This window comes from Bacillus sp. G1(2015b), from assembly GCF_001482475.1.
GTDB lineage: Bacteria > Bacillota > Bacilli > Bacillales > Bacillaceae > Bacillus > Bacillus safensis.
In genome coordinates this window covers 1-56,585 of record NZ_LKIC01000013.1, presented here as the reverse complement: position 1 = coordinate 56,585, position 56,585 = coordinate 1, and the positions used below count along the sequence as shown (strand labels likewise).

Genomic DNA, 56,585 nt, shown 5'->3' with positions numbered 1-56,585 from the left:
AGGCTTTGGCCTTGGTGTATTCAAGGTGGAAGATGGAGCAGAATTAGTTGATGCTGTCAAAACAGCCATTCAATTAGGCTATCGCAGTATTGATACAGCAGCTATTTATGGAAATGAAGAAGGTGTTGGACGAGGCATACAGCTTGGTTTAGCAGAAACAGGACTGCGCCGCGAGGACATTTTTGTCACATCAAAAGTGTGGAATGCCGATTTAGGATATGAATCTACCCTTCATGCATACGAAGAAAGCTTGAAAAAACTTCAGCTTGACTACCTTGATCTGTATTTAATCCATTGGCCAGTTGAAGGAAAATACAAAGAAGCTTGGCGTGCACTGGAAACCTTGTATCGTGAAGGAAAGGTCAGAGCCATCGGAGTGAGCAACTTCCAGCCGCATCACTTAGACGAGCTATTAAAAGATGCAGAGATCAAACCAGCTATCAATCAAGTAGAATTTCATCCAAAGCTAACGCAGGAAACACTCTATACGTATTTGAACTCTCATGGCATTCAAATGGAAGCTTGGTCACCGCTGATGCAGGGTGAACTGCTGCATCACCCGCTGATCACAGAGCTGGCAGACACGTACAGTAAAACACCTGCTCAAATTATTTTGCGCTGGGATGTACAAAAAGGTGTCATCACCATCCCAAAATCAACGAAAGCACATCGTTTAAAAGAAAACGCTGATATATTTGATTTTGTCTTAACTGATGAGGATATGAAACGTCTTTCTGACTTAAATGAAAACAAACGTATCGGTCCAGATCCAGACAACTTCGACTTTTAATCAAAACACCCCCGCTTTTTTGCTTTGCGGGGGTGTTCCTATTGATCATTTTGATTTTTTAAAGGAAGCCTCATATTCTTCTATGATTTTATTCCCACCATTTGATTTCCATTTCTCTACATCTTTCTGAAATTGATCTTCACTGATGTCTCCAAGAATGAACTTATACGTCGCATCATCGATGATTTTCTTCAATTCGTTTCCACGCTCTGATGCTGTTTCTGAATACAGGCTTTCAGCAGGATTGGCAACGATGATGTTTTTATTGTCTTCTTCTAGCTCTTCATATTTAGAACGAACTGCATCCCCTTTATTTTTCAAGTAACGTTTATCAATTCCTACAAGACTGACAAGTGGCTGGACATCTGTCTGCCAGCCTTTCACTTGGCTTTCTTCCCTGACAAATGTATTTCCTTCTTCTTTCTTATAATGCTGGCCATCGATACCGTACGTCATGAGACCATACACATCTTCTTCAGCAATGCGGTCAAAGAAGGCCAAAATCCGCTTTAATTCTGCCTCTGATTTCACGCTTGTTTTAGGGAATGCGAAGATGCCATTATGACCACCTGATGCCCACACACGTTCTTTGCCATCTGGGCCTTTGATTCGGTTGATAATATCTACTTTCATGTTTTTATCTGTCGCATCATCTCGCAGGTTCACGGCATCTACCATATTTCCAACATAGATGCCTGCTTTTCCTTGTGAGAATAATTCCTGCTGCTGTGTTTTGCTTGTCACTGGGAAGTCTTTGTTGATATAGCCATTATCACGCAGCTTTTTCATGTATTTCATTGTATTCATATATTCATCTGTCATAAAGTCTGGCGTGAATTTCCCGTTTTCTTCTTTCCAGTCTGTAGGCATACCTTCATATGAACCAAGTGTTTTAAATGCTCCATAAATTAAATCGTTCCGATCCGTAAAGCCAATTGTATCCGCTTTTCCGTTTTGATTCGGGTCTTTTTCAGTAAAGGCTTTGGCTACTTCATATAGATCATCCAATGTTTTTGGTGTATCCAAATTTAAATTTTCAAGCCAATCCTTTCGAATGACAATCCCTTGTCTTGAAAGTGGTCTTTCTCTATAGATGCCATAAAGCTTGCCGTCTATAGAGGCGTTTTTATTAATCAGTTCGTTCATCTTACTTAAATTTGGATAATCCTTTAAATACGGACCGACTTCCCAGAACATGCCTGATCTGAACGCATTAATCGCAGACGAATTTTTAATGTCTTGAATCGTCACAATTTGCGGCAAATTCCCTGCTGCAAGTGCGGAATTTAACCGATCTTCCTTCACAGCATCAGGCACCCATGTAATATCAAGCTCTGTATTTGTGAGCTTCTCAATCTCTTTTAAAACGGAATTCTTCGGCGGCTGCTGATGATATAAAATCGCCATCCATGTCAGCTTTACCTTTTTGTCTAAATCAACCTTCTCATCTGATGAGTTTGCCCCTTTACTTGAACATGCTGACAAAATACCGCTTGCTGCAAATAACAGGACAAACGCAATCAGCCATAATTTCTTTCTCCCCATAAGATCCCTCCGTTGTTCCATCTTTTTAACCCTTTACAGAACCTAGTAATGCCCCTTTGTTGAAATGCTTTTGAATAAATGGATAGACAAGCAGAACCGGAATGGTCGCCACAACAATGACAGCCATTTTAATCGTTTGGTCTGGCGGTGGTGTGGATGAGCCCATATCCGACATATCTCCCTGCATTCCGCTTGAGACAATGACAATCTGTCTCAGCAGCACCTGAATCGGCCATTTCACTGAATCATTTAAATACAGAATGGCGGTCATATACGTATTCCAATACGTCACGGCATAAAAAAGTGAAATGGTTGCAATGGCTGGCAAAGAAAGTGGCAGCACAATTTTAAAGAAAATCCCTAAATCGTTACAGCCGTCCATCTTCGCTGATTCCTCAAGACTTGCCGGTATGTTTTGAAAAAAGTTTTTCAAAATGATTAAATTGAACGCATTGATTGCAACCGGTAGAATAAGTGACCAATACGTATCAAGCAGACCAAGTGTTTTCACCACAATAAACGTCGGAATCATACCTCCGCTAAACAGCATCGTGAAGACAACGAGAAACATCAGTGTTCTCCGGCCTTTTAGCTCCTGGCGAGACAGCCCGTATGCCATAAGCGAGGACAAAAACATGCTGACAGCTGTTCCAACAAGCGTCACAAAAATGGACACAATGAGACTGCGATACACAATATCTGTAGAAAAAATGTATCGATATGCCTCTAAAGAAAACGTCGTTGGGAACAAGATAAACTTCTTCGTGATGACCTCTTCTACTGTTGCAAAAGAGGCGGCAATGACATGGATGAACGGAAGCACACAAATTAATGCGAACATGAGTAGAAAAGAGTAATTAAATAAATTGAACAATCGGCCTTTAATAGAACGATCTATGTTCATCACGCCCTTTCTTTGAAAGCGTTATCATTTCAACTGAAAGTAAGCTGCAGCCTGTGACGATATCGTGATTAAAATGTAACAAACGAGGGAAGAAAGCGTCTATAATCATCTTGACAGACCAACTGAATAGATCATGTCAGCCGTGCTTTTATACTCATGAAACAAAAGAATAAGATCATTAGCTCTTGACATGATTATGCCCTATGCCTGATCATTTTCTTCGAGTATTTCCGTCGTATTGACATCTGGTTTGTAGCCTAACTCCTGCTTCGTTTTCTCAGTAGACCATGGCTTTCCTTCATTCTCTGATACAGCATAATAGGTCCCAAAGGGAATATCCGATTCAATCGCTGCCTTTGTCATACCTGCAAGATCCTCATGTGACAGCAGTGTTCTTTTTGTTCTTTGTTTTTTGTGTAATGCCTTCATTTCATCTGTTACAACTGTTCCAATCCGTAAATTGATGACAGACATTCCCGTTTGATCGTGGAACAAACGGCCCAGCTGTTCGGATGCAAATTTTAAAATGCCATATACATTTTTAGTCGCAGGCACATCGTCAGTTGTAATCTGCCGTCCAAGTAAGGAGCGTCCATCCTCTTCATAACGATCCGTCACATGGTTGCTGCTTGCAAAAATGACTTTTCGTATGCCAAGCCGGGCGGCTGAACGAAACATATAATAGGTACTCCTCCAAAAAATATCAGTCATTTTTGCAAATTCTTCATGATCCATCACATCATGCGTCATGTCCATGTTTAGAAGATGCAAGATGACATCTGTATCCCGCGGAATTGCCTCATAGACATTCTGTTCATTCGCTGCATCGGCTAAAATGACTCCTTCTACACAGCTCGTCAGATCAATAATCGTGATACTGTACTCAGTAGAGAGCGCTTTTGTTAAAAGACGTCCAATCACACCGCATCCGCCAATGATGGTGATTTTTTTCATCTGTCTCCTCCTTTCTTTTGACGTAGTATGTCCCAGCGTTTCTTGATTACAGCCACTTTTTCAAAAATCGTGTCGCCTCGTGACGCATAGCGGCTGTTTCAAAATGACCTGCATGAAGATGGGCAAGCTGATATCGTTCTTTCAATGAAGCAGCTTGATAGGTTCCACTCAATACCTTTTGAATCCTTCCAACGCCTTCAGCAGGCGTGAGCTGATCAAGTTTTCCAACTAAGCTTAAATGCGGTCTTGGAAAAATCATTTCTTGAATGTCAGCTGCTGTAAAATGCCTTGCTAAGCTCGGTACATAGTAATAAAAGCCATGCCTATCCAAATTGTTCGTTTCAATTAATGTATGATGATCCACCTGTGCGCAAAGATCAATACACACACTGATCCTCTCATCAAGTGCAGCCGTCCACCAGGAAAGGAGACCGCCCATTGACATCCCAAAGACAGCTAACCGGTCCGCCAGTACATCAGATCGAGACATCAAATAATCAATCGCACACATGCTTTCATACAGCATCATGCCCCACATCACTTTTCCTGTTAAAAGCATTTCCTTAAAAATTTCACTTTCTGTTCTTCCCCTTCTCTCACCAAACCCAGCATGATCAATGGCCAGTACACTATATCCTTTTGACGTAAACTCTTTTGCATATGAAGGCGCTTGCAAATAATGAGCACCCTCTAACAGCTCTTCCTTCCCGTTGACATAATTACCGCCATGAGAGTGTTGGAACAGGACTACGGGTCTTTTTTTCACTGTATCCTTCGGTTTCACGAAATAAGCAGGGACTTCCTCTACGCCATTTATGGAGAGAATGAGTGTTTCCACTACATATGATTCACGTTCCTCCATTTTTAACGTATAAGCCTCCACGCGATGACGTTCTGGCATTTCTCCTAACAGACTGAGCAGTTGTTCACGTTTGCTTTCCTTTTCCATTGACGTCACTCCTCATTTTCTTGATCACCTGTTAAAATACGAGACCGATGCAGGAATCACCTTGTTTTCGACAAAATTATGTCCCGGGAAATAAAGAACACCCACCGGTTCATACCGATGGGTGTCATCATTAGTTCGCAACAATATTGACAAGCTTCCCAGGAACCGCAATCACTTTGCGAATGGTTTTCCCTTCAAGCTGTTCTTTTACACGTGCATCATTTTTCGCAAGCTCTTCTAACTGCTCCCTTGTTGCATCAGCATGAACGGTTAATTTTGCTTTCACTTTACCGTTAAGCTGTACGACAATTTCTACTTCATCGTCGACAAGCTTTGACTCATCATATTGAGGCCATGCTTCATAAGAAATAGACCCTTCATGACCAAGTTTATTCCAAAGCTCTTCTGCAAGATGCGGTGCAATTGGAGAAAGAAGCTTTACAAAGCCTTCTGCATATTCTTTCGGCAGTGTATCAGCCTTATAGGCATCGTTGATAAACACCATTAATTGTGAAATGCCTGTATTGAAACGCAAGCCTTCATAATGATCAGTTACCTTCATGACGGTTTCATGATAGCTGCGTTCTAATGCGCCGCCAGATTGCTCTGTCACTTTATCACTGAGTGAGCCATCTTCATTTGTAAATAGACGCCATACACGATCAAGGAAACGACGAGCACCATCAAGTCCTGTTTCAGACCAAGCAATTGACGCATCTAAAGGTCCCATGAACATTTCATAAAGTCGTAATGTATCTGCACCATGAGATTCTACGATATCATCCGGGTTGACCACATTTCCTTTTGATTTACTCATTTTTTCATTGTTTTCCCCAAGAATCATGCCTTGGTTGAACAATTTCATGAAAGGTTCTTTTGTTGGAACAACACCGATATCATACAAGAATTTATGCCAGAAGCGTGCATATAGAAGATGCAGTACAGCGTGTTCTGCTCCGCCGATATACACATCAACTGGAAGCCATTTCTTCAGCTTCTCAGGAGATGCAAGCTCTTCTGAGTTATGAGGATCAATATAACGTAAGAAATACCAGCAGCTTCCTGCCCATTGCGGCATTGTATTCGTTTCACGGCGGCCTTTCTTACCTGTTACAGGATCTACAACCTCAACCCAGTCTTTAATATTGGCTAATGGTGATTCACCTGTACCACTTGGCTTAATCTCAGTCGTCTTAGGCAAGATCAGTGGAAGCTCTTCCTCTGAAACAGCTGAAGATGTTCCGTCCTCCCAATGAATGATTGGAATCGGTTCACCCCAGTAGCGCTGGCGGCTAAATAGCCAGTCTCTTAAACGATATGTGACTTTCTTTTCACCCTTTTGATGTTCTTCAAGCCATGCAATCGCTTTTTCAATCGCCTCTTCTTTTCCTAAGCCATTTAGGAAATCAGAGTTAATGTGCTTTCCATCACCTGTGTAGGCTTCTTTTTCGATGTCTCCGCCTTCTACAACTTCTTTGATTGGAAGATCAAAGGTTTTGGCGAATTCATAATCACGTTCATCATGAGCAGGTACGGCCATAATCGCCCCTGTTCCATAAGTGGCTAACACGTAATCTGCAATCCAGATCGGCATTTTTTCACCATTTAAGGGATTGATGGCATATGCCCCTGTGAAAATACCCGTTTTCGTTTTGGCAAGATCTGTCCGCTCTAAATCACTCTTCGATTGAATTTCTTTGATATATGCTTCGACTGCTTCTTTTTGAGTAGCTGATGTAATTTTTTCAACTAGTGCATGTTCTGGAGCAAGCACCGCATAAGTTGCACCAAATAGTGTATCAGGACGCGTTGTAAAAACCGTAAACTGTTCGTTATGCCCTTCTACTTCAAAATGAACGTGCGCACCTTCAGAGCGTCCGATCCAGTTACGCTGCATATCTTTGATGCTTTCAGGCCAATCAATGTCCTCTAAATCTTCTAACAGCCTGTCCGCATATGCTGTAATCTTTAGCATCCACTGCTTCATAGGACGTCTTTCAACAGGATGGCCTCCGCGTTCACTTTTTCCATCAATGACTTCTTCGTTTGCAAGCACTGTGCCAAGCGCTGGGCACCAGTTCACTGGTACTTCATCGATATAGGCCAATCCTTTTTCGTACAATTTTAAGAAAATCCATTGTGTCCATTTGTAGTAATTCGGATCTGTCGTGTTGATTTCTCGATCCCAATCATACGAGAACCCTAGTGATTGAATTTGGCGGCGGAAGTTATTGATGTTCTCTTCTGTAAAGGCCGCCGGGTCATTCCCTGTATCAAGTGCATACTGTTCTGCCGGGAGACCAAATGCGTCCCATCCCATTGGATGAAGAACATCATATCCCTGCATACGTTTCATGCGTGATAAAATATCCGTTGCTGTATAGCCCTCAGGGTGCCCGACATGAAGCCCTGCTCCTGATGGATATGGAAACATATCAAGCGCATAAAACTTCGGTTTATCTTCCGAGTCAGATGTGGCGAATGTTTTATGTGTCAGCCAATAATCCTGCCACTTCTTTTCAATTTCCCGATGCTGAAAACTCAATGTGAAAACCTCCTTTAATATGTACGGCTTTATCTGCTTAGATGACCACTGCAAGAATTCAGATTTTTCTAAAATCAACAAAAAACCCTCATCCCTGGAAAGGGACGAGAGATTTTTTGGTTCCCGCGGTACCACCCTTGTTAGCGTAACATGCTGTTCGTACGCTCACTTAATATCTTTAACGCAGACATGCGACAGAAGCTTTAACGCAACTGCAACTCTGAGGCGAGTTCAGAAGCAGATTTGATTGACTTTCACCAGCCGTCAATTCTCTAAAGACAAATACTGCTTTCCTACTACTCCTCTTCACTGTTCTTATCGTAACCGTCATCTAAGTAGTATTTTATAGAATTATGATCATAAGTGCAAGCAGGTTTGTATACAATGGGAATGTACCCTAGACTAGGGTAAAGTAGAGGATATTATTCGTGTGGAGATCGGTTATGACGGCTGGAGTCTGCATCCTGTGAACGCTGATCTCTTACAAAATCAAAGCTTCGCAGAACTGCTTCTCCTCCGTAACCTGAAATAATTGATAAGATGATCAAGTGCAGACTAGATTCGGGATTTGAGGATAAGACAAGCAGTGTAGCGGCAATCATCCCAACGAGCCAATCTTCAATAAACCCTAAGTAAATAAACTTTTTTGTCATTCTGGGCTTCTCTAGCCTGCCTTTTTTCTTTACGTGACCGAGAATGCCCATGACCCCTCCAATGGCGCAAGCAATAATGACTTGTTGCAGCATTTTCATCACCTTCCTAAAGCCCTTAGAATAGTAAAGCGACTTCAGGCTGTCCAGCCCCCTGTAATGCCATTCTGCTGTTCCGTCATAATCCATGTAAAAGGTCTATTCTCTCTAACGAAGAAAAAAAGCTTGTTTCTTCCATTATATGTGAATGACCTAAAAACAATCTTGATGCATTGGAATCATTTTTACCTAATCCATATTAACTATTTTTGTCATTTTATGAATGTTGAGTAATTGATTCCTTCTTTTTCTAATGAAAAGTCTCCTTACTTACTCTATTCTAATGGAGGACAAACTATGATGACAAATTTAACAAAGCGTTTGCAATCGTTGAAACAGAACATATGTTATGTTACGTTTATAAGGATTCATTTGGTTGAAAAGACAACCATTTGATATGTCTTATAGCAGCAAAGGAGGGTAATATGGTCAGCTCGAACATTTTCGGCTTGCAAAAACAGCTTGAACTCATCAAAAAAGCGCTGGATCATGCGCGCATCGGTGTTGTCATTACAGACCCTTCCTTAGAGGATAACCCTATCGTTTATGTGAATCATGGCTTTACACAAATGACTGGATACAAACCAGATGAGATTCTTGGGCGTAATTGTCGATTCCTTCAAGGAAAAGACACGGATCAAAAGCAGCTTGCTTTAATTCGTCATGGAATTCAAAACAAAACACCTATTACCACACAGCTAAAAAATTATAAAAAAGACGGCACTTTTTTTTGGAATGAACTCAATATAGATCCTCTATACATTGAACAAGATGACAAAACATTTTTCATTGGTTTTCAAAAGGATATTACGAAACAGAAAGAATATGAACAGCTCCTAGAAGATTCCTTACAGGAAGTCACCTCTCTTTCGACGCCAATCGTCCCAATCAAAAATGGTGTATCTGCCCTTCCGCTTATCGGGAAATTATCTGAAGAGCGCTTTGATGCCATTGTCGCTAAGTTAACCTGTATATTAGATGATTCAAAGGATGATTATTTAATTGTCGACCTTTCTGGTTTAATCGAAGTCGATGATTCCGTCGCAGCACGCATTTTCAAACTGCATCATCTTCTCAATCTAACGGGAACCGAACTAATCATCACTGGAATCAAACCGCAGCTTGCGATGAAAATGAAAGACCTCGATACAGATTTCCAGAATACGATCACTTATTTGACAGTAAAAGAAGCCATAAAAGGATTACCATTAGCTGAAAACCCTGTGTAAACAGGGTTTTTTTAGTTGAACCGCTTCCCAAAATGGAAAAATGAGGTATGATAGGTGTAAATAGCAATTTAGGGGGGCTGTTAGATATGTTGTTACTCATCATAGGTCTTTTATGTGTCTGTTTTGCCATCGGATATGCCGTCAATTTCTTCTTACTCAAACGCAAGAACGAGCTGATTTTTTCAAAGAAACTATTCTATCCTTTTTTGATCATTGGTCTCTTCTTTTCCATTATGTCATTACCGCTTGCTGCTGCAAATTCACCAAAAGCACAAGCCGATCCATCTTCCGAACAGCTTTTAAAGGATCAAAAGGAGCTCTCAGCTGACATTTCGAGCTTAAAAGCTGATAAAGAGTCGCTTACCTCCTCTTTAGAAGACGCGGAGAAGGAAAAAGAAAAGCTGGAAAAAAAGCTAGAAACGATCACCTCAGAAAAAGAAACGGTCAAACAGCAAGAAAAGACCATTCAATCGCTTGAAGAGAAAATAGACAAGCTTACCTCCAGCAATGAAACACTTAAACAAGAAAACAAGAATAGTAGCAGCGATACGAAATCTTCCACCGTCCAGCGATCTGCTCCTAAAGATGAAGGAAAAAGCACAGGCGGTCATGAATCACAAAAGGAAACAAAAAAAGAATCAGCTGCCTGTAACATTAAAGGGAGTGTCAACGGTATTTATCACACACCAAGCAGCAGATACTACTCTAGAACAAAGAATGTAACCAAAATGTTCTGCTCCGTAGAAGAGGCTGAGCGTGCCGGATACAGGGCACCTAAGCAATAGCGATGTTTAATTAAGATTAAAAAGAACCTCCTGAGCGCCCAATCGGGTTTTCAGGAGGTTCTTTTTTAAATTTCTCTTCTTAAAGCTGATAATACATTCGTTTTTGTTGCCTTACGTGCCGGGTTCAGCCCTGAGATGATCGCTACCCCTGCGCTGATCACTGTTGCTGTAATCACAAGGCTAAGCGGAATATAGGAAAAAGTAATCGAGAATTGATCGCTTGATCCTCCCTCAGACATGGACGACAAAATGGCTGGGATGATTAAATTAACGGCGAAACTAATCAAATATGAGATGATAATACCGATGATTGATCCGATGACTCCAATATAAGCACTTTCCATTAAAAACATTCGCTTGATAATGGATGGATTCGCGCCAATGGCTTTCATAATCCCAATCTCTTGTGTTCGCTCTGTTACCGCCATGGTCATCGTATTGAAAATACCGATGGCAGAAATAATGACTGCAATACATCCGACAAAAATAAGTCCAATTTTGAAGACTGTAAAGAACATAGCCATTCCTTCTAGCTGATTCGTCACAGAGATGACTTGGTAGCCCTCATCTGTTAGTTTATCCGTGAGTGCACCGACATTGTCGAATTTATCTGCATAAACAGAGGTCATTTTCTCGACATTTCCTGCTTCAGGAGACAGGTCGAGTATTTGGCCAAATTCTTTTTCATAAGCATTCGGAATCAGAATTTTATGATCCTCCTGCCACTCCAAATTCGGCTTTTTCAAAACACCTACTACACGGAAATCAAATGTTTTTTCTTTGACGACTTCATTTTCTTCATTTAGTTTTGGCACTTTGATTTGAATCACTTTATTTAAAATATCCTTCGTGTAGCCTTTAGGCTCCTTCGGTGTTTCTTCCCCATTTGACGTCTGGTTTAATTCTTTTTCATAGGCTTCGCGTTCTTTTTTTGTCCACAGTTGCTGCGCCATATGATACCCAACCACAATTTCGTTCGCTGATGTTGGCACTTTTCCTCGGTCTAGTTCAAGCCCTGCTTCTTTTTCTTCTTTCATATCGGTCAAAGCAGCCTGCGTTTCACTTGAACGGTTATCGAGCTCGACGTTAACCGATGGAATGATCGATGTTCTTGAGACAACAGATTTTACATGATCATATTTCTTTAAATCATCAATCTTGACGTCTCCTTTTTCTTTTCCTAACACTTTAATTTCTGTGATGATTTGCTGCTTCATAATTTCATCTTGAGCTGATTTTTGCAAACCAAAACCGACAGACGCTAAAACGATTAAGAAAGAGCATGCCATTGTCGTCGCAAGAATGGTCATAAACACACGCAATCTATTTTTCTTCATGTTTCTTCTTATGAATTTGACCTGATCTCTAAATTTCAATGGATTGTTCCCCTTTCTTTAATACACCATCGTGAAGCTGGAACGTTGTGTCTGCGATTGAAGCGACTTCATCGTCATGTGTAATGATGACGAATGTAATTCCTTTTTCACGATTGAGCTGCTGGATAAAGGCTAGAATTTCTCCTTCAGTTTCTGAATCGAGACTCCCTGTTGGTTCATCCGCTAAAATAATAGATGGATTTAAAATCAAGGCTCTTGCAATACTCACACGCTGCTGCTGTCCGCCTGACAGCTCATTTGGGTAATGTCCTGCGTGATGTTCAAGACCTACTCGTTTCAGCATTTCTTTTACTTTCTCTTTTCGTTCAGACGGCTTCACACCTTTTAAAGTGAGCGGAAGTTCAACATTCTCATACGTTGTTAAGCTCCCAATCAACTGAAAGCTTTGAAAGATAAAGCCAAAGTGGTCTAAGCGAAAGTCTGCCCATTCTTTTTCATTAAAGCCAGTGACATTGGTGCCATCAATGGTAATTTGTCCACTCGTTGGCGTAATATAACCTGATATTAAGTTCAACAAAGTCGATTTCCCTGAACCACTTCGTCCAACAATACAAGCAATATCGCCTCTTTTAATGGACAGGTCAATCCCTTTTAGTACAGGAATTTCATTTTCCCTGCCTTTTTTACCAATTTTAAATACATGATCTAATGCTTGAATCTGAATCATCTCTACTCCCCTGCTCTCTGTTTATCTTTTTCGATAGATTAAGAAATAACTCGTTAGTGCGCCCACAGCTCCACCGATGAGCATGCCAGCAATATAACCAAATATGGAATTATCTGAAGCAAATCCAAACCACCCAAACCCTAGAACACCGAAGACAATGACCATAATCTGAATCGGTCTATCCATATTTGAGTAAAGGAAGAAGCGGCCATTTCTTTCAATTGGATGTTTTATAAAGCTAATTAAGCCAATTAGATAGAACAGAACCATCATGACAATAGGTATAATGAATTCTTCACCCGTGAACCAATAAGGATAATCGGGTTGGAAAGGGTGCGTTGTAATATAAGTAATTGGAGACATAGGCACTAACAAATACGTGAAGCTCTTATCTACCCAACTACCACTTGTCTTGATGATAATATCTAAATGAAGAAGCGGTAATCCGATCACTAAAAAGGGTAAAGTAGCTGTGCTGAACCCAACAATTGCTTGTGAAATGGAACTTCCAGTTAAAGTACCCGCTGCAAAAAATAAACTATAAAACATCAAGGAGGTGACAAGCGAAATGACATAACCGTTATGAAAACCAGATGTTTCCAACGGATTAAGTCCTAAAATAAGTAAATAGGTAAGAATAAAAGAAACGGCATGAACGACTGCAATGATTCCAGCACCTAAGAAAAACTTTGTGTGATAAATTGCACTTCTGCTAAACGGTAAAGATAAGGTAAAGTCCATGTGCCCTTTATTTCTCTCAAATCCCAGCTGAATGACAGCAAAGAAGAGCCCCATTAACCAAGAAAGGGAGAGGAAAGCATCTGTATTAAAGAAATATGAAAAACGCGGTGAATCGACAATACACTCTGTATCGTTTAGACACGTTTGAAAAGAAGAATATTCCATTAAGAATGCGAAGGGTGTCGCAAGCGTAGCAACGAGCATCACTAAAATGAATGTCAGCTCAGACTGCTTCCACTCCTTATATAATAATTGCCGCTTTACCATCTGCGTTTCCCTCCAAACTTCGCAATGAATACTTCTTCTAAATTCACAGGCAGTTCATGCCATATTTTTGGCTTTAGTGACTTCAAGTACTCTTTAGCCTCCACGTCGGTTTTAAGAACAAGCGCTGTATAGAAAACGCCCGCTTGATCCAAAATCGCAACGCCATTTTTACGAATACTTAAGTTCATATCTTCTTCAAAGGCCATTTGGATTTTGACATAGTCATCCTTTAATTCATCTAAATCCATGACACTTGTGAGTTCATTTCCTTCTAAAAATCCGATTCGATTACACATACGCTCAATGTCTTCTAAACGGTGAGATGTAATGAGAATCGATGTTTCACGTTCTGCCACTTCGTCGATCATGAGCTGAAGCACATCATTTCTTGTCACAGCGTCGATTCCATCAGTCGGCTCATCCAATAAAATGACCGCTGGTTTGATCGCAAAGCTTAAAATGAGCGACAGCTGTTTCTTTAATCCTGTCGACAATTCACGATATTTCACTTTTTCCGGGATCTCATACCGGTTCACAAGCTCATTGGCATATGTCACGTCAAACTTTGGATACAGTTGTTTTAAAAGCTTTACAAGCTGTCCATAATTGTACCTGTCAAAGTAAGGATTTACGACCGGCATATATACAATATTTTGCTTGACTAGCGGGTGGTCTTTCACCAGCACGTCTTTGAAATAAATCTCTCCTTCATCCGGAAGAAGAATTTGCTGTATCAATCGGAGAAGCGTTGTTTTTCCAGAGCCATTCCGCCCTAACAGACCGAAGATCTCACCTTTTTCTATTTTGAAGGAAACGTCACTGAGGACTTGGCGTCCATTTAAAGTTTTTGATACATTTCTGACCTCAATCAACTTGTTTTCCTCCTTTAAGACTTGAGCCGATCTCTTCTAGCCATTCCTTCAGTTGATGAATATCAATACCGGCATAATGAGCTTCTATGATGAGTTGTCTTAACTGTTCTTTCATCTCGAGCACCTTCCCTTCATTCAGCTTTAACTGAGCACCTTCTGTTACATACGTACCACGGCCTCTTAGCGTTTCAATAATCCCTTCCCGTTCAAGTTCTTTATACGCTTTGCTCACGGTGTTTGGGTTGGCAATAATAATGGTGGCGAGCTCTCTGACAGAGGGCAGTTTGTCACCTGGCTTCATCACGCCTTTTAAACATAAAATTTTGAGCTGCTCAATGATTTGTTCATATATTGGCGCAGCGCTTCTTGGATCTATTTGGATCATGATGGCTCCCTCTTTCCTCATTCATGCTTTTGCAGTCCTATCGCTTGTTCATGTCCTTGCATTAAAGGGACCGAATTGGGTATCAAATCTTTTTGAACTTCAAAACCAATGAAAACGAGAACGAAAAAAAATGTACATGCTAACGCAACAGCCAGCACCATCCACTTCAAATTGATTGGCTTTTTTTCTTTTTTCATGGTTGAACACCTTTCTTCACTTTTTAAGTGTCTGTAGTGTATTAGTTGATGTAGTACACTTAATACAATATAGACACTTAATTGAAAAGTCAAGAGACTCTAGAAAAAAATAGGCTGTTTTCGTAAAGATTGTTGCTCTCTTGATTATACTGTTAAAAGGTTGTTACAGTGGGCATTCGGGAGGCGTTTAAGTATGTGGGAAAATGTTTATGAAGAGTTCAGCAATTTAACCAAATCAGAGCAATTAGCCTTGTTTAACGTAATGAAACAAGACTTGTTTCCAGACGAACCAGATAAAATGACAAAACTACTTAAAAGCATTCGTGAAGCCAGATTTGCTTCTGGTTTATGGTTGTACCCAAAATTGCTGAACGCCTTAAAATACACATTTCCGCCGCATTTTATTGGAGACATAAAATCTTGAACGCATCAGGCAGTTTCGGATTTAATCAACTTTAAGGTATCGTTGAAAGTGATGAAACTTTCTTTCGTGAGTCTATGAAGGGGCGAGAAATCACCCATAGAAAAGCCAAAAAGCGTGGAGAAAAGGACGAAAAGAGAGGTATTTCTAACCTTAAAATGCTGTTGTCGTAGCACAAGACCGTAATGGAAGTGTAATTGCTCGTAAGGCAGGAACAGATCGTGTTAAAGCAGAAGGGTGAGTATATTCACCCTTCTGCTTTGCTATGCACTGAAACAGCAACAAATTATAAAAAGTTCGCAAAGATAACAGGATTACAACATGAACAGTCAATGAGCGTCAAAAACAGCGTGTAAAGAAGTGGATTTACCACATTTAACACGTTAATAATTTTTCATAATCGCCTGTAAAAGTGGATGGAGCGTTCTCAAGGAGTTGCAACAAAATATTTGGACAACTACCTCTACTGGTTCCGATGGCTTGATAAGGAAAAGAATTTAGCATTTGAAAAACGAGTAGAGCAAAGGCTTGTTTTAGCGTGTCAAAAATCTAATTATAGTACAGTTGAGATGTTGAGAAGTGCAATAATAAAAGACCCCAATATTAAGGTCTCTACAAGGTTTTAATTAGATACTATTACTTGGTTTTTGGACTTGCTTTTGAACAGGATTAGCACCCACCATACTAATAAAAATATATAGCCTATAACTGTATAGATAGACCAAACTGCCCCCTGTTGCAATTGACTAAATAAGTGTTCAAATTCATTCATTCCTTCTACTCTACCAATGCTATTTATCAGGCTAATAATCGGAATTGTAACAGTAAATACAATGGTTAGAATGGACAATCCCCTATGTTTATTTTTCACAACACTGAATATTGCAGTTCCAAATGTTGCTAAGAAAAACAAGTAATATAATGCCCAAAACCAATTAGGAAGGGTCTCCAACATTTTTTCTACCCCCTTGATTAAAGATATTTGCAATTTCTTTATATAACATATTTTAACAGAATAAAAACCAATTACAAATATATATCCAAAAACAACAATCTTTGCGAAAACATCCAAAAAATAAAACAGACCCTTTAAGAAGGATCTGTTCATCAAACATTATCGTAAGAAATTCCTAATATCATTTGGTTTTGCAAGCTCTGAATTTGAACACGCGCCCTGTCTAACCGTTCTCTTTGCTGGTCATTGGCGACATCTTTTAATTTTTCTAATTCGTTGACCGTATTCTCAAGCATGAGCTGTGCTTTAGAAAATTCTTCCTCATTATAATGTTCCTGTCGTGAGCTCAAATCAAATTGCTCACTTGCAAACTCAAGAGTTTCAGTACTTTTTTGGATAAATTCATCGATCGACTGCCTTGTTGCCATCTTACATTCCCTCCATTTCATCATCGCTCCCGCCTATTTTGCCCATATAAAGCTTTTTCACTAAAGAAAATGTTGGACAGATTCAATTGTCCTCCTTCGTGATTTTTGTTAAACTTTAAGGATGCCTATTATTATGCAAGGAGGTTACTGACTTGGATCAGCATAACCCTTTTTTATATTCAAACAGCGAAAAACGTTATCACACATGGAACTACCATTTGCGTGAACACTTTGGTCATAAAGTATTTAAAGTAGCCTTAGACGGCGGCTTTGACTGCCCAAACCGTGATGGTACCGTAGCCCACGGCGGCTGTACATTTTGCAGTGCCGCTGGTTCTGGTGATTTTGCAGGAAACCGGGCTGATGATCTCATCACTCAATTTAATGAGATCAAAGACAGGATGCATACAAAATGGAAAGACGGAAAATACATGGCGTATTTTCAGGCGTATACAAACACACACGCGCCGCTTCCTGTCCTAAAAGAAAAATATGAAACCGTCATGAACTTGGATGGTGTCGTAGGTCTATCCATTGCAACAAGACCTGACTGTCTGCCGGATGACGTAGTGGAGTATTTAGCCGAATTAAACGAACGCACTTACCTATGGGTAGAGCTCGGTCTTCAAACGGTACATGAACGGACAGCGATGCTCATTAACCGTGCTCATGATTATGAATGCTACGTTGAAGGTGTAGAAAAGCTGAGAAAACACGGAATTCGTGTCTGCTCGCATATCATCAACGGATTGCCTCTTGAAAACCGGGACATGATGATGGAAACAGCAAAAGCTGTTGCGGATTTAGATGTGCAAGGAATTAAAATTCATTTGCTTCACCTTTTAAAAGGGACCCCAATGGTCAAGCAATATGAAAAAGGAAAGCTTGAGTTTTTAAGCCAGGAGGAATATGTTCAGCTTGTTTGTGATCAGCTGGAGATTCTTCCGCCAGAAATGATTATTCATCGTATTACAGGAGACGGCCCAATTGAATTAATGGTTGGTCCAATGTGGAGTGTAAATAAGTGGGAAGTACTAAATGCCATTAATGCTGAGCTTGAAAGACGTAACAGCTACCAAGGGAAACGTTTCGTCAGATTGGAAGAAGCAGCAAAATGATTTTGAAACGCATGCTTCCTTTTAGTAAAGAGCTGTTAGAACGCGCGTGTCAAAAAGGCGACATCGTCATAGATGCAACAATGGGAAACGGCCAAGATACACTCTATTTAGCTGACCTTGTAGGAACTGATGGTCAAGTGTTTGCATTCGACGTGCAAGAGGAAGCCTTGCAGCAGACAAGCAAAAGGCTTGGCGATCAATATCCTTACGTTCACCTGATCCATGATGGACATGAAAAACTGGCGGATCATCTGCCGAAGGACGTTTATGGACATATATCTGGTGCAGTGTTTAACCTTGGGTATCTGCCCGGAGGCGATAAAGCCGTTACCACTCAGGCGCATACAACCATTGAAGCGATTAAACAACTCCTCGAATGGCTCAAACCCGGAGGACTGATCGTCCTTGTGATCTACCATGGACATCCCGAAGGTAAAAGAGAAAAAGAAGTGCTTCTCGACTATTGCAGATCACTGTCTCATGAAGAAGTACAAGTTTTATCATATCAATACATGAATATTCAAAACGACCCGCCTTTTGTGGTCGCCATTGAAAAAAAGCTAAAATGATGTGCATTTTAGCTTTTTTCTTTTTAGCATGATAGAAAACCTTTGCAGACCTGACACCGAACGCGATGGTTTGTCTACACGCTGAAGCTCAAATCTAATGGATTTGAGCTTTTTTATGATGATTTCATCCAAGGCATTTTCTGATAGGTCCGATAGGCTCTTCCGTTAATATAGAAAAAGAACGATGTTTTCCCGCTTGATTTGATCAGCCTTTTTGCCAGCTTGTTCATCTCTTTTTGGGCTGTCACTTTTTCATCGGACAAATAGACCGCGAGTAATCCTCTGTTAATCAATTTGTGAAAGTTCTCATGCGGAATGCCTTTCAGCTGCTCATCCGCTTTTTCGATAAAATGCTGTAGTCTATCCATCATCTCATGATGAGAGTCATAGTATGAGCAAAAGTTCAGATCTCCCCCAAGCCGGTCCTCTTCTTGGTCAATTAAATAATCGAGTAAAATGTGCAGACCTTGAATATAAGGGAAATAGCTTTCGTATATTTGTTTCGCCTGCTTTTCTGTAAAATCAGGCTGCAGCGCATACGCCACAAGACAGAATATCCCTAACGTCGATCCCGCACAAGCTGAAAATTCATACCATTCCATCTTCGGCAAATCCTTTTCATATTGGCGGAACCACGACTCTAGCCTTGGCACACGCTCATGAGGAACAACGTGCTTATGTACTTGCAGATCACTATAGTAATCACACAGCGTGTGTAAATATGGCTGAATGATTGGATAATGCTCAACGCGCGCAAGCACGTCTTGACATGTGCGGACAAGCGCATGTAAGTATCCATGATCCTCTTGATCCTCACGGAATTGATAGTATGGCTTGAGCTCAGCATGAATATCAAGCGCATCTCTCATCGCTTGATGCAGCATATGAAAATCCTTTGGATCAAGCGACGTGCTGCGGTCACATAGGTTATCTAAGTAATCACTGATGGTTTGATATGCCACGATGAATTCAATACACGTTTCTTTTTCTTCACCTGCTAGAAGAGATAAAATACCTCCGCCTTCACAGTGAAACGTTTTACTAGATATGCTCGCTAGTGCCTGCGTTCTCAGTTCTTCATTTTCAATCATTTCTGCATGAGCCCGCCACTTTTTCAGCTCCTGATGAACAAGCGGAAAAATATCTTTATACACCTTTGTCATCAGTGCAAAAGGACGCTCTGGTACTGACAAATCACTCCACCCCCAACTTAAAGCTCACAATCAAATATATTGATCTGTAAAGGCTCTTGCCGCCTTAAACACATCTTCTCTTTCCGGTTCATTAAAAATTTCGTGATACAGCTCTTCCCATTCACGGTATGATTTATTGGTTGATTCTATACCATTGAACCATTTGATCACCCTCGTTTTATCCACGATCTTATCATCGCCCGCCTGCATTAAAAGGAGCGGGATCGATTTAAAGACATTCGTCGGCTGCATCGCCGCATCGATATTTTTGATCAGCTCTCGATACCAGCGAACCGACACCTTTGTCACGTAAAGAGAATCATTTGAGTCTGCCTCAATGACCGCCTGATTTCGTGTCGCTAGTTCAATCGACAGCCCTGACTCCACTTTAAAAGACGGTGCCAGCATATTTAGACCTTTTGACGCAAAATCCATCAGCTTCTTCGGTTTAAATTGCAGACCTAAACAAGGTGATGATAAAATAAGGCCATTCAACTTCGTATGGGTATACTGCTTCATCCACTCAATTGAAATGAGTCCACCCATACTGTGTCCAAGTAAAAATGTAGGAAGCCTGAATGATTTCGCATGTTCAATCCATTCATCGACTGTATCAATGTATTCTTGAAATGAACGAATGTGGCCTCGCGCACGTGTCGATGTGCCTTGCCCAGGCAAGTCACCCATGACGACGTGATAGCCTGCATTCCGCCACATTTCAATCAGCCATTTATATCGGCCGTGATATTCACTCGCACCATGTACTATCACAATTGTACCAACTGGTCTTTCAGCATGCCAAGTCCACAAAGTAAACACCTCACAAATGTTGTATTAAGAAAGGAAGTCGAAAAAGTGATTTATCCATATCATCAGTTTACACCTGAGATTCATGAATCGGTCTTTGTCGCAGAAAACGCCACCATTACCGGTGATGTCACAATTGGAGAATATTCGAGCGTGTGGTTCCAAACTGTCATCAGAGGCGATGTCGCACCTGTGAGAATTGGAAAGAACGTCAACATTCAAGATTTATCGTGCCTGCATCAAAGTCCTGGAAAAACACTTCTTATTGAAGATGGTGCTACCATTGGACACCAAGTCACATTACATAGCTCAATCATTCGAAAAAATGCCCTCATTGGCATGGGGTCCATCATTCTCGATGGTGCGGAGATCGGCGAAGGCGCCTTTATCGGTGCAGGAAGTCTTGTCCCTCAAGGCAAGGTCATCCCAAAAGGATCACTCGCTTTTGGCCGTCCAGCCAAAGTCGTTCGGCTCTTAACAGATGAAGATATTCAAGACATGGACCGAATCCGCAGAGAATATGTAGAAAAAGGACAATACTATCGTTCCCTTTTATCTCGTTAACATCATACGTGTATCTTCACTTTATCATGTTTTTTTCAGGATATTAAGCAATAACTATGAACCGCTTGTTATTTTACCCTTATCCACCGCTTTCTATCATGACAAAAAAGGTTTTCAGCACAAAGCTGAAAACCTTTTTTCATTAACTGAAGATGACTTCTTTTGGTTGATGATTCAATTGCTCTGGATCAATACTGCGCTCCACATAAATGCTGTGCCAAATCATAAAGATCAGAACGGTCCAAATCTTACGGCTATGATCTGCCTTACCAGCACAATGTTCATTTAATAAATCAAGCACATATGCTTTGTTAATATATTCGTCCGTTTGACTGTTTTTAATGATGTCTTTCGCCCAAGCGTTCATCTCATTTTTCAGCCAATGACGAATTGGAACAGGGAAGCCCAGCTTCTTGCGGTTTAACACATGGTCAGGCACAATGCCTTCTGCTGCTTTACGCAATAAATATTTCGTTGTGCCATCTTTTGTTTTCAGCTCTTCTGGAATTTTAGAAGCCGCTTCAAATACGACCTTATCAAGGAATGGAACACGAAGCTCAAGGGAATTCGCCATTGTCATCTTATCTGCTTTCAATAAGATGTCACCGCGCATCCACGTATGAATATCAACATATTGCATTTTGTTAATATCACTGTAGCCTGCACTTTCCTCGAAGTATGTCTTCGTCACATCACGATATGTAATGTTCGGATCATACTGCTTTAAGAGATTTTTCTTTACTGGCTCTTCAAAGATTTTCGCATTACCGATATAACGCTCCTCTAATGGTGTACAGCCGCGGACGATAAAGCTTTTTCCTTTCATTCCTTCTGGCATTAAGCGCGCCAGACGAAGAAGAAGCTTTTTCAGCATAGATGGAACAGATTCAAATGGTTTAAGAGAAAGCGGCTCACGGTAAATATTATATCCACCGAACAGCTCGTCTGCTCCCTCACCAGAAAGAACAACCGTCACTTGTTTCTTCGCTTCCTTTGCCACGAAGTACAATGGAATCGCCGCCGGATCAGCTAAAGGATCATCTAAATGCCAAACAATTTTTGGAAGCTCATTCATATATTCCTCAGGAGAAATCACAGCGCTGAAGTTTTGTAAGCCCAGCTTATCAGCCGTTTCCTTCGCCACATCAACTTCACTAAAGCCATCCTGCTGGAAACCAACAGAAAACGTCTTCAGCTCAGGATGAAATTCCTTTGCGACAGATACGATGAAAGAAGAATCGATACCACCTGATAGGAATGAACCAACAGGAACATCACTTCTCATGTGAATTTTCACAGAATCATAGATTGCATCGCGGACTTCTTCAATCAGCTTTTGTTCTTGTGTTTGTTCAGGCTTGAATTGAACTTTCCAGTAAGTCTTAAATTCAATCTCCTGTCCTGGGCGTAAAGTAAACTGATGACCAGGCTCAACTTTGTGCACCTTTTGATCAAGTGTATTTGGCTCAGGTACGAACTGGAATGACATGTATTGCTGTAAGGATGTCTCATCAAATAAAATGTTCTCGTTCACTGCCATCAAGCTTTTGCGTTCAGACGCAAAGTACACTTGCTCATCCATTTGTGTAAAATAAAGCGGTTTGATGCCAAAAGGATCTCTTGCGCCATATAATAATTGCGCTTCTTTATCCCAAATTAAAAATGCAAACATGCCGCGAAGCTTTGAAGCCGCTTCTTCTTTATAATGACGGTATGTGGCAAGAAGTACTTCCGTATCTGAATCTGTGCTGAATGAATAGCCTTTTTTCACAAGCTCTTCCTTCAGCTCCACATAGTTATAAATTTCTCCGTTGAAAATAATCCAGTACTTTTCATCTTCATAAGAAAGCGGCTGCTTTCCGTGCTCAACATCTATAATACTTAAACGTCTAAATCCAAATCCTACATGCTCATCATGAAAGTAACCCTCATCATCCGGACCGCGATGAACGATGAGACGATTCATTTGTTTAATTAGCTCTTCCTGTTCAGTAGTTTCGGACAATGGACGGTGATTAAATACACCAACAAACCCACACATATTATTGCCTCCACGTTATGTTATTTCTTAAAAGTAGACCTATAATTAGACAGTATTTTGTCCGATTTTGTTTCACATTTTTTCGCTTTTTGCAGATTTTTTTTTAATCAAAAGGAAAACCGCTTAAAATAAGCGGTTTTCTATGTTGTTATTGTCCCAATGCTTCTTTACGAAGTGTTTCGGCTTTATCCGTTTTTTCCCACGGAAGATCTAAGTCGTGACGGCCGAAATGTCCGTATGCAGCTGTTTGTTTGTAGATCGGACGGCGCAGGTCAAGCATTTTAATAATGCCAGCTGGACGAAGATCAAAGTTTGCACGAACCACTTCAATTAATTTTTCTTCAGAAGCTTTTCCTGTTCCGAATGTATCAATTGAAATCGATACAGGCTGTGCAACACCAATTGCATAAGCAAGCTGTACTTCACAAGAATCTGCAAGGCCGGCAGCTACGATGTTTTTCGCTACGTAACGAGCAGCATAAGCCGCAGAACGGTCAACCTTCGTTGCATCCTTACCTGAGAAAGCACCGCCGCCATGACGAGCATATCCGCCATACGTATCAACGATGATTTTACGTCCAGTTAAACCAGCATCCCCTTGAGGTCCACCGATCACGAAACGGCCAGTTGGGTTAATAAAGTATTTTGTCTGTTCATCAATCAGTTCACTTGGAACGACAGGGCTGATGACATGCTCTTTTAAGTCACTTTGGATTTGTTCAAGCGTCACTTCTGGTGCATGCTGCGTAGAAATAACCACTGTGTCAATACGAACTGGTTTGTTTTGCTCATCATATTCAACTGTGACTTGTGTTTTTCCGTCTGGACGAAGGTATGCAAGTGTCTCATTCTTACGTACTTCTGTTAAACGGCGAGATAATTTATGCGCTAGGGAAATCGGCAGCGGCATGAGCTCTTCGGTTTCGTTGTTGGCAAAACCAAACATCAATCCTTGGTCACCTGCACCAATCGCATCAATTTCTTCTTCAGTCATTGTTCCTTCACGTGCTTCAAGCGCTTTGTCAACACCTTGCGCAATATCAGCAGACTGTTCATCAATTGATGTAAGGACCGCACATGTTTCCGCATCAAAACCATATTTCGCACGTGTGTAGCCAATTTCCTTAATTGTGTCACGCACCGTCTTTGGAATATCGACATAAGTAGACGTTGTAATTTCACCGCTTACTAATACGAGACCGGTTGTAACAGAAGTTTCACAGGCAACACGTGCATTTGGATCTTTCTTTAAAATTTCATCCAAAATGCTGTCTGAAATTTGATCACAGATTTTATCCGGATGTCCTTCTGTCACTGATTCTGAAGTAAATAAACGACGATTTTGACTCATAATGGCTATTTCCTCCTGTACAAGACCACATCATCCCAAGATGAGGCCTCCAATATGATACGGAACTCGTTCCCTCTTATATTTAATAACGTTTATATTAGAGATGTTATTGGCAATTTGTTCATATGATATCCCAAAAATAAAAAAACCATTTCCTTCATTGCGAGGAAAGGGTCTGAGATCGCATGCCTTTCACTCTTATCGCTCAAGGTGTTCTTGTACCTTGCATCAGGTTAGCACCTTGGTTTCTCAGCATGTTCATGCCTTTTTCATAAGAAACCGGTTGCTGGGCTTCATCGGGCCTGTCCCTCCACCAACTCGGGATAAGAGTATCCGTTCAATAAGATATCTTATCTTAAACCCTTGCGTCATGTCAATGCTTCATAAGAATTATCTCCCTCTTTTTTCTCCTCACTATTAGCATCACCAAAAAGCATATTTTCATAGCAGAAATGAAAAAACACACACAAAAATGTTTAAATAGTATAGACTATTATTATTAATGTGTTATACTAATCGAAACAAACAAATTCAACGGTAAAGGAAGGGTTTTTTTATGAACTCAGTGGATTTAAAAGAAGATTTGCAGTCATTGCTCTCATTAGAAAATACGCACCAAAATTTATCTGTTCCGAAACTTGTTGAAAAGATTTTGGCACGTAATGAAGGCGTTTTAACATCAACAGGAGCTGTCCGCGCGACAACTGGAGCCTACACAGGACGTTCGCCTAAAGATAAATTTATCGTCAAAGAAGAAAGCTCTGAACATAAAATCGATTGGGGTCAAGTCAACCAGCCGATCTCCAAAGAAGCATTTGACCGTTTATATACAAAGGTTGTGTCATACTTAAAAGAACGTGATGAACTATTCGTCTTTGAAGGGTTTGCAGGCGCTGATGAAAGATATCGTATGCCGATTACAGTTGTAAACGAATTCGCATGGCACAATCTTTTTGCCAAGCAGCTATTTATCAGACCTGACGGGTCAACACCTTCTTCAAAAGAAAAACCTTTCACCATCTTATCTGCACCGCACTTCAAAGCAGATCCTGCAACAGATGGCACAAACTCTGAAACGTTTATCATCGTTTCTTTTGAAAAACGCACGATTCTTATCGGTGGAACAGAATATGCAGGAGAAATGAAAAAGTCCATTTTCTCTGTGATGAACTACCTGCTTCCTGAGCAAGATATTTTATCCATGCACTGCTCAGCAAACGTAGGTCAAGAAGGCGATGTAGCCTTATTCTTTGGACTTTCAGGTACTGGGAAAACGACGCTTTCTGCAAGCGCAAGCCGCAAGCTGATCGGAGACGATGAACACGGCTGGTCTGGCACAGGGGTCTTCAATATCGAGGGCGGATGCTATGCGAAATGTGTGAACTTAAGTGAAGAAAAAGAACCACAGATCTACAAAGCGATCAGCTTCGGATCAGTTCTTGAGAACGTTGTGCTTGATGAAGAAACACGTGAAGCGGATTATGATGATACATTCTTTACTGAAAATACACGCGCTGCTTACCCAATCGAAATGATTGATAACATCGTGAAACCAAGTATCGCAGGACACCCATCTGCCATTGTCTTCTTAACAGCTGATGCGTTTGGCGTCTTACCTCCAATCAGCCGTTTAACAAAAGAACAGGCAATGTACCATTTCTTGAGCGGGTACACAAGTAAATTAGCGGGAACTGAGCGCGGTGTCACATCACCAGAAACGACATTCTCTACGTGCTTCGGTTCACCATTCCTCCCGCTTCCAGCTCACGTCTATGCTGAAATGCTTGGCAAAAAGATTGATGAGCACGGTGCTAAAGTATTCCTTGTGAATACAGGCTGGACTGGCGGAGGCTATGGCACAGGCAAACGAATGAATCTCGCTCATACAAGAGCAATGGTTCAGGCAGCGATTGAAGGTGACCTTGACAATGCTGAAATGATTACTGATGACATCTTTGGCTTACACATCCCGCTTCATATTCCTGGTGTACCGGATGAAGTGCTTCAACCTGCTAAAACATGGGATGACCAAAAGGCTTATCAAGAAAAAGCACACTTCCTTGCCAATGAATTTAAAAAGAACTTCCAAAAATTCAGTCACGCGGCAAGTGACATTGAAGCCAAAGGCGGACCACTCGTATAACCAAATGAAAAAAGCTGAGGAGATTCAATCCCTCAGCTTTTTTAGTTTGTTGAATGCAATGACACAAGACGGTACGTCACCTTCGTGACATTGTCTGTCAGCTCTAGTTTTTCAACATGTGCTGTCCCAGTTTTTTCTCCGTCTTTCGTTTTGCGCACCTCAAGTGGAATATTTAACGGATAAATGCGGTATCCATCCTTCATGAGTTCAAATACATTTTCTTCAATTCTTGTCTCTTTTCCCTTTGTGACAATCATTGTATTAAATTCAACAGGCATTCCCATAATGAAAATCCCCCTACTTTCTATATTTCGTTATACTGCTTATTTTAACACATTTCCGCTTTTTCGGCTGTGCATCCATGTGGTCAGCCTTCTCACAATTTCTCGATTATGCTGCGGCGGGAAATAGTGGTTGTATCCATGGAAATACCACGTCTCCACAGACTTCCCGTGCTGGCGCAGTGCATCTTCTAACAAATATGCATGCTCAATCGATACATTTTGGTCCTCTTCTCCGTGAATGATCAGGACAGGTGCTTCAATTTTATCCACATCATTTAAAGGGGTTCTGTTCTCATATGCCTCTGGCACCTTATGCGGCGGACCACCAATCACACGCTTCATCATCCGTCTCATATCCACACGCTCTTCATAAGTAAGTTTCATGTCACTGACGCCTCCCCATGTGACAAAGGAAGCCGCCTCCTGTTTCATTTCTACAGCGGTCCAGATGCCCATAATACCGCCTCGCGAAAAACCAAAGATATGAATGCGATCCTTCTTCACTTTTTTGTGCTGCTTTAACAGCTGAAAGGCAGCAAAAGCATCTTTTCGATCTTCTCCGGCAAAATCTTCGTTCCCTTCGCCTCCTTGGTTCCCTCGGTAAAAGGGAGCAAAGACGACAAAACCCTGCGCGGCAAATTGCACAATCCGGCCAGGTCTGACCATCCCCACATTTTTAATGCCGCCTCGTAAGTACAAAAAGCCGTCGTAGAGACCTTCTCCGGCCGGCTCAGCGAGCAGCCCTTTCATCCGAAGTCCATCTGCCTCATAGGTCACTGTATATAAGTAAATATGCGGATGGGGCGACGGAAACCTTCTTTTTTCCACAATCACTCGATTTCTCTCCTTTTCATCTCTGTTTACGTCCATTGCTTCAGCATCGCTTCTGCGACAAGCTGACCTGATTTTGTCACCATTGGCGTGCCGCCGCCTGGATGACTTGTTCCCCCAACAAACCAAAGTCCTTCAATGTCCTTTGACTGATTATTGATGCGAAAGAACGCCTGTTTGAACGAGTTTGAAGACATGCCATAAATGGCTCCACGATATGCCCCCGTTTTCTGCTGCAGATCGAGCGGGGTTTGAACCGCTTCATATTCGATAAGCTCATCCAAATCAAAAAGACCTTTGTCCATTAATTTGTTTTTTACATGCTGACGATATGTCTCCTTTAGCATGTCCCAATCTTGCTCTTTTGTCACATATGGTGCATTGGCCAGTACAAACAGGTTGCTTCTTCCCGCTCCTCCGCTTAAAGCTGGTTCTGAATGACCTGAATAACATATGTAAAGCGTCGGATCTTGAGGCAGTTGTTTTTTCTGAAAAATATCTTTGAATTCTTGCTCATAATCCTCAGGGAAAAACACATTGTGATGAGCCAGCTGTTCATAGACTTTAGGTACACCTAATAAGAGAACAAAGCCAGACAAGGACGGTTCAATACCAGCCAGTTTTTGATTTAAAAAACGAGGACGGTCTTTTTCATCTATAAGATGACGGTATACAGTCAGCGCATCTGCTCCTGCAATGACTTGATCTGCCTCATACATCTGCTGATCCGTCTCCACTCCTTTGATCCGCCGATCCTTCACATGAATCTTGTTCACTTGTTCATTGAGGTGAATCTGAACGCCTAATTCTTTTGCCAGTGTCTCAAATGCCTCAACTAAACGATACGTACCGCCTTGTATTCCATAAATCCCTTTCTCTCCTTCTAAATACGCCATCATATTAAAAATAGCCGGCGCTTCGTACGGAGAAGAGCCGATATAAGTGGCATACCGTCCAAACATCGCCAATGTATGGGGATGACGGAAATATTGACGCAGCAGGCGCTGAACGGATGTGAATGGTTTGACAGCAAGAAGTGCTTTCATCAGCTTTAAATCCGCCTTATCCTTCCAGCTCAATAACAAACGATTTAAAAACTGCTCCTCTGCCTTTTGAAAAAGCGTCTTTGATTCCTGCAAAAATGCGCGGTATTGTTTCGCATCTTCAGGACTGAATGCAGCAATTTGTGATTCCATTTGCTCAATATTCGGCGTAAACTCGACCGTATGGCCATCTGAAAAAATATTTTTGGTCAGCGGAGAAATTGGATAAAAGGTCACATAATCCTCCATCCGTCTATGACAGGCTGTAAACACTTCTTCAAAATATGCCTTCATTGTAATGGTACTCGGTCCTAAATCAAAAGAGTAGCCTGCCTCGTGATGGCGCTGCAATTTCCCGCCTAAAGCCGCTTCTTTTTCTAAAATGGTGACCTGAACCCCGCGTGACTGGAGACGGATCGCGGCTGATAATCCGCCAAGTCCGCCGCCGATGATGATCACTTTTTTCATTCGTACCTTCTCCCTTTCCATTCATACCCTTCTTTTTTCAGACCGATTTTCATAGAAGCAAAACCGATAGCAATCAGGCTTAAAATACTGACCGGCAATAAAAAAGCCATCGCAGATGTCCGCCCATTTTCAGTATCTATTGCCGCTTTAATCGATACACCCATCCCATAACAAAGAATCGCTAAGCATACGCTCAAAACATCCAGCTGAAACAATGCGATCATGAAACAAATGACAGGAACCAAATAAAGGAGGGTGTATAAACAAAAGACACTGCTTAACAAAGCAATGCTTCGATTCACACCTGGGAATAAATTTTTCCGGTAACCTTCCCAAACCTCTTGTCCACTCTCATACATTCTCATATACACAAATGGATGAATGCTTGCAAGTGTGAACGGAAAGCCTTTTTCCTTCACACGTCTAGCCAAGGCCATATCATCAACTAGTGAATCCTTGATCGCTGCATGCCCGCCAATGTCGTGATAACAATTCTTTTCAATGGCAATAAAACCGCCATGTGCTGCGGCAAAAGCGGGATTCTTAGATTCTCTTACCCATTTCACTGGCAGATGACAGCCAATGGTAAACATCATCATAGGAACCACAAGATGCTCAAAAAATGTACCTGTTTTCTGTTCTGGAAAACCTGACAGCATGCCCGTTTTTTGCATGCATAACTGCTTGTACACTGATTCAACTGCCCCATTTTTTAAACGGACATCCGCATCTAAAAATAGCAGCCAGTCAGAAGCAGCAGCTTCCGCGAGCTGAGAACAGGCATATGATTTACCAAGCCAGCCGCGCTTTAATGGTTGACCTGACTGGACACGGATCCACGGGTATCTTTCTGCAAAGCGTTCCACAATCGCTCTTGTCTGATCTGTCGAATGGTCATCAAGGACGATGAGCTCTTTCGGGTAAAGACGTTGATCAACGATCGACTGAAGACAGGCTTCGATCCGATTTTCCTCATTTCGCGCTGGAATCAGAATTGATAATGAAATCGGTTCACCCGGCGGAAAGGATGCTGGCTTTAAAACAGGAAGCTGCCTCATATTCCATATGGTGAAAATAAACTGACAGAGCAAGAGTACACTGATCACAGTTAGGAAGACCGCCATGTTTTCACCCACTTTTTAAAGGAATCAAACGCATCACTTGTTGACTGACTTGTCCTTGTCATCTGTCTAAATTCTTGATTGTTTGAAAAATCAGGATCTGCGATGACCTGTGCTTGATGTGTGTTTAACTGCGTTTCAAGCAGATCTCTGAGCAGATGCGTCACGTCCTTGCTTCGAAGTTCTCCGCTACATACTAAGGTATCTTCACCAAACACAGCAGATACTGTCGGCTTTTGAAATTGATTAAATGTATAATGCAAGGTCACAGGCTTCACCACGACTTGCTCAAATTGTCTCACTAAAAATGAAGCCCCGCCCTCTAATTCAAGCGGCCGTATGTCCTGATGCATGATTTTCCCCTGTGGAAAAAGCCATACAGCCCCGCCAGCCTGCATGTTCTTTTTTGCCGTCATTAATGCTTGCTTCACACTTTTCAGCTTCTCTTTCTGAACCGGAAAGGCACCAAGCTTACGAAAAAAGGCATATTGCTTCAGCTGCTTCTCTTCCATCATCATATAGTGATCGAGTTCGGACGCTTTTTCTGTTAAAAGAAAGAGGATCAGCCCATCCCACCATGAGCTATGATTGGCGATATAAAGAACAGGCAGCTTCTCGTTTGGGTCCACAGCGCCTTTCATCATCACGCAGCGGAAATGTTTATGAAGTAAATACCGCTCAAGATAAAGAGAAAATATACGTCTAAACGATCGGCTTTTGTCGCTTTCTTTCAAATTGACCCCTTCCTTCACACAAAATAACAATGATCAGTGCTAAATAAAAAATGACCTCGAGCCCGCCCTTTAATGCCAGCACACCAAAAAAGAACACCATTGCCTGATAAATACGGCTCGTCCAGTTCAGAGCCTTCTGATCAATCCGAACAAGCGGGAAGAGAAAGGAAAGTCCTGCTCCAATCATACCCCAGCTCACAAAATTCTCAAAAGGAATACCATAAAAACCACCGCCGTCATACCACACCCAAAATTTCCGTTCAGCTGCTACTGGGTCTAATATGAGGTCAAGCAAGACAATCCATATCCCCGTTTCGACCGCTCGTTTCCACTTCGACTGCTGACTGGATAAAAAAAGACTGTTTAAAAATACTCCAACCCATGCAAAAGCAATGGTTAAAGGCACCCCTGCCACTAGAAAACCTAACGTTGGATAATAGTCATAAGCCCCGAAAGGAAACCCGGTTGTGATCCCAATCCATTCAACCGTAAATGTCAGCACGCCGACAATGGCTGCCCGTTTAATCACCATTCCCCATGATCCATAAATATTTCGCCCAATCTCTATCACACAGCAGGCATACAGCACAAGGAAAATGCCATTTGCAAATTGAAGCCATGCTGGCACCTCAAAAAAGACCATTAATATGAGCCCTATTAAATACCACCCAAGAAATACCCAACTCACTCTATACACGAAACCGCCCCTTTATTTCTTCCAAATTCAAGGAAGTATTCATGCTTCTAGTATAGAAAAAAAGACACATTCTATAAATAAACAATGCGCTTCTTATTTTCATCTAGGCACTCACCAAAAATCCCTTTTGACATACTTTAATTAGTGATCTAGAACAAAGGAGGCGAATTACTCTTGAATCGTTCCATCAAAGTCAGACTGGCATTCATCGTCGTTGTCCTGCTCTTTATTCCATTTGTCGCCTGTAAAAAAGAACAAGAGCAGACCGTACAAGTAGCCGAGGTGACCCATTCGGTTTTTTATGCTCCGCTATATGTTGCCTTATCTGAGGACTTCTTCAAAGAAGAAGGGCTAGAGGTTGAATTAAAAACGACTTGGGGCGGCGATAAAACGATGACAGCTCTCTTATCCGGTGGTGCAGATATTGCCCTGACCGGTTCTGAATCCTCTATCTATGTAGAGGCTCAAGACACAAAAGACTCTGTCGTCAACTTTGCACAGCTGACACAAACAGACGGTACATTTCTTGTTTCAAGGGAGAAAGTGAGCGAATTCTCTTGGGATCAATTAAAAGGAAAAGACTTTCTTGGACAGCGGAAAGGCGGCATGCCGCAAATGGTCGGTGAATATGTCCTGAAAAAGGAAGGCATTGATGTAAAAAAGGATCTCCGTATGATTCAAAATATTGATTTTGCCAACATTTCAGGTGCTTTCTCCTCTGGAACTGGCGATTTTGTGCAGTTATTCGAACCGACAGCATCCTTAATTGAAAAAGAAGGCAAAGGGTACATCACCGCCTCCTTTGGAGAGGCTTCCGGAAAGGTGCCTTATACCACCTTCATGGCAAAGAAAAGTTACTTAGAGGAAAACAAAGAGACAGCTGAAGCCTTCACTCGTGCCATTTACAAAGCGCAGAAATGGGTGGAAGCCAAGCAGCCGGAGGAGATTGCCAAAACTATTCAATCTCATTTTCCTGACACAGAACTTGATGTCTTATCAACTGCCATTAAACGCTACAAACAGCAGGAATCCTATGCAACAGACCCCCTTCTGAATGAAGAGGAATGGAACAAATTGCAGGAAATTATGAAGGAGAGCGATGAATTGCCGAAATTTATCCCGTACAAACAACTTGTCGATTCATCCATTGCAAAGAAGGTCACAGAACATAAATAGAATAGGAGGTAGCACATGTCTTTCCTTCAAATTGACCATGTGACCCACACGTACTTCTCTTTAAAAGAAAAAACAACGGCCATACAGCACATCAATATGGAGATAGACCAAGGAGAATTCATCTCATTTATTGGTCCCAGCGGGTGCGGAAAAACCACCCTGCTGTCTATCATTGCAGGAATAACGCCGCCTTCTGAAGGCCGAATTTTAATCGAAGGAAAAGAACCGAATCAAAAGGAGCATCAAATCGGCTACATGCTCCAGCAGGATTATTTGTTCCCTTGGAAAACCATCAAGGAAAATATCATTCTCGGATTGAAAATTACCAAACAAGATTCACATGAAGCCACCTCCGCCGCTCTTGGCTTACTGCCTAAGCTTGGCCTTCATGATGTAGAGGAAAAATACCCGAAAGAGCTGTCAGGCGGTATGAGGCAGCGTGCGGCTCTCGCCCGAACGCTTGCAGTGAATCCCGGTCTGCTTTTACTAGACGAACCCTTTTCAGCTCTAGACTATCAAACCAAACTAACATTAGAGGATCTCGTCTTTCATACACTCAAAGACTATCAAAAAACAGCGGTCCTTGTGACACATGACATTGGCGAAGCCATTGCGATGAGTGACCGCATTTTCTTATTCTCTAAGCATCCTGGCTCGATTCAGCGGATTTTTACCGTTCCAGAGGATCTGAGGACTCTTTCTCCTTTCGAAGCAAGACAGACCCAGAGTTTCCAAGAGCTCTTTCAAACGATTTGGAAGGAGCTGAAAACCGTTGAAACACAGTGATCTTTTACATGAAGCCTATCGCAAAAAATACCGAATGGAAAAACGCATGACCCGAATCTATCAGTTCATTATTTTCGCCAGCTTCTTTTCGCTTTGGGAGCTTGCCAGTCATTTTCGTCTCATCGATCCACTGATATTTAGTTCACCATCTGCGGTCTGCCAATTGTTTGTCCAAAAAATATCCGATGGGTCTTTAGTGAATCATATGAGTATTACATTATTTGAAACAGTACTCGGATTTCTACTTGGTACCTTTTGCGGTATTTTGCTTGCTGCCGCCTTATGGTGGTCCACCCGCCTGGCAAACGTTCTTGATCCTTATTTAGTCATTTTAAATGCCATGCCAAAAGTTGCCCTCGCCCCGATTTTAATTGTTGCCCTTGGGCCTGGCATGATCAGTATCGTTGCCATGGGCGCAATCATTAGTGTGATCATTACGACGATCGTCATTTATACAGCCTTTCAAGAGGTCGATGAGAATTATTTAAAGGTGATGAAAACCTTTGGTGCGAAAAAAAGCGTCGTCTTTCGCGAGGTCATTTTGCCAGCTAGTATTCCAACGATGATTTCTGCGATCAAAGTCAATGTCGGCCTTTCTTGGGTTGGGGTTATTGTGGGGGAATTTCTTGTTTCCTCAAAAGGGCTCGGCTACATGATCATTTACGGCTTTCAAGTCTTCAACTTTACACTCGTGTTCTTAAGTCTTTTCATTATTGCTGTGTTTGCGACTATCATGTACCAGCTTGTGGAATGGCTCGAACGCCGCTTTCTTCAAAAATAAAAAAGCACAGGGAATGTCTCCCTGCGCTTTTTTTAACGAATTAAACCGTTTTTTTCTAAATAAGCAAGACTTTGTCTTAACACATCATCTTTCATAATAAAGCTGAAATTCTTATTTTTTGCGATGGATCTTGGCAAGTCTGCGAAAAGAACGGGTCCTTTCGTTTCAAAATACGTGTCTTGCTTCACTAGCTTTTCAATATCAGCGAAATAAATATTCTTGACAATGACCTTTTCTCTGCCCAGCACCTGATATTGACCAATATACGTTAATTCACGAACAACAGCACCCGTCTCTTCTTGAATCTCCCGTATAGCGGCTTGGTCTGCTTCTTCATCCGGCTCAACTTTCCCTCCTGGAAACTCATAGCCCCGATCCTCATGTTCAGTGAGCAGCCACTTCCCTTGGTAGCGGCAGATGGCCCAAACATGCTTAGGATGACTTGAAAAAGGCTTCCCCTCAAAAGAGAGCTTGACCGTATTATGATAATAGTCTTTAAATACATGCATGTGAAATCCCTCATATCCTGTCCTTGCTTCTTGTAAAACATCATACCACAGATCACATTTATCTGAAGAATTTTTATCAAAAGTGAAACAAACGAGTGGTTCCAACTCGTCTGTATCTAAAATGAGGTATTGTTGCTAAAACCTTTTTATCATCTCCAACTTCACCCAATTTTAATCATGAAACCTTTTATCCCTATATGACGTAAATGAATCAGTGTTTGTCCTATGACAACGAGGAGGAAATCAGCATGAGTATAAAAAATGGGTCAAAACAAGACGCACCCCATGAGGTGATCAAGAAACACCTTCTGAAAGGGCAAAAGTTAGATTTAACAAAAGACAATCCAGCGGTCGACCAAATTCATATCGGGCTTGGCTGGGACCTGGCCGGTCAGCCAATTGATTTAGATACGCAAGTGTTTCTTTTAAATAAAGAGGACAAACTGTTGTCTCCTAAGCATCTGATCTATTATCACCAGCAGCAAAGCTTAGACGGAGCTGTTCGTCATCTTGGCGATCATCAAGTTGGCGGAGGGTATAGAGACAATGAAATGATTATTATGCAATTAAGCAGAGTCTCACCTGATATTCATAAAATTGTCGTCACAGCCACAATACATGATGCACACGAACGCCAGCATCATTTTGGACAAGTCACTAATGCCTATGTGCGCCTTACTGATCAAATCTCGCAGCAAGAGATTTGTACCTTTCAGTTAACAGAAGATTATTCGTATTGTACATCCATTATATGCGCAGAACTCACGAGAGATCAGGAGGAATGGAAAATCACTGCGACCGGGCAAGGGACTACTCTAGATTTACATGATTTATGCCGCATCTATGGATTCACATCTTGACGCAGGAAAGGAGCCGGCACCCATGGGATTTCATTTCATCACAATAGAAGAACTTACCTTACAAGCAGAAGGCAGCGGAATCTTTTTTGCCAAAAAGGGCGCAATGATTGCCGATCAAGGAAGTTTCCAATACCGCAAGCGATTACTTGGAACGAATAAAGGAAATATGGTCAGCCAAGTATTTAACCATATCAGCAGGAAATTCACAGGTGAAAACCTTGAGATGATGGAAGTGAGTGGACAAGGTACTTGCTATCTGGCTGATTCAAGCGAGCATGTGACAGTGATTAATCTTGAGCCAAGCGGTCCTTGGCAGCACGTAAGTGTAGAAAGTGAAGATTTACTTGCCTTTACTGAGGAATGCCATTACGGTGTCACACCAGTAGGCGTTGGTATTTTATCGCAGAAAGGACTGTTTACATCAAAACTCTCTTATCAAGGGCACGGAGCGCAGGTCGCCATCAAAACGAATGGAAATCCGCTCATTTTAAAAGCCCCCTGCCGCGTAGACCCTGACGCAATTGTCGCTTGGACAGGCAAAGCACCAAAGGTCAAATTAGATGTGAACTGGAAAACTTTCATTGGACAAACATCTGGTGAATCCTATTTATTTGAGTTCCAGGAACAAGATCAAATCGTCATTATCCAGCCATCTGAGCGCACATCTGGCTTACGGGTTGGATTAGATGATAATCGCTACAAGCCTCAGAGCCAAAGCTCCTCTCATGAATTCACCAATTCACAGCAAGAAAATAGAGGCGGCGGGATCACTGATCTGATCGGAGGCATTTTACAACCGCGAAAATAAAGCATGTAGAGATTCTCTACATGCTTTTTCAATTCATCAAACCATTTGTCTCAATAAAGCTCCTTGTCTCTTCATTGCCGAGCTCATAAATCATTGTGTAAATCTCTTTTCTTTTTCTATCCATTTCATCATTTGGACTATCATAATGATATTCAAGAAAAGGAACATGTGCCCGAAAGAAGCCTTTCCAATCTGTCATATACTGTTCATCGAAATAGTCTCTCAGCTGCAAAATTTGATCATCATCTGCTTCTATTTGAAATTGCCAAGCCGCTGCGTCTCTATGCTGCGATATCGATCCATCTTGTACGGATACATAGTATGTGTGTCTCGCCATCTGAATCATCCTTTTTCCTTTAGTATGACCAGATATGAGGAAATTACGGCTTTTTGCGCAATTTATTTTTCAACATGTCCAATACATCAATAAACAACTGTGGAATGGGAACTCCAAGGGCTCTGGCTGTCGAGACGATTTGGTAAGATTCATAAATAATATAAAAGATGAGCGCTAAATCCTTAATCGTCCCATTTGTCTTCAGCATGACATCAAAGAAATGTGCCATCGATATTAAGGAGACTGTCACGATCTTTCGAACAAACCTTGTAAAAAACCGCTTCATTGTGAGCTGTCCAGTCAAAGATTCTCTTAGGCTTGAACAAATTAATTCAATAGCCATCAACGTCACTAAAATCATCAGTAAATATCCTGCTCCACCAAACAGAAAGCCCATCGCCGACAAACTCACTGTAACCAACGAAAAGATGCCTAAATCCTTGCTCACTTGGCATCAACATCCTTTCAAAGTGGAACTCCTTACCTCAATAGTATATGCCGGATTTTCGCAATAGCTTGGACGACAAAAAATAAAGGCGCTGTCTTTTGACAAGAAAAAGCCGCCTTGCTCGGCGGCTACTTCCTAGACCCTAACATCAATAAAGCTTGCATCTGAATCCTTTGGCTGAACAGCTTGAGGCTGCTGCTGCACTTGATCCAGCATCACCATAGCTTGTGCTGTATTCGTAGCAAGCTGTGAATTCAACAAACTAATATTGAGTGTCTTTTGAATGCTCGCTACTTGCTGACTCATCATTCCTGCAATAGAAGACATCTTCTTCCCTCCCTTCTCTTTTCTCTTCGGCTGAAAGCCCTATGATTTCAATGGGCTGTCTGTCCCGATTCCAATAAAAAAAGAATGTCGATCGAATTATGACCGACATTCTTTTCCCATACGTGTATTATCCTAAATATGCTTTAAGCATCCAGTTGTGTTTTTCAATGGATTGATGAATCGCAAGCAGCATATCACCTGTTGTTTCATCGCCAACCTCTGCAGCCAGCTCCATTCCTTTCTTTAATTCCTCAGCGATATTGGAGAAATCATCATATAGATTTTTCACCATTTGCTCCGCTGATTCTTTGCCTTCCGCTTCTTGAATGCTTGAAATTTCTAAGCACTCTTTCATTGTCGCAACAGGCTGTCCATTTAAAGCAAGCATACGCTCAGCCAAATCATCAATATATGTAGCTGTTTCTGTATATAGTTCCTCAAATTTCTCATGGAGTGTAAAGAAATCTTTCCCTTTTACATACCAATGATAGTTATGTAATTTCACGTAAAGCACAGTCCAATCAGCTACTTGTTTATTGACAACGTTTAATAAATTTTCAGACATGTTTATTCCTCCTTATGTAATTGCGTTTAGTATGAGAATACCCTTTTCTTATTATACTGAAACCTGCCGTCAATTTCTTCTATTTTGACTGCATGAAATATATGTTAATATGGAAATAAGGAGGGAGTTAGATGCTGTTACTTGGGATTATCAGCTTTATCATTATCTCAATCGTTGTCTTTTTATCATTGTGGACGACATCGAAGGCTTATGAATATAAGCATAAAGTCGATTCACCACAAGATGCTGAACCAAACCAACGTCCTAATCCAAAATGAAACCGCTTTTAATGATGTGACGTTTCTTCATCTTCAGTAGATGAACTCTCTTTTTTCACCTCACCTACGTGGATGTTCGTTTTCGGCATATTATGCTGCTGTTTAGCTGTCACATGGACTTGTATGATATAAAGGCCATCTTTTTTGAAGGCTGTGTGCAATTCGTATACACCTTTGTTTTCTTTCTTTGGCTGAATCATCTTGCTGTTATCCTTGTCGCCATCTTTCCACACTTCAAATTGAACATCATCTGCATCATCAACAGGCGTATCACCGTATGTGACAGCTGCTTTTACTATAACGCTTTCATTTTTCTCCACTTGCTCAGGTCCTGTAAGCTTTACTTCTAATAGCTCAGGCACTTCCCCTTTGCCGCTATTTGCTGCAGAGTTTCCACATGCACTTAATAACGTGAGCATCAGAATCATTCCCAACATTTTTCGCATCGTGCGTTTCCCCCTTCTTTTACTGACATGTCCATTTTAACAAATATCCCCTATTTTGACATCACTGTTGGAATTCAAATAAAAAACCGGACATCTAAATGTCCGGTTCATCATTCTATTAACCAAATACTTTTAAAAGCTCTTCTTGATCCTGAGAAAGCCAGAAACGCATTAAACGTTTTGCTCCTTCAAGATCATGAAGCTTCGCTTGGCCGCATTGCTCTTCGTTTGCAGCAGGAATTTCAGTTACTTCAACTGCATCCTTGAATGTTGCATCAAGAAGTTCAACGATTTCTTTTGGAGTTGGTGCCCCACTGACAACTAAATAGTAGCCTGTCTGGCAGCCCATTGGAGAAATATCGATAATATCAAAATGATCATATTTCTCTGAGTGTGTTCTAATATTAAACGCAAGCAAATGCTCTAATGTATGAATCGTATCAGGTTTCATCGCCTGCTTGTTAGGCTGACAAAAACGAATATCAAATTTATTTACTTCCCCATCTGATCCCACTTTATGAACGCCGCAATGACGAACGTATGGCGCTTTTACAGCATTATGATCAAGTTCAAAGCTTTCAACTGAAGGCATAATCACCACTCCTATAATTGCAATTTCCTATATTATAACATATTTCTCCGACCAGTTTAGTTTATAAAACTTTCCTTCCTTGTCCTTTTTTCTTATACTGTGGAAGACAGACAAGGAGGAACCTCTATGAAACAAATTTTTATCGGCATGATACGCTTTTATCAAAAATGTATTTCCCCGCTTACACCGCCAAGCTGCCGGTTTTATCCAACATGCTCAAACTATGGACTTGAGGCGATCAAAACGCATGGCGCGATCAAGGGCGGCTGGCTGACCATAAAACGGATTTTAAAATGTCATCCGCTTCACCCTGGCGGCATCGATCCTGTTCCGCCTAAAAAGGAAAAGTAACTTACTTTTCTTCATATCCGTTGACAACTAAGTCAAGCTTCCCTGTTCCAGGGTCAATGACAAGCCCATGTACAGGTACATCTGATGGAAGAAGCGGGTGATTTTTTACTACGGACACACTGTCCTTCACGCTCTCTTCAACTGAACTAAAGCTTTTGAGCCACTGTTTAAAATCAATTCCTGAGTATTCCAGTACTTCAATACGCTTTTCTGGAATACCACGCTCAACAGCTTTATTTAAAAGTGTCTGGCTGTCAATTTTGCTCATCCCGCAATCATGATGCCCAATGACATATACCTCGTCAGCATTTAATTCATACACAGCAACTAAAATGCTTCGCATAATACTTCCAAATGGATGAGAAACAAGCGCTCCAGCACTTTTGACAATCTTAATATCGCCATTTTTCATGTTCATTGCACGCGGAAGCAGTTCAACAAGTCTTGTATCCATACACGATAGAATGACAGCTTTTTTCTGTGGAAACTTTGTTGTTGTAAATTCTTCGTATTTCTTTTCTTCAATAAATTGTTGATTATATTCGATGATTTCATCTAAAAGTTTCATACGTTTGTCCATTCCTTTATCTTTTTTTAAAAATAAATATAGCACAATGTAAGAAATTTCGTCACGTTTTGCAGCTTATTTTTTTAGAGGAAACATCTGCTGACGAAAATTTTTTATTTTCCTCTTTTCAAATCGTAATTATTACGATACAATAACTCAGGACATTAAATCGTAATCATTTCTATCTATTAGTTTGAGAGGAGACATTTTCTACATGAAAAAAATCTTTTTTATTTTAACAGCTGCTTTATTCGCAATCGGCCTTGCCGCGTGCTCAAGCAGTGCGGGCACTAATGCTTCAAAAGGAAAGGCAGACGGGAAACTAATCATTTACACCACGATCTTTCCAATCCAAGATTTCACTGAAAAAATTGGCGGCTCTCACGTTCATGCTCAGAGCGTGTATCCTGCCAATGCAGATGCACACAGTTTTGAACCAAGTTCGAAAACGATGGTTGAAATGGCTGAAGGTGATGCCTTTATCTACAGCGGCACAGGAGCTGAAGCATTCGCAGACAAAACTGCTGCCACATTAAAAGACCAAGGTGTGAAAACAGTCAAAGCAGCCGAAGGCATCAAATTGTTATCGACAAATGAAGAACATGCACATGAAGAAGGCGAAGATCACGATCATGAAGGTGAAGACCACGACCATGACGGGCACGATCACGGAGATAAAGACCCTCATGCATGGTTAGACCCAGTTTATGCGCAGCAAATGGCGAAAAACATTAAAGACACACTCGTCTCATTAGATCCAGATCATAAAAAAGAATACACAAAAAACTATGAAAATCTAAAAAAAGATTTACAATCCCTTGATCAAGAATTCAAAACAACGTTATCTAAAGCCAAACATAAAGAAATTCTTGTTTCTCACGCAGCTTATGGTTATTGGGAAAAGCGCTATGGCATTGAGCAAATCAGCGTTTTAGGATTATCTGCTTCCGAAGAGCCATCACAAAAGCAGCTCGAAAACATTGTACAAAAAGCGGAAAAGCATCACATTCAATACGTTATTTTTGAAAACAACGTCAGCAGCAAAGTATCAGATACGATCCGCAGTGAAATTGGGGCAAAAAGCTTAACCCTTAAAAATCTAGAATCCATTACTGAAGATGATGCCAAAAATGGCGAAAGCTACGTCAGCTTAATGAAACAAAACTTAAAGACCTTAAACACCGCATTAAATGATTAATACTTTTTTTAAACCCCGGGTTATCAGCCGGGGTTTTTTGCTGTAAAAAAGCACACCGTTATCAGGCGTGCTTTTTTGATTACATTTGATATTTTTTCTTAAACAGCTCGGCTCTTCCGCCTTTTTCTCCGAATTTTTGGCGTCCTGTATAAAAAGGATGCGTATCAGAGCTTGTTTCTACTTTAATGACAGGATACGTTTTCCCATCTTCCCACTCTACTGTCTCATTTGATGTCTTTGTTGATTTACTCAAGAAGCGGTAACCGCTGTTTACGTCCATAAATACAACTTCATGTGAGGTTGGATGAATATCTCTTTTCAATGTCAAAACTCCTTTCGTTATCAAAACGTAATGATTACGTTTTATAATTATATTCTACTCCCTCTTATACAACTTGTCAAAAAACAAGCTTTCTTAGTCAGGAAGAATAATCTAAAAATGGTGGAGAATAATAAGCATCATGAAAAAGAGAAGCGATAAGAAAGGCGGAGAAAAAATTGACTGATCTCGTTTTAGCTAGAAGCCTGTTCGGCACAACCATGGGCTTTCATATTATTTATGCCTCGCTTGGCGTTGGCATCCCGCTAATGATTTTGTTAGCTGAACTCATCTTTCAAAAAACAAAGGACCCGCATTATGCCATCATGGCCAAGCGATGGACAAAAGCACAAGCTGTTCTATTAGGGGTCGCTATCCCAACAGGTACTATTGCTGGTACGCAGCTTGCCCTTTTATGGCCAGGTTTTATGGAGGTTATCGGAAAAGTCATGTCACTGCCATTCCAGATTGAAATCTATGCGTTCTTTATAGAAGCATTATTTATGTCTATTTATGTGTACGCAGCGGATCGCCTATCAAATGCAATGCGCATCATTACGGTTATTTTTATCGTCATTGGTGCAGCTGCATCAGCGATTCTGATTACAAACGTACATGCTTTTGAAGGGACACCTGCTGGCTTTCAGATGGTGAATGGAGAAATCACAAACATCGAGCCTTGGAAGGCCTTTTTCAATCCAAGCTTTGCTGTGACTGCTACACATGTTGTGCTGTCTGCTTTTACAACAGGTGCTTTTGTCATTGCTTCCGTTGCAGCTTTTAAAATGCTCAAAACTAAAAAAAATGAGAAGCTCTATACATTTCATCGAAAAGCCCTTTTTCTTGGACTCATTGTAGGAGGACTTTTCTCTTTTCTCACAGCCTTAAATGGCCACGAATCTGCTCAGCTTCTGTATGAATATCAGCCTGAAAAGCTGGCTGGAGCTGAAGGTTTATTTGAAACGCAATCACATGCGCCTCTTGCAATAGGTGGTTTTACGGATGCTGATTCGCAGGAAATTAAAGGTGCGATCGAAATTCCTTGGGCGCTTAGTTTTCTCGCAGGAAATAGCTTCGATACGGTGGTCAAAGGTTTAAATGATTTTCCCCGTGACGAGTGGCCGCCTTTATTTATACACACATTATTTAACGGCATGGTCATTATTGGATCGGTGCTCATTCTATTTGCGGTATTGGCACTGCTTTACCGTAAAATTTTAAAACGTGAAAAATTTCCGAAGTGGCTTCTTTTTCTTTACTTATTCGGCGGGCCTCTTAGCCTTTTGGCTATTGAATTTGGCTGGATCTTTGCTTGTACAGGCCGTCAGCCATGGGTCATTTATCGAATGCTCAAAACCTCGGAGGTTGTCACATCATCTGGCTCGATCGGGACACTTTTTATCCTTTTTGCCATTGTCTATCTCATCTTAGGCATAGCAACCGTTATTGTGCTGACGTACTACTTTAGGAAACATACGATTGAAGAAGACCTACGGTTAACAGAATCTTAAAAAGGGAGCGATCTTGATGCAAATGGATGTTACAACTGATGCGCTCATTGCAATCACCATCTTATGGGGATTCGTTTTTATCTATGCAGTGATGGCATCAATGGATTTCGGCGCAGGATTTTGGTCGATGATTTATATGAATAGAGAACAAACAAAGGCAGCTAATATCGCGAATAAGTATCTTTCTCCAACTTGGGAAGTGACAAACGTCTTTATTGTGGCCATCGTTGTCGCATTGTTCAGCCTGTTTCCAGGTGCGACCTTTGTACTTGGTACCGTTTTATTAATACCCGGCAGCATCATCTTATTGCTTCTTGCACTACGAAGCGGGTTTCTCGTGTTTTCTCATTCACTGCCTAAGAAATACCGAAAAGCGGTGACTTATATTTCAGGGATCAGCGGCTTTATCATTCCGTCCATCCTGATCATGGTTCTCCCAATTACCCATGGTGGATTTATCTTTCAGGAGAACAACGTCTACTCTTTAGATCTTGGACTGGTTTTTACAAGTGCAAATGTTTATTCTTTTGTCGGCTTTGCCATCTTCAGCACCCTTTTTCTTTCGTCCTTGCTTTTAGCTGATTTCTCTAATGTAGCTAATGAAGATGAAGCTTACAGCATTTATAGAAGAGGGGCGCTCATTACAGGTCCACTTTCACTCATGATGGCCTTTTTTATCATGCTGACATTACGAAGCGAGGCGAATTGGCTGTTCACAAAAATGATGCAGAACATCCCTATTCTTCTTGTATCTCTCCTAATGTTCCTGCTAGCAGGACTAGCTCTATTTTTACCAAACAGCCGTTTTAAGCATCGGAAAGGGAGACCACGCCTTGCCGTCATTGCGATTACCATTCAATATTTCTTAGCAAGCTACGTGTACGGACGTGCTCACTTGCCTTACATGGCCTATCCAGATATTACAATCATGTCTGGATTTACAGACCCTGTCACATTTAGGGCATTATTTATCACCTATATTGTAGGTTTTATCATCTTATTTCCTGGGTTCTATTTCTTCTGGAAATTATTTATGAAGGATAAGCGCTATATTCGTCAGGAAGATTAACATGAATGGACGAGCTTCATTTCGGTTACATTATAGATGAAAGACATACTCAAAAGGAGGTCATCTGTATGAGTCAAAAAATCCTTTGTGAAGTCAATAACTGTTCCTATTGGAATACTGGAAACCGCTGTGGTGCAGATGCAATCTATGTCGTCAGCCACACAGGAAATACGGCTGAGAAAAGTGAAGAAACGGATTGTAAAACGTTTAAACCACAAGATCTTTAAGTCTCATTAAAGGAGGCGCTTCAATTTGAAACACGATCGGTTGCTTCAAACGTTTTTTGACGAAATTCATGACGCGGATGAAGCCGCATTCCATCAAGCCGCTCACTCCTTTTTAAACCTTTGGGATTATGAATATGGACATGCAGCAAACATGCCCAATGAAATGCATCAGTATATCGGACAGCTTGCTTATGACAACGAGCTGGTAGAAGAGTAAGAAAGAGCGGTGAACCGCTCTTTCTTTTTGTTCAGACAGGAAGGAAAAACTTTCCCTCACTATACATCCATTCTATTGGATAAGCAAAAGGTGATTTCTTCGTTTTTATCTCACAAAATCATGTTTTGTAAACACGTCGATTTTATCTGAAAACGAACGGAGCGCTTGGTAATCAACTTCCACGCCCATTCCTGGCGAGCGAGGCACCTCAATAAATCCATTTTCAACCTTAATTTCAGGAAAAATGATATCCTGCTCCCAAAATTTTGACGAAGCTGAAATATCACCGGGAATTGTAAATTGAGGAAGTGAAGCAAGTGCCACGTTCTGCGCGCGGGAAATACCTGTTTCAATCATCCCCCCGCACCATAACGGAATTTGATGCTCCTTACTGAACGTATGAATTTTAAGCGCCTCTGTCAGTCCGCCAACTCGTGAAGGCTTCACATTAATAATTTGACAGCTGCCAAGCTCTACAGCTTTTCTGGCATCATCTAAAGAACAAATACTTTCATCTAAACAAATCGGCGTTTTTAAATGCTTTTGCAAATGGCGATGGTCCACAATATCATCTGCAGCTAAAGGCTGTTCAATCATTAATAAACGAATATCGTCGAGCTGCTTGAGCTTGCTAATATCTTTTAATTCATAAGCAGAGTTTGCATCTGCCATTAATGGCAGCTCAGGAAAAGACTCTCTGATCTTTTGAAGAAGTCCAATATCTTGTCCTGGTTTAATTTTCACCTTCACCCGCTGATAGCCTTGATCAACAAATTGCTGAATTTGCTCAAGCATATCGTCAATAGGGCCTAACCCCGCCACAACACCAGATGGTATTCTATCTTTTGTGCCGCCTAATACATCGCGTAAAGACTTATTCTCACGCTTCGCATAAATATCCCAAACAGCCGCTTCAATGCCTGCTTTGGCCATCCTATTGCCTTTAAATTGATACAGACTGTCCGGTATTTCTGAAGGATGTGTAAAGGTGCGTGTCAGCACGTTCGGGATAAAGAAAGCCCTCAGCATATGATAGCAAGTCTCAATTGTTTCTTCTGTATACCACGGAGAAGAAAAAGCAGATACCTCTCCCCATCCAGTTAGTCCTGTTTGGTCTTTTACTTCAACAATAATAAACTCACGCTCTGAAATGGTTCCAAGACTTGTTGTAAATGGTTGTTTAAGCTTCATCGTGACATGATATAAAATTACTCGTTCAATTTGAATCATTTGAAAACCCCTTTGATCTGAGTCTGTGCCTTTGCAATTTATTCGACGCATTTCTTGGCAGCTCGTTCACAAAGTGAAAAGCGGCGGGCCATTTATATTTGGCTAAATGCGACTCACATAAAGCATAGAGCTCATTCTCCGGTATCTTATCATCTGTTACAAGGAAAGCAGCCGGTACCTCTCCCCATCTATCATCATACATACCCGTTACTCCGGCTTCCTTTACATGCGGATGTGTTAGCAGCACCGCTTCAATTTCCGCAGGATAAATATTTTCTCCGCCAGAAATAATCAAATCTGAACGGCGGTCAAGCACAAATAAGAACCCTTCCTCATCCACATAGCCAATATCACCCGTCTTCAGCCAGCCCTCATGAAAGGCAGCCGCGGTCGCTTCTTCACGGTAAAGGTATCCTTTCATCACATTTGCACCTTTCACCATAATTTCGCCATGCTCAAAAGGACGGCAAATGCGATCACCATCTTGAATTTTCAGCTCACACCCAAAAAGAGGTTTTCCCGCTGACCCAAGCTTCTCTACACTAAATTCAGGTGCAAGCGTCACAATTTGTGAACAGGTTTCCGTCATACCGTACGATTGAAAGACAGGAAAGCCCTTCTCTTTGCTTTCTTGGAGCATCGCATAAGGCGCAGGTCCTCCGCCTAATAAAAGACAACGCAAAGAAGACGGACATTCTTCTAGTCTGCTTAATAAACGAGATAACATCGTCTGCACAACAGAAATCATCGTCACACGATGCCGTTCAATAGAATCCTTTACTTCATCAACGTCAAACTTCTGATGAAGCACGACTGTCATTCCATAGATTACAGACTTAAATAAGGCAGATAAACCGCTAATATGAAAAAGAGGCAGGGCAATGAGCCAGCGGTCATCCTCTCTGAGACCCAAATTCAATGCAGAGGAAACAGCACTATGAAAATGATTGCCAAACGTTTGCTCTACACCTTTTGGACGTCCTGTTGTCCCAGATGTATACATGATGGTTGCTGTTTCATTCAAATCAAATTCGCTCTCGATCTTTTTTTCATGGCCTTTCCCTGGTTGAGGTAAAGTTTCCATTGTATAAACGGGTAAATCCCCCTTATGATCGCTTGCATAAATAGATTCCGTTAATAACGCCGCTGCTTTTGCATCTTCTAGCTGATAGCGCCTTTCAGCTTTTGTCAGCTTATTATTCAATAGCACGATTTTTACTCCTAATAAAAAACATGCATGTACAAGCATCACCATGTGAGGATGATTGTTCATCAAAAGCGCAACCGTTTCCCCTTTTTTCAATGATGCCTGTGCAAGTCTATTTGAAAGCTCGTCCGCTTCTTGAGCTAATTCGTGAAATGTCCACTCTTTCTCTTGATAAATAAGCGCGACTCGATCTGGTGTTAAATAGGCACGGTGCAGCAGCCAATTAGGTTGCTTCATCATGAGACACCTCCTTTTCGTAAAAGAAAACAGCTTAGTCTGATGCACTAAGCTGTTGTTCATTAATATCATTGAATCAAGGGAAACGCGGGAACTGACCGAAGTCCGGCTTGCGTTTTTCCTTAAAGGAATCGCGTCCTTCTTTTGCTTCATCTGTTGTGTAATAAAGAAGTGTCGCATCTCCTGCAAATTGCTGAATTCCAGCTAATCCATCCGTATCTGCGTTAAATGCAGCCTTCAAGAATCGTAAAGCAGTCGGGCTCTTTTCTAGCATTTCCTCACACCACTTTACTGTTTCCTCTTCAAGCTGATCTAATGGGACAACTGTGTTAACAAGTCCCATATCAAGCGCTTCTTGTGCATTGTATTGACGGCATAAGTACCAGATTTCTCTTGCTTTCTTATGACCTACAATACGTGCAAGGTAGCCTGAACCGTAACCGGCATCAAAGCTGCCTACTTTTGGACCTGTTTGTCCAAAAATCGCATTATCTGCTGCAATTGTCAGATCACATACTATGTGGAGAACGTGTCCGCCTCCGATTGCATAACCTGCAACCATCGCAACAACCGGTTTTGGAATGACACGAATCAAACGCTGTAAGTCTAATACATTTAGACGTGGAATTTGATCGTCTCCTACATAACCGCCATGGCCACGGACTTTTTGGTCTCCACCAGAACAGAATGCTTTTCCGCCAGCACCTGCAAGTACGATCACACCAACTTCTGAATTATCACGAGCTCGTGAAAATGCATCGATTAATTCACTAACAGTCTTTGGGGTAAACGCGTTATGTACGTGTGGACGATTAATCGTAATCTTTGCGATCCCATTATACGTTTCATATAAAATTTCGTCATACTGACGCTCAGTTTGCCATTCAATAGCCATCAATATTTCCTCCTCTAATCTTGCGCTAAAATAAACTCACTTACTATTTTACCAAAAAAATGTGGTTGTTCCACATGAACTGTATGCCCAGCATGCTCAGCCAAAATGAATTGACTTCCTTTCAGCTCCTGCTGCATACGTTTGCCGATATGGCAGAACTTTTCATCAAGCGTTCCGCAAATGAGCAAAACAGGTAAATGAATATGCTTTAATGCCTTCCAAATAGACGGCTGTGAACCTGTTCCGATGCCTTCTAAGCTGCGAGCCAGCCCAAGTGGATTGGCTTTCAGTCTTCCTTCTCTCAGTTGAGCCTGCTTTTCCGCCGATAAAGCTTTCTGTGAAGCAAACAAAGGAATGCTCTCCCAAAAATCCACAAACTTCACTAAGCCTTCATGCCTGATTTTTTGGGCAAGCTGATGATCCTGCTTCAGTCTTGCCATCCGCTCTTTAAAAGTGCGAAGCCCTGGAGACGTGCTCTCAAGGATCAGTTTGTTGACACGATCTGGATAACGAGCAGCAAATGATAAAGCAATACGCCCTCCCATAGAATATCCGAGAATATTCACTTTGTGAAGCTTTAATTGGTTTAAAATCTCTGCAAGATCTGCCAGCTGCTGAGACATCGCATATCTTCTCACACTTTCTGGCGAGTCCGTACGCCCATGTCCGAGCAAGCTGACCTGAATCAGTCTTGTGTTCTCCAAATAAGCATTCAAGAACGTCCAAGACGCAGCACTTCCAGTGAAGCCGTGTAAGCATAATGTGGCATTTGCTGCCGAAGGGTTCTGATCCACCACTTCGTACGCTACCCCATCACGCATTCTTATGATGAGAGAAGGCATTCTTTTTTCACTTCTTCCAATATGTCATCCATCATTTGACGATGATTGTCTACACGGGAATGACGATCTGTTTCAATTTCAATTAAATGAAGCCCAGGTTCATCGATATGCGCCATATACACATCATGCAACTCTTGTTTCGTTGCGGGTTTCGAATAGGTTCCCCCATATAACCTCGATGCATACTCAAAATTCAGTCCTGTCGGCGTTCCAAAGAGCTTTTCATAATACGGTTCATCCGACGCCTGCGGAAGGAAAGAAAAGATACCTCCCCCATCATTGTTTATCAAAACAACTGTCAGCGGAATGTCCATCAGCTTAGCTGCAAGCAGACCGTTCATATCATGGTAAAATGATAAATCTCCAATGACCAAAGTGACAGGCTGCTTCAAAGCTGCATACGTGCCAAGTGCTGTGGACACAACACCGTCAATGCCATTTGCTCCGCGATTCGCCATCATTCGAAAAGGCTTGGACTGAGTTTCAAAAAATGTATCTACATCACGAATCGGCATACTATTTCCGATAAAAAGGACACTCTCTTTTGGCAAGAGGTGCTGAAGCTGACGGTACACATTCCCTTCAAAGGACAAATCCTCATCTGAATAGCGGGCTGCATGCGTTCTAAATGATGAATTAGCATTCTGCCATCGGTTTAAGAAACTTGTCTCTTTACGTTGTACTGCTTGATTTAATGCTGCTTCTACAAAAGCAGCCACATGACTTTCTATAACGTACGAAGCACTTAACCCAGGATCACGGAAACCTCCGGCAGCATCTACAACAATCTGCTTCACTCCCGCATGTTTTTCCAGCCACTTGAATAAAGGCTTAGATACAGGCATCGGTCCAAAACGAATGACCATATCCGGTAAGAGATGCTGCTGTAATGCCTCATCTTTTAATAAAGAATCATACGCATCGATAATGAGATCTTCATTTTCATGCCCGTTGCGCAAAAGAGAAAGTGGGTCAGCTAAAATAGGTAAATGCAGGGCTTTCGAAAGGCGTAAAACTGCCTCTTTTTCTTCCTGTGTATGAAGTTCACCAGCCACAATCAGTCCCTTTGAGGATTGGTTCATGACGGTTACGATTTCAGACATCACTTGATCATTAGGGGAAGCCTGACCTGATGCTAATACCTTTTTCGTATCCTCTTTTTCTCGCGCGAAAGGATCAATAGACAGATCAGGAAGCAATGGCTCTCTCAGAGGTACATTGACCTGAACAGGCCCCTTTGGCTCCTGCATCGACATGTGATTTGCTCTCGCAGCTGCCGCCTGAACATAACGCAACATCGTTTGACTGTCCTCCGGCAATGCTAAGTCTGTGAACCATTTAACAAACTTACCGAATAAGAATTGCTGATCAATCGCTTGAGGTGCTCCAACTTCCCTCAATTCGTGCGGCCGATCAGCAGTTAAAACAATAAGAGGTACACGAGAATAATGCGCCTCTACAATGGCTGGATAAAAGTTAGCAGCTGCCGTACCTGATGTACAAATAAGCAGCACTGGTGATTGACTTGCTTTTGCAAGACCAAGCGCATAAAAAGCAGCAGACCGTTCGTCCACTAAAACATGAACATGGATGTCTTGATGAGCAAGGGCCAGCATCGCAAGCGGAGTTGAACGAGAACCAGGACAGACAACTGCCTCTTTCACACCACCTTGGACGAATTCATCCATCAATCTGCCTATATATGTTGTCATGATGTGATTATTCAATAGGATGACCTCCAAGAGCAGACAGCATTGGTCTTAACTTCACTTGTGTTTCTTCATACTCCTGCTTTGCAAGGGAATCCTCTACAATTCCGCATCCAGCGAACAAACGAACACGGTCTTCCTCAATAAGACCTGACCGAATGGCTACAGCAAATTCTCCATTATCCTGAGAATCAATCCAGCCTATCGGCGCTGCATACCAGCCGCGCTTGAGCGGTTCGATTTCACGGATCACTTCAACCGCCATTTCCTTTGGATATCCGCCTAGTGCCGGCGTCGGATGGAGCTGCTCAATTAATGAAAAGAGGGAACAGCTGCTTTTAATTTCTCCCACAATCGGTGTAAACAAATGCTGAATGTTTTTTGTTTTATAAAGACTTGGTTGATTTGGTTTATGCACGTGAAGGCAATTCGCTTCAAATGCTTGCTCAATCATATTGACAACAATTTGATGTTCAATCAAATTCTTCTCATCATGCAGCAGTTCCTCGCCTAATGCGTGATCCTCCGCTTCATCTTTTCCGCGAACAATGGAACCTGCTAAACAGGAGGAAAAGACCTCTCCGCCGCTTTTTTTCACTAAGCGTTCCGGCGTGGCTCCGACAAATGCTTGTCTTCCCTGTTCAACCGCAAATACATAACTCGTTGTTTGATGCTTTAATAATTCCGCTAATAGTGGAGCGAGTTCAATTTGATTTTTATAGTGAAGCAAGACTTCTCTTGCTAAAACAACCTTTTCATATTCGTTTGCACGAATGTGGTCTGTCGCTTCTTCGATCGCCTTCATCCATTCCTTCACATCCAGCTCTTCCACATGAACAAGTTCAGCTTGTCCACCAGTCCGAACTGGCAATGTCTCGAAACGAGAGGCTTTTTGTTCTAATTCCTGAATAAGCTGATGAACATTCCCGTCCACCTGCTTCCACTCATTGATCGTAAGAAAACTGCCTTCTTTTGAGACAGTCAGCATGATCGATGGCACAAAAAAATGAGCATCGCCAAATGCTTCCCAATGACGCGCCTTCTCTTCATACGGATCAAACGAGAATCCTCCAAATAAAAGCGGACCAACAGCCGCTTGCTTTAACTCCTTTTCATCATGAAAATGGAACATGTGCTGCTTGAGCTGTTCCCATTCTTGATGGACTATATCGAATCGTTCCTTGCCTTGCTCAGATGATTTAATGACGGCCGCTCTGCCAAGTCCAGAAAATATCATTTGGCTTTCTGGATCAGACCAAAAAAACCGCTCGCCTAAAAAATCCGCTTCGCCGCTTTGGAAAAAGGCAAGAGGATCCAGATCGTCAACTCTTCTGGAGTAGCTTATCAAAACAGCATGGTTGACGTTATTCGCTTCTTCTAATGTCGCAAGCGCTTCCTGCCGGAAAGTACTTTGCACTGTTGTCACCATGATACATTCCTCCAAAATCCATGAATTACATAAAAAATAAAAACATAATGAAAAAATACATGAACATTCGAATATGTCGAATGACCTGCTTTTCTATTATAAACCTTAACAGATGAACTTAGTAAAGAAAACAGCTTCTAAAACCTCGAATCCTTATTATATCACGCTTTCAAGATTTTTTCGCTCTTGCTTATTGAAACGAGAGCATCTAAAGCAAAATGGCAGGACCGTTCTAAAATCAAGCTTTCCTTCGATATGGCAACGATTAGCAAACATCTTTTTCCCGATTCATCGCATCAATATATTGACACCTTTTTGAACTTTGCTAAACTGGAATTTGGACGTGTACGTATTTTTTTATTTAAAGGAGTATATTTTATGCAGCATCAATCGATATCAGATCAGCTTTCACCAATAAAGCCTGATAAAAACTGGCGAATTTGGTGGAATTTACTACGACCGCATACACTAACAGCGGCATTTATTCCCGTTACTTTAGGAACTGTTTTAGCACTTCCAAGTGGTCAAATACATGTTGGGCTATTTTTAGCCATGCTGTTTGCATCTATGTTTATCCAAATCGCAACAAACATGTTTAATGAGTACTTTGATTATGTTCGCGGGCTGGACAACGAGAAATCTGTCGGCATCGGCGGAGCCATTGTAAGAAACGGTGTGAAGCCAAAGACAGTCCTCAGCCTCGCTTATGCACTATTTGCACTTTCTTTATTACTTGGGGTCTATATTTGCATGATGTCTAGCTGGTGGATTGCATTAATAGGACTTATTTGTATGGCAGCAGGCTATTTCTATACTGGCGGCCCTGTACCAATTGCATATACACCGTTTGGAGAACTTGTTTCAGGTGCTTTTATGGGATTAGGGATTATCCTGATAAGTTTTTATATCCAAACAGGCACTCTGACGTCTAAAGCTGTTCTCGTCTCACTACCAATTTCTATTTTAGTTGGTGCCATCTTACTGTCGAACAATATCCGTGATTTAGACGGGGATAAGGAAAATGGACGAAGAACACTTGCCATTCTCGCTGGACGCAAAGCTGCAGTGAACATTTTACTTTCCATGTTTTTGGTATCATATGTACTCATTTTTGTTTATATCTTCACAGATATCGTCGGTCTTTGGAGTCTTCTTGTTTTACTCAGTGTGCCAAAAGCCTATACAGCCATTAAAGAGTTTAAGCAAAAAGAAAAACCGATTGAATTAATGAATGCCATGAAATCTACAGCTCAAACCAATACATTTTTTGGTTTTCTGCTGACGATCGCCTTGATCTTACAATACTATATCGCGTAACAAAAAACGCCTGCAGCCGCAGGCGTTTTTTTAATTAGGAATTGCTTCAAATTGGAACTAGTCTTACATACAAAATTGCTCATACTAACAATATGTTTGATATGAAAGGATGATCGCTTTGTTGTCAAAAGACGAATTACATCATTTGAAGCAGCGCCTTCTCGATGAAAAAAAAGAACTTGAAGCCAAAAGCCATGACGATGAACAGAAAGTATCCTTTCCTTACGATTCAGTCGGAGAACTGTCTGCCTATGATAACCACCCGGGCGATCAAGGGACAGAGCTGTTCGAGCGTGGGAAAGATATTGCTTTAAACAGCTTGGAACATGAACATATGTTAGATATCGATGAAGCACTTCAAGCCATTGCAGACGGCTCTTATGGACTATGCAAGGTCTGTAAGGCCCCTATTCCAAAGGAACGCTTAGAAGCCTTGCCTACTGCCGTCACATGCACAGAGCACTCAAAAGAACAGACCGTTTCACAAAACCGTCCGATTGAAGAGGATTTATTAAGTCCGCCAGCTGGACAATTTGAAAATGAAGAAAGTGCTGCGTACGACGGAGAGGATGCCTACCAAGACGTAGAACGCTACGGAAACTCTGATACCCCGTCTGATATGGAATTCCCACCTTTGACATACGATGATGTGTATACACAATCAGAAGATGAAGATTATGTGGAGGACTACGAAGGATTCGCAGCTGCTGATATTGAAGGAAAAGCAAGCAAGGTGTATCCGAACAAAGCACACGAGGCCTATGAAGAAGCATTAGACGAAGAAGGTGTCATGACGGTATTTGGTGACTTGAAACCGTACGAGGAAGAACCTTATACAGAAGAAAATCATTAGTCCCCTCATATTGGGGGCTTTATGTTTATATCATGTAATGATTGGGAAATCACTTTAAGAGTGAATTTGATTGGAGGAGATTCTTGATGGCTAGAAAAAGTATCATTTGGGCGATTGTCGTCTTCTTTATTACATACGCACTATTCTCTATTGCCGGATTTTTGTTCCCCATCGACAGAGAATGGTATGACGCATTAAATAAACCAGAATGGACACCTGGTGGCGGTGTGATTGGTGCTGTGTGGGCTGTCTTATTTGCACTCATCTCATTGTCCGCAGCGATCATTTATGGAAAATATGGATTCCAAAAAATCACTTTACCATTTTGGATTCTTTTCCTTTTAAATTACGTATTCAATCAAGCCTTTAGCTTTTTTCAATTTACACAAAAGGATTTGTTTGTGGCTACGATCGACTGCCTGCTCGTTGCACTGACAGCACTTGCACTTGTCATCGTCTCACGTAAACTAAGCAAAGTCGTTCCAATTTTACTGATCCCTTATGTCTTATGGGGCTTCTTTGCGACATACTTGTCTTATACGATCTATTCCATGAATATGTAAAAAAAGACTGCCATGATAGCGGTCTTTCGTTTTGAAGAAAACAAAAAAGAGATCTTTGACAAGATCTCTTTTAAAAATGACCCGTACGGGATTCGAACCCGTGTTACCGCCGTGAAAGGGCGGTGTCTTAACCGCTTGACCAACGGGCCATACAATAATGGCGGAGAAGGAGGGATTTGAACCCTCGCGCCGCTTACGCGACCTACACCCTTAGCAGGGGCGCCTCTTCAGCCACTTGAGTACTTCTCCATTTGGCTCCGCAGGTAGGATTCGAACCTACGACCGATCGGTTAACAGCCGATAGCTCTACCACTGAGCTACTGCGGAAGATCATGGTGGGCCTGAGTGGACTCGAACCACCGACCTCACGCTTATCAGGCGTGCGCTCTAACCAGCTGAGCTACAGGCCCATGAACAGATATACAAATGGAGCGGGTGATGGGAATCGAACCCACGACATCAGCTTGGAAGGCTGAGGTTTTACCACTAAACTACACCCGCAAAAATATGTATGGGGCGATTGATGGGAATCGAACCCACGAGTGCCAGAGCCACAATCTGGTGCGTTAACCACTTCGCCACAACCGCCATACTATGAATATTTTGTTATAAAAGTGGCTCGGGACGGAATCGAACCGCCGACACACGGATTTTCAGTCCGTTGCTCTACCAACTGAGCTACCGAGCCAAGTATTCTTTTGAAAAATGGCGGTCCGGACGGGACTCGAACCCGCGACCTCCTGCGTGACAGGCAGGCATTCTAACCAACTGAACTACCGGACCATTTTGGTTGCGGGGGCAGGATTTGAACCTGCGACCTTCGGGTTATGAGCCCGACGAGCTACCGAACTGCTCCACCCCGCGATGATATGGTTTTTTAAAAAATATGGCGGAGGAAGAGGGATTCGAACCCCCGCGGGCTTTGACACCCCTGTCGGTTTTCAAGACCGATCCCTTCAGCCGGACTTGGGTATTCCTCCGTATAGATGGTGGACCTTGTAGGACTCGAACCTACGACCGGACGGTTATGAGCCGTCTGCTCTAACCAACTGAGCTAAAGGTCCTTTATAGCGGCGGAGGGGATCGAACCCCCGACCTCACGGGTATGAACCGTACGCTCTAGCCAGCTGAGCTACACCGCCATGATCAAAACAATCTTTTAAAAAGTGGAGCCTAGCGGGATCGA

61 protein-coding genes, 12 tRNA genes, 1 pseudogene, 1 riboswitch and 1 other annotated feature (1 of these 76 running past the window's edge) are annotated in these 56,585 nt (G+C 41.7%); of the genes and pseudogenes, 23 read left to right on the top strand and 51 right to left on the bottom strand.

Annotated features, from left to right (window positions below; translation table 11 throughout):
- Positions 1-790: the 3' portion of an aldo/keto reductase gene (locus tag AMR95_RS09695; RefSeq protein ID WP_180272432.1), read on the top strand. It extends 53 nt beyond the left edge of the window; the window shows 790 of its 843 coding nt (coding positions 54-843); its start codon lies off the left edge, out of view; its stop codon occupies positions 788-790.
- 45 nt (positions 791-835) lie between these two features.
- Here AMR95_RS09695 and AMR95_RS09690 read toward each other — a convergent pair whose 3' ends face one another.
- From AMR95_RS09690 to AMR95_RS09665, 6 genes are all read right to left on the bottom strand, one after another.
- A complete protein-coding gene (locus tag AMR95_RS09690; protein WP_058838201.1) occupies positions 836-2,335 on the bottom strand; it encodes an extracellular solute-binding protein in 1,500 nt (499 codons plus the stop codon).
- A gap of 25 nt (positions 2,336-2,360) precedes the next feature.
- A complete protein-coding gene (locus AMR95_RS09685; RefSeq protein WP_106025828.1) occupies positions 2,361-3,221 on the bottom strand; it encodes a carbohydrate ABC transporter permease in 861 nt (286 codons plus the stop codon).
- A gap of 219 nt (positions 3,222-3,440) precedes the next feature.
- Entirely contained in the window at positions 3,441-4,193 is a 753-nt protein-coding gene (locus AMR95_RS09680) for an NAD-dependent epimerase/dehydratase family protein (protein WP_058838200.1), read from the bottom strand.
- A gap of 46 nt (positions 4,194-4,239) precedes the next feature.
- On the bottom strand, positions 4,240-5,142 hold the full coding sequence (locus tag AMR95_RS09675; RefSeq protein WP_058838199.1) for a dienelactone hydrolase family protein: 903 nt from the start codon (positions 5,140-5,142) through the stop codon (positions 4,240-4,242).
- Between the two features lie 130 nt (positions 5,143-5,272).
- A complete protein-coding gene (leuS, locus tag AMR95_RS09670) occupies positions 5,273-7,687 on the bottom strand; it encodes a leucine--tRNA ligase (protein WP_058838198.1) in 2,415 nt (804 codons plus the stop codon).
- Positions 7,688-7,784: 97 nt separating this feature from the next.
- Positions 7,785-8,006, bottom strand: a binding site (T-box leader).
- Positions 8,007-8,109: 103 nt separating this feature from the next.
- Positions 8,110-8,439 carry a DUF4257 domain-containing protein gene (locus AMR95_RS09665; RefSeq protein WP_228280384.1) on the bottom strand — a complete coding sequence of 110 codons (330 nt, stop codon included), beginning with the start codon at positions 8,437-8,439 and terminating at the stop codon, positions 8,110-8,112.
- A gap of 422 nt (positions 8,440-8,861) precedes the next feature.
- Here AMR95_RS09665 and AMR95_RS09660 point away from each other — a divergent pair, with 422 nt between their 5' ends.
- Positions 8,862-9,665, top strand: coding sequence for a PAS domain-containing protein (locus AMR95_RS09660; protein WP_039180805.1), 804 nt, complete (start codon positions 8,862-8,864; stop codon positions 9,663-9,665).
- 86 nt (positions 9,666-9,751) lie between these two features.
- The gene (locus tag AMR95_RS09655) at positions 9,752-10,450 is read left to right on the top strand and encodes a sunset domain-containing protein (RefSeq protein WP_039180808.1); all 699 of its coding nucleotides are present in this window, start codon (positions 9,752-9,754) and stop codon (positions 10,448-10,450) included.
- 65 nt (positions 10,451-10,515) lie between these two features.
- Here the strand turns inward: AMR95_RS09655 and AMR95_RS09650 are convergent, their stop codons facing one another.
- From AMR95_RS09650 to AMR95_RS09625, 6 genes are read right to left on the bottom strand one after another with little or no spacing between them, the layout of a single operon-like run.
- Positions 10,516-11,826 (bottom strand): ABC transporter permease, encoded by a 1,311-nt coding sequence (locus AMR95_RS09650; protein ID WP_039180812.1) that lies wholly within the window; start codon positions 11,824-11,826, stop codon positions 10,516-10,518.
- Positions 11,816-12,514, bottom strand: a complete 699-nt coding sequence (locus AMR95_RS09645; RefSeq protein WP_039180816.1) for an ABC transporter ATP-binding protein — start codon at positions 12,512-12,514, stop codon at positions 11,816-11,818. The genes AMR95_RS09650 and AMR95_RS09645 overlap by 11 nt, the downstream gene beginning before the upstream one ends.
- Positions 12,515-12,535: 21 nt before the next feature.
- Complete coding sequence (locus AMR95_RS09640; protein ID WP_058838197.1) at positions 12,536-13,522, bottom strand: ABC transporter permease subunit; 987 nt, start codon at positions 13,520-13,522, stop codon at positions 12,536-12,538.
- Entirely contained in the window at positions 13,516-14,394 is an 879-nt protein-coding gene (locus tag AMR95_RS09635; protein ID WP_058838196.1) for an ATP-binding cassette domain-containing protein, read from the bottom strand. The genes AMR95_RS09640 and AMR95_RS09635 overlap by 7 nt, the downstream gene beginning before the upstream one ends.
- Positions 14,387-14,779, bottom strand: coding sequence for a GntR family transcriptional regulator (locus AMR95_RS09630; protein ID WP_019743690.1), 393 nt, complete (start codon positions 14,777-14,779; stop codon positions 14,387-14,389). The genes AMR95_RS09635 and AMR95_RS09630 overlap by 8 nt, the downstream gene beginning before the upstream one ends.
- 17 nt (positions 14,780-14,796) lie before the next feature.
- Complete coding sequence (locus tag AMR95_RS09625) at positions 14,797-14,976, bottom strand: hypothetical protein (RefSeq protein WP_039180825.1); 180 nt, start codon at positions 14,974-14,976, stop codon at positions 14,797-14,799.
- Positions 14,977-15,169: 193 nt separating this feature from the next.
- Between AMR95_RS09625 and AMR95_RS19135 the strand changes: the two are divergent.
- Positions 15,170-16,023, top strand: a pseudogene (locus tag AMR95_RS19135) (IS1595 family transposase).
- Here AMR95_RS19135 and AMR95_RS09610 read toward each other — a convergent pair.
- Positions 16,020-16,352 (bottom strand): hypothetical protein, encoded by a 333-nt coding sequence (locus tag AMR95_RS09610; RefSeq protein WP_039183270.1) that lies wholly within the window; start codon positions 16,350-16,352, stop codon positions 16,020-16,022. The pseudogene AMR95_RS19135 and the gene AMR95_RS09610 sit on opposite strands and share 4 nt — an antisense overlap.
- 152 nt (positions 16,353-16,504) lie before the next feature.
- The gene (locus AMR95_RS09605) at positions 16,505-16,780 is read right to left on the bottom strand and encodes a YtzC family protein (protein WP_039180834.1); all 276 of its coding nucleotides are present in this window, start codon (positions 16,778-16,780) and stop codon (positions 16,505-16,507) included.
- A 152-nt stretch (positions 16,781-16,932) separates the two neighbouring features.
- Here AMR95_RS09605 and AMR95_RS09600 point away from each other — a divergent pair, with 152 nt between their 5' ends.
- Both AMR95_RS09600 and AMR95_RS09595 read left to right on the top strand, forming a co-directional pair.
- Positions 16,933-17,898: a TIGR01212 family radical SAM protein gene (locus AMR95_RS09600; RefSeq protein ID WP_017358356.1), complete on the top strand. Its 966-nt coding sequence runs from the start codon at positions 16,933-16,935 to the stop codon at positions 17,896-17,898.
- On the top strand, positions 17,895-18,467 hold the full coding sequence (locus AMR95_RS09595; protein ID WP_058838194.1) for a tRNA (mnm(5)s(2)U34)-methyltransferase: 573 nt from the start codon (positions 17,895-17,897) through the stop codon (positions 18,465-18,467). The genes AMR95_RS09600 and AMR95_RS09595 overlap by 4 nt, the downstream gene beginning before the upstream one ends.
- Positions 18,468-18,580: 113 nt before the next feature.
- Here AMR95_RS09595 and AMR95_RS09590 read toward each other — a convergent pair whose 3' ends face one another.
- Positions 18,581-19,660 carry a tetraprenyl-beta-curcumene synthase family protein gene (locus AMR95_RS09590; RefSeq protein ID WP_058838193.1) on the bottom strand — a complete coding sequence of 360 codons (1,080 nt, stop codon included), beginning with the start codon at positions 19,658-19,660 and terminating at the stop codon, positions 18,581-18,583.
- 30 nt (positions 19,661-19,690) lie between these two features.
- A complete protein-coding gene (locus AMR95_RS09585) occupies positions 19,691-20,470 on the bottom strand; it encodes an alpha/beta hydrolase (protein WP_058838192.1) in 780 nt (259 codons plus the stop codon).
- Positions 20,471-20,515: 45 nt separating this feature from the next.
- Between AMR95_RS09585 and AMR95_RS09580 the strand changes: the two genes are divergently transcribed.
- Complete coding sequence (locus AMR95_RS09580) at positions 20,516-21,031, top strand: gamma carbonic anhydrase (RefSeq protein WP_047203523.1); 516 nt, start codon at positions 20,516-20,518, stop codon at positions 21,029-21,031.
- Between the two features lie 142 nt (positions 21,032-21,173).
- On the opposite strand, the gene asnB is transcribed toward AMR95_RS09580, so the two are convergent.
- Complete coding sequence (gene asnB, locus AMR95_RS09575; protein ID WP_039180844.1) at positions 21,174-23,072, bottom strand: asparagine synthase (glutamine-hydrolyzing); 1,899 nt, start codon at positions 23,070-23,072, stop codon at positions 21,174-21,176.
- A 148-nt stretch (positions 23,073-23,220) separates the two neighbouring features.
- Positions 23,221-24,423: a methionine adenosyltransferase gene (gene metK, locus AMR95_RS09570; protein WP_039180847.1), complete on the bottom strand. Its 1,203-nt coding sequence runs from the start codon at positions 24,421-24,423 to the stop codon at positions 23,221-23,223.
- A 195-nt stretch (positions 24,424-24,618) separates the two neighbouring features.
- Positions 24,619-24,753, bottom strand: a riboswitch (SAM riboswitch).
- A 226-nt stretch (positions 24,754-24,979) separates the two neighbouring features.
- Here metK and pckA point away from each other — a divergent pair.
- Positions 24,980-26,566 (top strand): phosphoenolpyruvate carboxykinase (ATP), encoded by a 1,587-nt coding sequence (gene pckA / locus AMR95_RS09565; RefSeq protein ID WP_058838191.1) that lies wholly within the window; start codon positions 24,980-24,982, stop codon positions 26,564-26,566.
- Positions 26,567-26,607: 41 nt separating this feature from the next.
- On the opposite strand, the gene AMR95_RS09560 is transcribed toward pckA, so the two are convergent.
- The 6 genes from AMR95_RS09560 to AMR95_RS09535 are packed head-to-tail and all read right to left on the bottom strand — an operon-like array spanning position 26,608 to position 31,744.
- On the bottom strand, positions 26,608-26,850 hold the full coding sequence (locus tag AMR95_RS09560; protein WP_025092385.1) for a DUF2584 domain-containing protein: 243 nt from the start codon (positions 26,848-26,850) through the stop codon (positions 26,608-26,610).
- A gap of 39 nt (positions 26,851-26,889) precedes the next feature.
- Positions 26,890-27,684 (bottom strand): alpha/beta hydrolase family protein, encoded by a 795-nt coding sequence (locus AMR95_RS09555; protein WP_058838190.1) that lies wholly within the window; start codon positions 27,682-27,684, stop codon positions 26,890-26,892.
- Between the two features lie 26 nt (positions 27,685-27,710).
- Positions 27,711-29,192, bottom strand: coding sequence for a phytoene desaturase family protein (locus AMR95_RS09550; protein ID WP_058838189.1), 1,482 nt, complete (start codon positions 29,190-29,192; stop codon positions 27,711-27,713).
- Positions 29,189-30,316, bottom strand: a complete 1,128-nt coding sequence (locus AMR95_RS09545; RefSeq protein ID WP_058838188.1) for a glycosyltransferase — start codon at positions 30,314-30,316, stop codon at positions 29,189-29,191. Before AMR95_RS09545 ends, AMR95_RS09550 begins: the two co-directional genes overlap by 4 nt.
- Positions 30,301-31,047 carry a lysophospholipid acyltransferase family protein gene (locus AMR95_RS09540; RefSeq protein ID WP_058838187.1) on the bottom strand — a complete coding sequence of 249 codons (747 nt, stop codon included), beginning with the start codon at positions 31,045-31,047 and terminating at the stop codon, positions 30,301-30,303. Before AMR95_RS09540 ends, AMR95_RS09545 begins: the two co-directional genes overlap by 16 nt.
- A complete protein-coding gene (locus AMR95_RS09535) occupies positions 31,016-31,744 on the bottom strand; it encodes a carotenoid biosynthesis protein (protein WP_058838186.1) in 729 nt (242 codons plus the stop codon). Before AMR95_RS09535 ends, AMR95_RS09540 begins: the two co-directional genes overlap by 32 nt.
- 174 nt (positions 31,745-31,918) lie before the next feature.
- Between AMR95_RS09535 and AMR95_RS09530 the strand changes: the two genes are divergently transcribed.
- From AMR95_RS09530 to AMR95_RS09520, 3 genes are read left to right on the top strand one after another with little or no spacing between them, the layout of a single operon-like run.
- On the top strand, positions 31,919-32,920 hold the full coding sequence (locus AMR95_RS09530; RefSeq protein ID WP_058838185.1) for an ABC transporter substrate-binding protein: 1,002 nt from the start codon (positions 31,919-31,921) through the stop codon (positions 32,918-32,920).
- A 15-nt stretch (positions 32,921-32,935) separates the two neighbouring features.
- A complete protein-coding gene (locus tag AMR95_RS09525; RefSeq protein ID WP_058838184.1) occupies positions 32,936-33,706 on the top strand; it encodes an ABC transporter ATP-binding protein in 771 nt (256 codons plus the stop codon).
- Between the two features lie 34 nt (positions 33,707-33,740).
- Positions 33,741-34,487 (top strand): ABC transporter permease, encoded by a 747-nt coding sequence (locus tag AMR95_RS09520; protein WP_369810477.1) that lies wholly within the window; start codon positions 33,741-33,743, stop codon positions 34,485-34,487.
- Between the two features lie 32 nt (positions 34,488-34,519).
- Here AMR95_RS09520 and ytkD read toward each other — a convergent pair whose 3' ends face one another.
- The gene (gene ytkD, locus AMR95_RS09515) at positions 34,520-34,996 is read right to left on the bottom strand and encodes an RNA deprotection pyrophosphohydrolase (RefSeq protein ID WP_039180876.1); all 477 of its coding nucleotides are present in this window, start codon (positions 34,994-34,996) and stop codon (positions 34,520-34,522) included.
- Positions 34,997-35,244: 248 nt separating this feature from the next.
- On the opposite strand from ytkD, the gene AMR95_RS09510 reads away from it, so the two are divergent.
- A complete protein-coding gene (locus AMR95_RS09510) occupies positions 35,245-35,856 on the top strand; it encodes a TerD family protein (protein WP_058838183.1) in 612 nt (203 codons plus the stop codon).
- 22 nt (positions 35,857-35,878) lie between these two features.
- Positions 35,879-36,664, top strand: coding sequence for an AIM24 family protein (locus AMR95_RS09505; protein WP_039180879.1), 786 nt, complete (start codon positions 35,879-35,881; stop codon positions 36,662-36,664).
- Between the two features lie 28 nt (positions 36,665-36,692).
- Here the strand turns inward: AMR95_RS09505 and AMR95_RS09500 are convergent, their stop codons facing one another.
- From AMR95_RS09500 to AMR95_RS09485, 4 genes are all read right to left on the bottom strand, one after another.
- Positions 36,693-37,001 (bottom strand): hypothetical protein, encoded by a 309-nt coding sequence (locus tag AMR95_RS09500; RefSeq protein ID WP_024425787.1) that lies wholly within the window; start codon positions 36,999-37,001, stop codon positions 36,693-36,695.
- A gap of 43 nt (positions 37,002-37,044) precedes the next feature.
- Complete coding sequence (locus AMR95_RS09495) at positions 37,045-37,449, bottom strand: phage holin family protein (RefSeq protein ID WP_058838182.1); 405 nt, start codon at positions 37,447-37,449, stop codon at positions 37,045-37,047.
- 135 nt (positions 37,450-37,584) lie between these two features.
- Entirely contained in the window at positions 37,585-37,776 is a 192-nt protein-coding gene (locus AMR95_RS09490; protein ID WP_024424925.1) for a hypothetical protein, read from the bottom strand.
- A 127-nt stretch (positions 37,777-37,903) separates the two neighbouring features.
- On the bottom strand, positions 37,904-38,341 hold the full coding sequence (locus tag AMR95_RS09485) for a Dps family protein (RefSeq protein ID WP_039180885.1): 438 nt from the start codon (positions 38,339-38,341) through the stop codon (positions 37,904-37,906).
- Between the two features lie 131 nt (positions 38,342-38,472).
- Here AMR95_RS09485 and ytzI point away from each other — a divergent pair, with 131 nt between their 5' ends.
- Positions 38,473-38,619: a YtzI protein gene (gene ytzI, locus AMR95_RS09480; protein WP_003217544.1), complete on the top strand. Its 147-nt coding sequence runs from the start codon at positions 38,473-38,475 to the stop codon at positions 38,617-38,619.
- Positions 38,620-38,627: 8 nt separating this feature from the next.
- Here ytzI and AMR95_RS09475 read toward each other — a convergent pair whose 3' ends face one another.
- Positions 38,628-39,065, bottom strand: coding sequence for a FixH family protein (locus AMR95_RS09475; RefSeq protein ID WP_039180888.1), 438 nt, complete (start codon positions 39,063-39,065; stop codon positions 38,628-38,630).
- A gap of 118 nt (positions 39,066-39,183) precedes the next feature.
- Positions 39,184-39,657 (bottom strand): S-ribosylhomocysteine lyase, encoded by a 474-nt coding sequence (locus AMR95_RS09470; protein WP_003217624.1) that lies wholly within the window; start codon positions 39,655-39,657, stop codon positions 39,184-39,186.
- 126 nt (positions 39,658-39,783) lie between these two features.
- Here AMR95_RS09470 and yidD point away from each other — a divergent pair, with 126 nt between their 5' ends.
- Positions 39,784-40,008: a membrane protein insertion efficiency factor YidD gene (yidD, locus tag AMR95_RS09465; protein ID WP_041107381.1), complete on the top strand. Its 225-nt coding sequence runs from the start codon at positions 39,784-39,786 to the stop codon at positions 40,006-40,008.
- Position 40,009: 1 nt separating this feature from the next.
- Here the strand turns inward: yidD and AMR95_RS09460 are convergent, their stop codons facing one another.
- Positions 40,010-40,576, bottom strand: coding sequence for a beta-class carbonic anhydrase (locus AMR95_RS09460; RefSeq protein WP_024424929.1), 567 nt, complete (start codon positions 40,574-40,576; stop codon positions 40,010-40,012).
- A gap of 214 nt (positions 40,577-40,790) precedes the next feature.
- Between AMR95_RS09460 and AMR95_RS09455 the strand changes: the two genes are divergently transcribed.
- Positions 40,791-41,774: a metal ABC transporter solute-binding protein, Zn/Mn family gene (locus AMR95_RS09455; protein ID WP_047203536.1), complete on the top strand. Its 984-nt coding sequence runs from the start codon at positions 40,791-40,793 to the stop codon at positions 41,772-41,774.
- Positions 41,775-41,853: 79 nt separating this feature from the next.
- On the opposite strand, the gene AMR95_RS09450 is transcribed toward AMR95_RS09455, so the two are convergent.
- Positions 41,854-42,096: a type B 50S ribosomal protein L31 gene (locus AMR95_RS09450; RefSeq protein WP_034665302.1), complete on the bottom strand. Its 243-nt coding sequence runs from the start codon at positions 42,094-42,096 to the stop codon at positions 41,854-41,856.
- A gap of 176 nt (positions 42,097-42,272) precedes the next feature.
- On the opposite strand from AMR95_RS09450, the gene AMR95_RS09445 reads away from it, so the two are divergent.
- The 4 genes from AMR95_RS09445 to AMR95_RS09430 all read left to right on the top strand — a co-directional run bounded on the left by AMR95_RS09445 (position 42,273) and on the right by AMR95_RS09430 (position 45,117).
- Positions 42,273-43,604: a cytochrome ubiquinol oxidase subunit I gene (locus AMR95_RS09445; RefSeq protein WP_047203537.1), complete on the top strand. Its 1,332-nt coding sequence runs from the start codon at positions 42,273-42,275 to the stop codon at positions 43,602-43,604.
- A 22-nt stretch (positions 43,605-43,626) separates the two neighbouring features.
- A complete protein-coding gene (locus AMR95_RS09440) occupies positions 43,627-44,673 on the top strand; it encodes a cytochrome d ubiquinol oxidase subunit II (protein ID WP_169510868.1) in 1,047 nt (348 codons plus the stop codon).
- Between the two features lie 68 nt (positions 44,674-44,741).
- Positions 44,742-44,900, top strand: a complete 159-nt coding sequence (locus tag AMR95_RS09435) for a DUF1540 domain-containing protein (protein ID WP_008342921.1) — start codon at positions 44,742-44,744, stop codon at positions 44,898-44,900.
- Between the two features lie 25 nt (positions 44,901-44,925).
- A complete protein-coding gene (locus AMR95_RS09430; protein WP_058838181.1) occupies positions 44,926-45,117 on the top strand; it encodes a hypothetical protein in 192 nt (63 codons plus the stop codon).
- Positions 45,118-45,222: 105 nt separating this feature from the next.
- On the opposite strand, the gene menC is transcribed toward AMR95_RS09430, so the two are convergent.
- The 6 genes from menC to AMR95_RS09400 form a co-directional block, all read right to left on the bottom strand.
- Complete coding sequence (gene menC, locus AMR95_RS09425; RefSeq protein WP_058838180.1) at positions 45,223-46,347, bottom strand: o-succinylbenzoate synthase; 1,125 nt, start codon at positions 46,345-46,347, stop codon at positions 45,223-45,225.
- Entirely contained in the window at positions 46,334-47,794 is a 1,461-nt protein-coding gene (locus tag AMR95_RS09420) for an o-succinylbenzoate--CoA ligase (RefSeq protein ID WP_058838179.1), read from the bottom strand. The genes menC and AMR95_RS09420 overlap by 14 nt, the downstream gene beginning before the upstream one ends.
- Positions 47,795-47,867: 73 nt before the next feature.
- The gene (gene menB / locus AMR95_RS09415; protein ID WP_039180914.1) at positions 47,868-48,686 is read right to left on the bottom strand and encodes a 1,4-dihydroxy-2-naphthoyl-CoA synthase; all 819 of its coding nucleotides are present in this window, start codon (positions 48,684-48,686) and stop codon (positions 47,868-47,870) included.
- Positions 48,687-48,700: 14 nt separating this feature from the next.
- Entirely contained in the window at positions 48,701-49,528 is an 828-nt protein-coding gene (menH, locus tag AMR95_RS09410; RefSeq protein WP_058838178.1) for a 2-succinyl-6-hydroxy-2,4-cyclohexadiene-1-carboxylate synthase, read from the bottom strand.
- Entirely contained in the window at positions 49,510-51,255 is a 1,746-nt protein-coding gene (gene menD / locus AMR95_RS09405) for a 2-succinyl-5-enolpyruvyl-6-hydroxy-3-cyclohexene-1-carboxylic-acid synthase (RefSeq protein ID WP_058838177.1), read from the bottom strand. The genes menH and menD overlap by 19 nt, the downstream gene beginning before the upstream one ends.
- On the bottom strand, positions 51,248-52,666 hold the full coding sequence (locus AMR95_RS09400; RefSeq protein WP_058838176.1) for an isochorismate synthase: 1,419 nt from the start codon (positions 52,664-52,666) through the stop codon (positions 51,248-51,250). Before AMR95_RS09400 ends, menD begins: the two co-directional genes overlap by 8 nt.
- A 378-nt stretch (positions 52,667-53,044) precedes the next feature.
- On the opposite strand from AMR95_RS09400, the gene AMR95_RS09395 reads away from it, so the two are divergent.
- From AMR95_RS09395 to AMR95_RS09385, 3 genes are all read left to right on the top strand, one after another.
- Positions 53,045-53,983 (top strand): 1,4-dihydroxy-2-naphthoate polyprenyltransferase, encoded by a 939-nt coding sequence (locus tag AMR95_RS09395; protein ID WP_058838210.1) that lies wholly within the window; start codon positions 53,045-53,047, stop codon positions 53,981-53,983.
- Between the two features lie 118 nt (positions 53,984-54,101).
- The gene (locus AMR95_RS09390; RefSeq protein WP_058838175.1) at positions 54,102-54,836 is read left to right on the top strand and encodes a TraR/DksA C4-type zinc finger protein; all 735 of its coding nucleotides are present in this window, start codon (positions 54,102-54,104) and stop codon (positions 54,834-54,836) included.
- Positions 54,837-54,922: 86 nt separating this feature from the next.
- Complete coding sequence (locus AMR95_RS09385) at positions 54,923-55,399, top strand: TspO/MBR family protein (RefSeq protein ID WP_024424942.1); 477 nt, start codon at positions 54,923-54,925, stop codon at positions 55,397-55,399.
- A 77-nt stretch (positions 55,400-55,476) separates the two neighbouring features.
- Here AMR95_RS09385 and AMR95_RS09380 read toward each other — a convergent pair.
- From AMR95_RS09380 to AMR95_RS09325, 12 genes are all read right to left on the bottom strand, one after another.
- Positions 55,477-55,548: transfer RNA gene (locus AMR95_RS09380), tRNA-Glu, on the bottom strand.
- 9 nt (positions 55,549-55,557) lie between these two features.
- A tRNA-Ser gene (locus AMR95_RS09375) sits at positions 55,558-55,648 on the bottom strand.
- Positions 55,649-55,651: 3 nt separating this feature from the next.
- A tRNA-Asn gene (locus AMR95_RS09370) sits at positions 55,652-55,726 on the bottom strand.
- 6 nt (positions 55,727-55,732) lie between these two features.
- Positions 55,733-55,809 (bottom strand) — tRNA-Ile (locus tag AMR95_RS09365).
- A 17-nt stretch (positions 55,810-55,826) separates the two neighbouring features.
- Positions 55,827-55,900: transfer RNA gene (locus tag AMR95_RS09360), tRNA-Gly, on the bottom strand.
- An 11-nt stretch (positions 55,901-55,911) separates the two neighbouring features.
- Positions 55,912-55,987, bottom strand: a tRNA-His gene (locus AMR95_RS09355).
- Between the two features lie 27 nt (positions 55,988-56,014).
- Positions 56,015-56,087: transfer RNA gene (locus AMR95_RS09350), tRNA-Phe, on the bottom strand.
- 18 nt (positions 56,088-56,105) lie between these two features.
- Positions 56,106-56,182 (bottom strand) — tRNA-Asp (locus AMR95_RS09345).
- Positions 56,183-56,186: 4 nt separating this feature from the next.
- Positions 56,187-56,263, bottom strand: a tRNA-Met gene (locus tag AMR95_RS09340).
- A gap of 23 nt (positions 56,264-56,286) precedes the next feature.
- Positions 56,287-56,379, bottom strand: a tRNA-Ser gene (locus AMR95_RS09335).
- Positions 56,380-56,386: 7 nt separating this feature from the next.
- Positions 56,387-56,463, bottom strand: a tRNA-Ile gene (locus AMR95_RS09330).
- A 4-nt stretch (positions 56,464-56,467) separates the two neighbouring features.
- Positions 56,468-56,541 (bottom strand) — tRNA-Met (locus AMR95_RS09325).
- Positions 56,542-56,585: the final 44 nt, after the last annotated feature.

Excerpts from the sequence above, each read along its gene's own strand:
- AMR95_RS09690 (WP_058838201.1), bottom strand. The coding sequence starts at position 2,335 with ATGGGGAGAAAGAAATTATGGCTGATTGCGTTTGTCCTGTTATTTGCA.
- AMR95_RS09680 (WP_058838200.1), bottom strand. The coding sequence starts at position 4,193 with ATGAAAAAAATCACCATCATTGGCGGATGCGGTGTGATTGGACGTCTT.
- AMR95_RS09675 (WP_058838199.1), bottom strand. The coding sequence starts at position 5,142 with ATGGAAAAGGAAAGCAAACGTGAACAACTGCTCAGTCTGTTAGGAGAA.
- AMR95_RS09665 (WP_228280384.1), bottom strand. The coding sequence starts at position 8,439 with ATGAAAATGCTGCAACAAGTCATTATTGCTTGCGCCATTGGAGGGGTC.
- AMR95_RS09660 (WP_039180805.1), top strand. The coding sequence starts at position 8,862 with ATGGTCAGCTCGAACATTTTCGGCTTGCAAAAACAGCTTGAACTCATC.
- AMR95_RS09655 (WP_039180808.1), top strand. The coding sequence starts at position 9,752 with ATGTTGTTACTCATCATAGGTCTTTTATGTGTCTGTTTTGCCATCGGA.
- AMR95_RS09645 (WP_039180816.1), bottom strand. The coding sequence starts at position 12,514 with ATGATTCAGATTCAAGCATTAGATCATGTATTTAAAATTGGTAAAAAA.
- AMR95_RS09640 (WP_058838197.1), bottom strand. The coding sequence starts at position 13,522 with ATGGTAAAGCGGCAATTATTATATAAGGAGTGGAAGCAGTCTGAGCTG.
- AMR95_RS09630 (WP_019743690.1), bottom strand. The coding sequence starts at position 14,779 with ATGATCCAAATAGATCCAAGAAGCGCTGCGCCAATATATGAACAAATC.
- AMR95_RS09625 (WP_039180825.1), bottom strand. The coding sequence starts at position 14,976 with ATGAAAAAAGAAAAAAAGCCAATCAATTTGAAGTGGATGGTGCTGGCT.
- AMR95_RS09610 (WP_039183270.1), bottom strand. The coding sequence starts at position 16,352 with ATGTTGGAGACCCTTCCTAATTGGTTTTGGGCATTATATTACTTGTTT.
- AMR95_RS09605 (WP_039180834.1), bottom strand. The coding sequence starts at position 16,780 with ATGGCAACAAGGCAGTCGATCGATGAATTTATCCAAAAAAGTACTGAA.
- AMR95_RS09595 (WP_058838194.1), top strand. The coding sequence starts at position 17,895 with ATGATTTTGAAACGCATGCTTCCTTTTAGTAAAGAGCTGTTAGAACGC.
- asnB (WP_039180844.1), bottom strand. The coding sequence starts at position 23,072 with ATGTGTGGGTTTGTTGGTGTATTTAATCACCGTCCATTGTCCGAAACT.
- metK (WP_039180847.1), bottom strand. The coding sequence starts at position 24,423 with ATGAGTCAAAATCGTCGTTTATTTACTTCAGAATCAGTGACAGAAGGA.
- pckA (WP_058838191.1), top strand. The coding sequence starts at position 24,980 with ATGAACTCAGTGGATTTAAAAGAAGATTTGCAGTCATTGCTCTCATTA.
- AMR95_RS09560 (WP_025092385.1), bottom strand. The coding sequence starts at position 26,850 with ATGGGAATGCCTGTTGAATTTAATACAATGATTGTCACAAAGGGAAAA.
- AMR95_RS09550 (WP_058838189.1), bottom strand. The coding sequence starts at position 29,192 with ATGAAAAAAGTGATCATCATCGGCGGCGGACTTGGCGGATTATCAGCC.
- AMR95_RS09545 (WP_058838188.1), bottom strand. The coding sequence starts at position 30,316 with ATGGCGGTCTTCCTAACTGTGATCAGTGTACTCTTGCTCTGTCAGTTT.
- AMR95_RS09525 (WP_058838184.1), top strand. The coding sequence starts at position 32,936 with ATGTCTTTCCTTCAAATTGACCATGTGACCCACACGTACTTCTCTTTA.
- AMR95_RS09520 (WP_369810477.1), top strand. The coding sequence starts at position 33,741 with ATGGAAAAACGCATGACCCGAATCTATCAGTTCATTATTTTCGCCAGC.
- ytkD (WP_039180876.1), bottom strand. The coding sequence starts at position 34,996 with ATGCATGTATTTAAAGACTATTATCATAATACGGTCAAGCTCTCTTTT.
- AMR95_RS09510 (WP_058838183.1), top strand. The coding sequence starts at position 35,245 with ATGAGTATAAAAAATGGGTCAAAACAAGACGCACCCCATGAGGTGATC.
- AMR95_RS09505 (WP_039180879.1), top strand. The coding sequence starts at position 35,879 with ATGGGATTTCATTTCATCACAATAGAAGAACTTACCTTACAAGCAGAA.
- AMR95_RS09500 (WP_024425787.1), bottom strand. The coding sequence starts at position 37,001 with ATGGCGAGACACACATACTATGTATCCGTACAAGATGGATCGATATCG.
- AMR95_RS09490 (WP_024424925.1), bottom strand. The coding sequence starts at position 37,776 with ATGTCTTCTATTGCAGGAATGATGAGTCAGCAAGTAGCGAGCATTCAA.
- AMR95_RS09485 (WP_039180885.1), bottom strand. The coding sequence starts at position 38,341 with ATGTCTGAAAATTTATTAAACGTTGTCAATAAACAAGTAGCTGATTGG.
- ytzI (WP_003217544.1), top strand. The coding sequence starts at position 38,473 with ATGCTGTTACTTGGGATTATCAGCTTTATCATTATCTCAATCGTTGTC.
- AMR95_RS09475 (WP_039180888.1), bottom strand. The coding sequence starts at position 39,065 with ATGCGAAAAATGTTGGGAATGATTCTGATGCTCACGTTATTAAGTGCA.
- AMR95_RS09470 (WP_003217624.1), bottom strand. The coding sequence starts at position 39,657 with ATGCCTTCAGTTGAAAGCTTTGAACTTGATCATAATGCTGTAAAAGCG.
- yidD (WP_041107381.1), top strand. The coding sequence starts at position 39,784 with ATGAAACAAATTTTTATCGGCATGATACGCTTTTATCAAAAATGTATT.
- AMR95_RS09460 (WP_024424929.1), bottom strand. The coding sequence starts at position 40,576 with ATGAAACTTTTAGATGAAATCATCGAATATAATCAACAATTTATTGAA.
- AMR95_RS09455 (WP_047203536.1), top strand. The coding sequence starts at position 40,791 with ATGAAAAAAATCTTTTTTATTTTAACAGCTGCTTTATTCGCAATCGGC.
- AMR95_RS09440 (WP_169510868.1), top strand. The coding sequence starts at position 43,627 with ATGGATGTTACAACTGATGCGCTCATTGCAATCACCATCTTATGGGGA.
- AMR95_RS09435 (WP_008342921.1), top strand. The coding sequence starts at position 44,742 with ATGAGTCAAAAAATCCTTTGTGAAGTCAATAACTGTTCCTATTGGAAT.
- menC (WP_058838180.1), bottom strand. The coding sequence starts at position 46,347 with ATGATTCAAATTGAACGAGTAATTTTATATCATGTCACGATGAAGCTT.
- AMR95_RS09420 (WP_058838179.1), bottom strand. The coding sequence starts at position 47,794 with ATGATGAAGCAACCTAATTGGCTGCTGCACCGTGCCTATTTAACACCA.
- menB (WP_039180914.1), bottom strand. The coding sequence starts at position 48,686 with ATGGCTATTGAATGGCAAACTGAGCGTCAGTATGACGAAATTTTATAT.
- menH (WP_058838178.1), bottom strand. The coding sequence starts at position 49,528 with ATGCCTTCTCTCATCATAAGAATGCGTGATGGGGTAGCGTACGAAGTG.
- AMR95_RS09400 (WP_058838176.1), bottom strand. The coding sequence starts at position 52,666 with ATGGTGACAACAGTGCAAAGTACTTTCCGGCAGGAAGCGCTTGCGACA.
- AMR95_RS09395 (WP_058838210.1), top strand. The coding sequence starts at position 53,045 with ATGCAGCATCAATCGATATCAGATCAGCTTTCACCAATAAAGCCTGAT.
- AMR95_RS09385 (WP_024424942.1), top strand. The coding sequence starts at position 54,923 with ATGGCTAGAAAAAGTATCATTTGGGCGATTGTCGTCTTCTTTATTACA.